34 protein-coding genes and 1 pseudogene are annotated in these 41,291 nt (G+C 71.2%); 20 read left to right on the top strand and 15 right to left on the bottom strand.

The window, feature by feature from the left end:
* Positions 1–204: 204 nt before the first annotated feature.
* Positions 205–1,404 (bottom strand): PucR family transcriptional regulator, encoded by a 1,200-nt coding sequence (locus ACFWM2_RS00695; RefSeq protein ID WP_383271508.1) that lies wholly within the window; start codon positions 1,402–1,404, stop codon positions 205–207.
* A gap of 186 nt (positions 1,405–1,590) precedes the next feature.
* On the opposite strand from ACFWM2_RS00695, the gene ACFWM2_RS00700 reads away from it, so the two are divergent.
* The 5 genes from ACFWM2_RS00700 to ACFWM2_RS00720 are packed head-to-tail and all read left to right on the top strand — an operon-like array spanning position 1,591 to position 6,490.
* Positions 1,591–2,397 (top strand): ABC transporter ATP-binding protein, encoded by an 807-nt coding sequence (locus ACFWM2_RS00700; RefSeq protein ID WP_383271510.1) that lies wholly within the window; start codon positions 1,591–1,593, stop codon positions 2,395–2,397.
* A complete protein-coding gene (locus ACFWM2_RS00705; protein WP_383271512.1) occupies positions 2,394–3,212 on the top strand; it encodes an ABC transporter ATP-binding protein in 819 nt (272 codons plus the stop codon). Before ACFWM2_RS00700 ends, ACFWM2_RS00705 begins: the two co-directional genes overlap by 4 nt.
* Positions 3,209–4,099, top strand: a complete 891-nt coding sequence (locus ACFWM2_RS00710) for a branched-chain amino acid ABC transporter permease (RefSeq protein WP_383271514.1) — start codon at positions 3,209–3,211, stop codon at positions 4,097–4,099. The genes ACFWM2_RS00705 and ACFWM2_RS00710 overlap by 4 nt, the downstream gene beginning before the upstream one ends.
* Positions 4,092–5,231: a branched-chain amino acid ABC transporter permease gene (locus tag ACFWM2_RS00715; RefSeq protein WP_383271516.1), complete on the top strand. Its 1,140-nt coding sequence runs from the start codon at positions 4,092–4,094 to the stop codon at positions 5,229–5,231. The genes ACFWM2_RS00710 and ACFWM2_RS00715 overlap by 8 nt, the downstream gene beginning before the upstream one ends.
* Positions 5,228–6,490: an ABC transporter substrate-binding protein gene (locus ACFWM2_RS00720; RefSeq protein WP_383271518.1), complete on the top strand. Its 1,263-nt coding sequence runs from the start codon at positions 5,228–5,230 to the stop codon at positions 6,488–6,490. The genes ACFWM2_RS00715 and ACFWM2_RS00720 overlap by 4 nt, the downstream gene beginning before the upstream one ends.
* A gap of 66 nt (positions 6,491–6,556) precedes the next feature.
* Here the strand turns inward: ACFWM2_RS00720 and pssA are convergent, their stop codons facing one another.
* The 9 genes from pssA to ACFWM2_RS00765 form a co-directional block, all read right to left on the bottom strand.
* Positions 6,557–7,375, bottom strand: coding sequence for a CDP-diacylglycerol--serine O-phosphatidyltransferase (pssA, locus tag ACFWM2_RS00725; protein ID WP_383274030.1), 819 nt, complete (start codon positions 7,373–7,375; stop codon positions 6,557–6,559).
* Positions 7,376–7,397: 22 nt separating this feature from the next.
* Positions 7,398–8,054 (bottom strand): phosphatidylserine decarboxylase, encoded by a 657-nt coding sequence (locus ACFWM2_RS00730; protein WP_383271520.1) that lies wholly within the window; start codon positions 8,052–8,054, stop codon positions 7,398–7,400.
* Positions 8,055–8,224: 170 nt separating this feature from the next.
* The gene (locus ACFWM2_RS00735) at positions 8,225–9,430 is read right to left on the bottom strand and encodes an acyl-CoA dehydrogenase family protein (protein ID WP_383271522.1); all 1,206 of its coding nucleotides are present in this window, start codon (positions 9,428–9,430) and stop codon (positions 8,225–8,227) included.
* Positions 9,431–9,432: 2 nt separating this feature from the next.
* Entirely contained in the window at positions 9,433–9,945 is a 513-nt protein-coding gene (locus tag ACFWM2_RS00740) for a MaoC family dehydratase (protein WP_383271524.1), read from the bottom strand.
* Between the two features lie 5 nt (positions 9,946–9,950).
* Complete coding sequence (locus ACFWM2_RS00745; RefSeq protein ID WP_383271526.1) at positions 9,951–10,922, bottom strand: HpcH/HpaI aldolase/citrate lyase family protein; 972 nt, start codon at positions 10,920–10,922, stop codon at positions 9,951–9,953.
* A complete protein-coding gene (locus tag ACFWM2_RS00750; RefSeq protein ID WP_383271528.1) occupies positions 10,919–12,946 on the bottom strand; it encodes a protein meaA in 2,028 nt (675 codons plus the stop codon). The genes ACFWM2_RS00745 and ACFWM2_RS00750 overlap by 4 nt, the downstream gene beginning before the upstream one ends.
* A gap of 9 nt (positions 12,947–12,955) precedes the next feature.
* Entirely contained in the window at positions 12,956–14,293 is a 1,338-nt protein-coding gene (gene ccrA / locus ACFWM2_RS00755; RefSeq protein ID WP_383271530.1) for a crotonyl-CoA carboxylase/reductase, read from the bottom strand.
* A gap of 437 nt (positions 14,294–14,730) precedes the next feature.
* Positions 14,731–15,543 carry a TetR family transcriptional regulator gene (locus ACFWM2_RS00760; protein WP_383271532.1) on the bottom strand — a complete coding sequence of 271 codons (813 nt, stop codon included), beginning with the start codon at positions 15,541–15,543 and terminating at the stop codon, positions 14,731–14,733.
* A 136-nt stretch (positions 15,544–15,679) separates the two neighbouring features.
* Positions 15,680–17,485, bottom strand: a complete 1,806-nt coding sequence (locus ACFWM2_RS00765; RefSeq protein WP_383271534.1) for a 3-hydroxyacyl-CoA dehydrogenase family protein — start codon at positions 17,483–17,485, stop codon at positions 15,680–15,682.
* A 371-nt stretch (positions 17,486–17,856) separates the two neighbouring features.
* On the opposite strand from ACFWM2_RS00765, the gene ACFWM2_RS00770 reads away from it, so the two are divergent.
* Entirely contained in the window at positions 17,857–18,438 is a 582-nt protein-coding gene (locus tag ACFWM2_RS00770; RefSeq protein ID WP_383271536.1) for an adenylosuccinate lyase, read from the top strand.
* A 253-nt stretch (positions 18,439–18,691) separates the two neighbouring features.
* Here the strand turns inward: ACFWM2_RS00770 and ACFWM2_RS00775 are convergent, their stop codons facing one another.
* The 4 genes from ACFWM2_RS00775 to ACFWM2_RS00790 all read right to left on the bottom strand — a co-directional run bounded on the left by ACFWM2_RS00775 (position 18,692) and on the right by ACFWM2_RS00790 (position 22,471).
* Positions 18,692–19,204, bottom strand: a complete 513-nt coding sequence (locus ACFWM2_RS00775; protein ID WP_383274033.1) for a GNAT family N-acetyltransferase — start codon at positions 19,202–19,204, stop codon at positions 18,692–18,694.
* A 20-nt stretch (positions 19,205–19,224) separates the two neighbouring features.
* Positions 19,225–19,623, bottom strand: a complete 399-nt coding sequence (locus tag ACFWM2_RS00780; RefSeq protein WP_383271538.1) for a RidA family protein — start codon at positions 19,621–19,623, stop codon at positions 19,225–19,227.
* A gap of 73 nt (positions 19,624–19,696) precedes the next feature.
* Positions 19,697–21,286, bottom strand: coding sequence for an alpha/beta hydrolase (locus tag ACFWM2_RS00785; protein WP_383271540.1), 1,590 nt, complete (start codon positions 21,284–21,286; stop codon positions 19,697–19,699).
* A 153-nt stretch (positions 21,287–21,439) separates the two neighbouring features.
* Positions 21,440–22,471 carry an Rv2578c family radical SAM protein gene (locus tag ACFWM2_RS00790; protein WP_383271542.1) on the bottom strand — a complete coding sequence of 344 codons (1,032 nt, stop codon included), beginning with the start codon at positions 22,469–22,471 and terminating at the stop codon, positions 21,440–21,442.
* A gap of 160 nt (positions 22,472–22,631) precedes the next feature.
* Between ACFWM2_RS00790 and ACFWM2_RS00795 the strand changes: the two genes are divergently transcribed.
* From ACFWM2_RS00795 to ACFWM2_RS00855, 13 genes and pseudogenes are all read left to right on the top strand, one after another.
* The gene (locus ACFWM2_RS00795; RefSeq protein ID WP_383271544.1) at positions 22,632–23,075 is read left to right on the top strand and encodes an SRPBCC family protein; all 444 of its coding nucleotides are present in this window, start codon (positions 22,632–22,634) and stop codon (positions 23,073–23,075) included.
* 227 nt (positions 23,076–23,302) lie between these two features.
* On the top strand, positions 23,303–25,684 hold the full coding sequence (locus ACFWM2_RS00800) for an MFS transporter (protein ID WP_383271546.1): 2,382 nt from the start codon (positions 23,303–23,305) through the stop codon (positions 25,682–25,684).
* Positions 25,685–25,843: 159 nt separating this feature from the next.
* Positions 25,844–28,315 (top strand): SpoIIE family protein phosphatase, encoded by a 2,472-nt coding sequence (locus ACFWM2_RS00805; protein ID WP_383271548.1) that lies wholly within the window; start codon positions 25,844–25,846, stop codon positions 28,313–28,315.
* A gap of 140 nt (positions 28,316–28,455) precedes the next feature.
* Entirely contained in the window at positions 28,456–29,193 is a 738-nt protein-coding gene (locus tag ACFWM2_RS00810) for a class I SAM-dependent methyltransferase (protein WP_383271550.1), read from the top strand.
* A gap of 55 nt (positions 29,194–29,248) precedes the next feature.
* Positions 29,249–30,082: a M55 family metallopeptidase gene (locus ACFWM2_RS00815; protein ID WP_383271552.1), complete on the top strand. Its 834-nt coding sequence runs from the start codon at positions 29,249–29,251 to the stop codon at positions 30,080–30,082.
* Complete coding sequence (locus ACFWM2_RS00820) at positions 30,075–31,424, top strand: M20/M25/M40 family metallo-hydrolase (protein WP_383271554.1); 1,350 nt, start codon at positions 30,075–30,077, stop codon at positions 31,422–31,424. The genes ACFWM2_RS00815 and ACFWM2_RS00820 overlap by 8 nt, the downstream gene beginning before the upstream one ends.
* A 13-nt stretch (positions 31,425–31,437) precedes the next feature.
* Positions 31,438–33,423 (top strand): prolyl oligopeptidase family serine peptidase, encoded by a 1,986-nt coding sequence (locus ACFWM2_RS00825; RefSeq protein WP_383271555.1) that lies wholly within the window; start codon positions 31,438–31,440, stop codon positions 33,421–33,423.
* Entirely contained in the window at positions 33,420–34,349 is a 930-nt protein-coding gene (locus tag ACFWM2_RS00830) for an LD-carboxypeptidase (protein ID WP_383271557.1), read from the top strand. Before ACFWM2_RS00825 ends, ACFWM2_RS00830 begins: the two co-directional genes overlap by 4 nt.
* Before the next feature lie 182 nt (positions 34,350–34,531).
* The gene (locus tag ACFWM2_RS00835; RefSeq protein WP_383274036.1) at positions 34,532–36,376 is read left to right on the top strand and encodes a CocE/NonD family hydrolase; all 1,845 of its coding nucleotides are present in this window, start codon (positions 34,532–34,534) and stop codon (positions 36,374–36,376) included.
* Positions 36,377–36,506: 130 nt separating this feature from the next.
* Positions 36,507–36,755 carry a DUF1049 domain-containing protein gene (locus ACFWM2_RS00840; protein WP_383271559.1) on the top strand — a complete coding sequence of 83 codons (249 nt, stop codon included), beginning with the start codon at positions 36,507–36,509 and terminating at the stop codon, positions 36,753–36,755.
* Positions 36,756–36,787: 32 nt separating this feature from the next.
* Positions 36,788–37,357, top strand: coding sequence for a GNAT family N-acetyltransferase (locus ACFWM2_RS00845; RefSeq protein WP_383271561.1), 570 nt, complete (start codon positions 36,788–36,790; stop codon positions 37,355–37,357).
* Positions 37,358–37,383: 26 nt separating this feature from the next.
* Positions 37,384–37,859: pseudogene (locus ACFWM2_RS00850) on the top strand (arginase family protein).
* 109 nt (positions 37,860–37,968) lie between these two features.
* On the top strand, positions 37,969–39,942 hold the full coding sequence (locus tag ACFWM2_RS00855) for a DUF5107 domain-containing protein (protein ID WP_383271563.1): 1,974 nt from the start codon (positions 37,969–37,971) through the stop codon (positions 39,940–39,942).
* Positions 39,943–40,022: 80 nt separating this feature from the next.
* Here ACFWM2_RS00855 and ACFWM2_RS00860 read toward each other — a convergent pair whose 3' ends face one another.
* On the bottom strand, positions 40,023–40,385 hold the full coding sequence (locus ACFWM2_RS00860; RefSeq protein ID WP_383271565.1) for a VOC family protein: 363 nt from the start codon (positions 40,383–40,385) through the stop codon (positions 40,023–40,025).
* A 208-nt stretch (positions 40,386–40,593) separates the two neighbouring features.
* Here ACFWM2_RS00860 and ACFWM2_RS00865 point away from each other — a divergent pair, with 208 nt between their 5' ends.
* Entirely contained in the window at positions 40,594–41,127 is a 534-nt protein-coding gene (locus ACFWM2_RS00865) for a phage holin family protein (RefSeq protein WP_383271567.1), read from the top strand.
* Positions 41,128–41,291: the final 164 nt, after the last annotated feature.

Genomic DNA, 41,291 nt, shown 5'->3' on the forward strand with positions numbered 1-41,291 from the left:
GTGCCACGCGATGATTTTTCCCCCCCTCCCCCCTCTCCCCTCCCCGTCCCTGGTCCTCTGCCCAGGACCCCCCCCCCCAAACATGGAGGGGCCGAAAAACCCACCCCCCCCGCGACGGCCGCGAAGCCTGAGGGACACGCCACTCAAGCCCCTCCGCGAAGCCTGAGGGACACGCCACTCCAGCCCCTCCCTGCAACCCCGAGGTCACACCCCCGACAGCCGGTACGCGTCCAATGCCAACGTCATCTCGATCAGATCCCGCGGACGGGCGAGGGAGCGGGACGTCAGCTGCTCCAGCCGTCGGAGCCGGTTGAAGACGGTGTTGCGGTGGCAGTACAGCCGACCCGCGGCCCGTCCGGCGGAGCCCTCGCAGGCCAGCCACACCTCCAGCGTCTCCAGCAGCACGGCCCGGTCGCCGGGCTCAAGGGCCAGCAGTGCCCCGAACACGTCCGCCACCAGCCGGCCCGCCAGCTCCGGCTGGCTCACCACCAACGCGGTCGGCATCCGCTGATCAAGTCGTACGACATCCCGCGCGTCCGGCGCGCAGGTCCGTAACGCGAGCTCGGCCAGCCGCCGGGCCCGCCCCAGCTCCGCGAGCCCGGCCACCACGGGGCTGATGCCGCCCGGCCCCTGACAGCGCCCGTCGAGCACCCGAACCACCGCGTCGAGCCCCTGACCGGGGCCGAGGGCCACCACACCCACCTCGCAGTCGGCCCGCATCCGCCAGATGAACCGGAGCCCGGCACCCAGCACGGGCCGCGGGCTGGTGTCCCGCCCGTCGTGCCGCTCCGCACGCAGCACCACGACCGCGTACGGCCCGCGCTCCGGCAGATCGAGCCCGGCCGCCGCACGCGCCGCGAGCCCCGGCGTGACCTGCCCCTCCAGCAGGGCGTCCAGCAGCGCCTGCAACTGCTCGTCCGTGCGCCGGCGCAGCTCCATCTCGGTGGCGAGATAGGACTCCGTGGCGATGGCGGCCTGCGCGTCCACGGCCGACCACACCATCGTCGCCGAACGCATCAGCGCAGCGAGCCGCTCCGGTTCCCGTCCGACCGCGCCCTCCATCAACTCGTCCCACACCAGATAGCCCGCGGCACGGTAGGCGTGCACGAGCAGTTCGAGCGGCAGCCCCTGCTGGGCCCGGTGCCGGCCCGCCTCCTCGGCGTACTCGAGGTCGCGGCGCGGCGAGTCCCGGGGCGCGGAGATCGTCTGGATGCCGATGCGCATCGCCGCCTCCGCCTCCCGCCACTGCTGGTCGTGCGGCAGCACCTGCCCGTAGACGGGCGAGTACTCGGTGAGCTGCCGCAGATGCTCGTCGACGAGTTCGGGCAGCCGTTCCAGCAGAGCCGCGCAGGACTCCCCGAGCAGCTTCCAGTCATGTCCGGTCCGCGATCTCCGCCCTCCCATGGCCGGAGGATGTCACCGGGACGCCGTGCCGCACAGGCCCCTGACACGCGGTGTTGTGCGCACGCACAACCGCCGGCCGCGACCTCTGGGCACCCGCCGCGTTTCGCCCCTGTCCCGTGGACGGACGTCCCGACCGGTGCTGGGGTGAGCGCCACATCGAGCGAGGACAGGGGGAGGTGAGGCGCCATGGGCGGTTCCGCGTTGGTGGTACGGGACCTGTCGGCCGGATACGGGCCCGTACGCGCCCTGCGCGGGGTGTCACTGGAGGTGCCCGACGGCGCCGTGGTCGCGGTGCTCGGCAGCAACGGCGCGGGCAAGTCGACCCTGCTGCGGGCGGTGTGCCGGACCCTCTCCTTCCACGGGGGAGCGGTGACCGGTGGCACGGTCGCCCTCGGCGGACGTCCGCTCGACCGGTTGCCGCCGGACCGGATGGTGGCCGCCGGGGTGTCCCAAGTGCCGGAGGGGCGGCGGGTGTTCGCCCGGATGACGGTCGCCGACAACCTGCGGGCCGGCGGGCTCGGCGCGGCCGGCGGCCGGGCGGAACGGGCCCGCGCCCTGCGCCGGGTGCACGACCTGTTCCCCGTGCTGGCCGAGCGGGCCCAGCAGCGTGCCGGGCTGCTGTCGGGTGGCGAGCAGCAGATGCTCGCGGTCGGCCGGGCGCTCATGGGAGCTCCGAAGGTGCTGCTCCTGGACGAGCCCTCGCTCGGCCTCGCCCCGCTGATGGCCCAGCGGATCGCCGAGACCGTACGGGAGATCAACGCGCAGGGCACCTCGGTGCTTCTCGTCGAGCAGAACGCCGCCCTCGCCCTGCGGCTCGCCTCGCGCGCGTACGTCCTCGAAGTCGGCGAGGTGACCCTGTCGGGCCCGGCCGGCGAACTCGCCGCCTCCGACGAGGTGCGCCGCCGCTATCTGGGCGTGGTCGACGAGGACGCGGCCGCCGACGCCTCCCCGGCGCGCGGAACCCTGCCGACACTGTCCCGGTGGGAGGGGTGAGTCCCGTGCCGGACCTCCCCCCGCTCCTGGTGAGGGAGTTGACGGTCCGCTTCGCCGGCCTGACGGCACTGGACGCCGTCAGCTTCACCGTCCGCCCCGGCACCGTGCACGCGCTCATCGGCCCCAACGGCGCGGGCAAGTCCACCTGCTTCAACGTGCTCTCCGGTGTCTGCCGGCCGGCCTCGGGCAGCGTCCGCTTCGGCGACCACGAGCTGACCGGCCTGCCCCCGCACCGGATCGCGGGGCTCGGCATCGCCCGTATCTTCCAGAACCTCGCCCTGCCCCCGCACACGACGGTCGAGGACTGCCTGCTGCTGGGCCGCCACCGGCTGACCCGCACCGGTTTCCTGGCCGCGGGCCTGCGGCTGCCGACGGCGGCACGCGAGGAGCGGCGGCACCGCGAACGCGTCCGTGAGATCGCCGCGTTCGTGGGTCTGGAGCAGTACCTCGACCGCCCGGCGGGCTCACTCCCGTACGGGCAGCAGAAGCTCGCCGAACTCGCCCGTGCCCTGTGCATGGAGCCCCGGCTCCTGCTTCTGGACGAGCCGGTCGCGGGCATGACGGCCGACGAACGGCGCCGTACCGCGGCGGTCGTCGCCGGAGTCCGCGACAGCCTCGGCCTCTCGATCGTGCTGGTGGAACACGACATGGGGGTGGTGATGCGGCTCGCGGACGCGGTGACCGTACTGGACTTCGGGCGTCTGATCGCGGACGGCGCCCCCAGGGACGTACAGAACGATCCGGCGGTCGTCCGTGCCTATCTGGGCGAGCGCGCCGACGGGGACGACCCCACCGCACAGGGGAGCGCGTCATGAGCACCTTCGCCGAACTCCTGCTCAACGGCGTCTCGTTGGGCTCCGTCTACGCACTCATCGCACTCGGTTTCGTCGTCATCTACCGGGCCACCGACGTCGTCAACTTCGCGCATGCCTCGCTGCTGCTGGCGGGCGGCTACCTCACCGCCTCGCTCCACGACGACATCGGCTTCTGGCCCGCGCTGCTCGCCGGGATCGCGGGCGCCGCGCTGGTGGGCGCAGCCGTGGAGTTCCTGGTGATGCGCCGCTACCGGGGGTCCGACCACAGCGTTCTCGCGATCGTCACCATCGGCGTCGACATCCTGCTCACCACCGAGCTGACCCGGCGGATCGGCACGGACGTGCTGCCGCTCGGCGACCCGTGGGGTGACGCCGTGCTCGCCGTCGGGCCGGTGTCCCTCGCCCACACCCGGATCGCCGCGTTCGCCGCCGCGGCCCTGCTCATCACGGCCTTCCTGCTGGCGTTCCGCTACACCTCGTGGGGGGTGGCGATGCGCGCGGCCGCCGAGAGCCCGGAGACCGCGGCCCTCATGGGCGTACGGCTGGGACGGGTGTCGCTCGGCGCCTGGGCGGTGGCCGGGGGCCTCGCCGCGGTCGCCGCGCTGTTCCTCACCGTGTTCCCGACACCGGGCCTGGAACGGGCCACCTCCCTCGCCGCCCTGAAGGCGTTCCCCGCGGCGATCCTCGGTGGCCTCGACTCGACGACGGGCGCGCTGGTGGGCGGGCTGCTCGTCGGTGTCACCGAGTCCCTCGCCACCGGCTACCAGAGCGACCTCACCTTCCTCGGCCGGGGCCTCGGCGACCTCGCTCCCTATCTGGTCATGGTGGCGATCCTGCTCATCAGGCCGGCCGGGCTGTTCGGCACGAAGGAGCTCGCCCGTGTCTGAGGTCCGCACGCGTACGGAGGCGAGCGGCACGCGGCCGGCCCGGCGCGTCCGCGGACGTACCTGTGCCTGGGCCGCCGGAGCCGCCCTGCTCCTCGCGCTCCCGTTCTACCTGGACCGCTTCTGGCTCCAGGCGGGCCTGTTCGCGATGGCCGCGGCGATCGGCGCGATCGGCCTCAACCTGCTCACCGGCGCGACCGGCCAGCTCTCCATGGGGCACGCCTTCTTCCTGGCGGTCGGCGCGTACGCCTACTGCGTGTTCGCCTCCGACGGAGGCGCCGGACTCACCGGTCTGGGGCTGCCCAGCTGGCTCGCGGTGATCCTCGCGGTCCTGGTCGCGGGGGTCGCCGGCGGCCTGTTCAGCCCCATCGCGGGACGACTGCGCGGCGCGTACCTCGGCATCGCCACCCTCGCCCTGATCTTCATCGGCCAGCACGTGCTGTTCAACGCGCGCGATCTGACGGGCGGGTTCAACGGGCGGGACGTTCCGCCGCTGAGCGTCCTCGGACTCACCTTCGACGACCGTGAACTCGTCGTCGCCGCCGTGCCCTTCGGTTCCGCCGAGAAGCTCTGGTACGCGGGACTGCTGCTGCTCCTCGGCGGTGCGCTCTTCGCCCGCGGGGTGCTGCGCGGCCGCCCGGGCCGGGCCATGAACGCGATCCGGGACCACCGGATCGCGGCCGGCGTGATCGGTGTCCCGGTCGCCCGCTACCGCGCCGCCGTCTTCGTCCTGTCCTCGATGTACGCGGGCCTGGCCGGGGTCCTGCTCGCGCTGGTCTTCCAGCGGACGGTGCCGGACTACTTCGGCATGACCCTCTCGCTCGAATACCTGGCCATGATCGTCATCGGCGGGCTCGGCTCGGTCGCCGGAGCGGTGGTCGGGGCCGCGTTCGTCTCCCTGCTGCCCCAGCTGCTGACCCGCTACAGCGACGCGCTGCCCCTCGTCTCGGAGCCCGGTACCGGCGGCATCGCACCGGGCGAGGCGGCCCGGTACCTGTACGGGGCCGCCGTCGTTGCGGTGGTCCTCTTCCTGCCGGGCGGCCTGGTCCGGGTGGCCGCCCTGCGCCGTGCGAGGTCCCGCCCGGCGCCCGACGCACAGCCCAAGGCAAGGTCCATCCCAGGGGAGGAACGATGAGGACGACGTATGCGGCCAGGGCGGCCGCGGGGGCGCTGGCCGCCCTGCTCGTGCTGGCCGGGTGCAGTTCCAAGGCCAAGGACGGGAACGACGACAAGAAGACCGCCGGCGGGGTGAAGACCGGCGACGGCATCTCCGGAAAGACCATCTCTCTCGGCGCGCTCACCGACATGACCGGTGTCTACGCCACCCTCGGCAAGAGCGTCACGCAGGCCCAGCGGCTTTACGTGAAGCAGGTCAACGCCGATGGCGGCATCTGCGGCTACCGGCTGGCGCTCACCGTCCGCGACCACGGCTACGACCCCCAGAAGGCGGTCTCCGGGTACACGGAGCTGGAGCCGAAGGTGCTGGGCTTCACGCAGTTCATCGGCTCGCCGTTCGTGGCCGCCGTCAAACAGCGCGTCGACGGCCGGGACAAGGGACTCGTCCTGCCCCAGGGCTGGTCCGCCACGCTGCTGGGCAGCCCCTACATCCGGGTCATCGGCTCCACGTACGACATCGAGACGATCAACGCGATCGACTTCCTGATGACGGAGAAGGGGCTCGCGAAGGGCGACAGGATCGGCCATGTGTACTTCGAGGGGGACTACGGCGAGAACGCCCTCGCCGGATCCACGTACATGGCGAAGAAGTCCGGACTCACCGTGGTCGAGCAGAAGATCAAGCCGACCGACAACGACATGACGGCCCAGGTCGCCGCGTTGAAGCAGGCCGGCGTCAAGGCGATCGTGATCAGTGCGGGCCCCCGGCAGGCGGCCTCGCTCGTCGGTGTCGCCGCGGCCGGGAAGTTCGACGTGCCGATCATCGGCAACAACTCGGCCTTCGCCCCGCAGCTGCTCGCCACCCAGGCGGGCCCGGCCCTGACGAAGAACTACTACGTCGCCTCGCCGTCACTGCCCGTAGGAGCCGACACACCGGAGGCGAAGAAGCTGGTCGCGGACTACCGGAAGGCCTATCCGAAGGACTCCCTCGACAACGGCGTGGTGGCCGGCTGGACCGCCGTCTCCGCGTTCGGCGAGGCGCTGAGGAAGGCCTGCGCCGCCAAGGACCTCACCCGCGAGGGCGTCGACGAGGCCCTGCTCACGATCGACGCCTTCGACCCGGGCTTCGGCGTCACCCAGGACTTCAGCGACCCGAAGTCCCCGTCCTCGAAGCAGAGCGTCATCCTGCGGCCGGACAAGAGCGCCGTGGGCGGCACGAAGGTCGTGCGTGAGGCCGCCGCCTCGTCCGTGGCCGAGGGCTACACGCCCGGCTCGTGACACCGCACGCAACGGCCGAAGGGCCCCGAACCGGTCGGTTCGGGGCCCTTCGGCCGGCTTTGAGCGCTACGGCAGCTGTGCCGCACGCGCCTCACGCCGGTTGTCCCGGAAGTTGTTCACCCGGCGGGCCGTGGCGAACAGGGGGATCACCGCGCCCATGACGAGCTGCAGCGCACAGCCGGTCTGCAGGAGGAGCTGCCCGCTCGGCGCGTCGAAGGCCCAGGCCGCCAGCAGGCCCATGCTCAGGACGATCCAGGAGAGCATCGCCACCGCGAGGCGGCCACGCGGCTTCGGGTACTCGACCCGGCTCACCATCAGCCAGGCGGTGCCGATGATCGCCATGAGCGTGGCGACGAACGGCAGCTCCAGCAGCACGATGGAGACCACGGTGAGTGCCCCGAAGGGCGACGGCATGCCCTGGAACGTGCCGTCCTTGACCGTGACGCAGGAGAAGCGCGCGAGTCTCAGTACGACCGCGAGGAGGACCACGATGGCCCCCACCGCCGCCACTCGCTGGTGCGCGTCGTCCGCGACCATGCCGTAGACCAGCACGAAGTACGCCGGCGCCAGACCGAAGCTGATCAGGTCGGACAGGTTGTCCAGCTCCGCGCCCATGGGGGAGGAGCGCAGCTTGCGGGCCACCAGACCGTCGAAGAGGTCGAAGACCGCCGCGCACAGCATGAGGATGACGGCCGTGGCGGCGCTGTGGCGCGCCATGCCCGTCTCCTGGCTGCCCGTGAGGTGCGGGATCAGGATGCCGGTGGTCGTGAAGTACACCGCCATGAAGCCGCACGTGGCGTTACCGAGGGTGAGCGTGTCCGCTATTGAGAGGCGGAGGGACAGCGGCATTTCCTCCGCGTCGTCGTCCAGCTCGGCCTCCGGCACCCAGCCGGTCTGCGTCTCGGGATCAATCACGGTCAATTCGAGTCACCCCAGCCACGGTCTTCTGACCGACCTCCACGTCGACCTCGACACCCTCGGGGAGGTAGATGTCGACGCGCGAACCGAAGCGGATCAGACCGATCCGGTCGCCCTGCTCCACCTTCGTGCCCTGGGGGATGTAAGGCACGATACGCCGGGCGACCGCGCCGGCGATCTGGATCATCTCGATGTCACCGAGCTCGGTGTCGAAGTGCCAGACGACGCGCTCGTTGTTCTCGCTCTCCTTGTTGAACGCCGGAACGAACCCACCGGGGATGTGCTCGACCGACGTCACCGTGCCGGAGAGGGGCGCGCGGTTGACGTGGACGTTGAGCGGGCTCATGAAGATCGCGACGCGGGTACGCCCGTCCTTCCACGGCATGATGCTCTGCACCACACCGTCGGCGGGCGAGATGACCCGGCCCTGCGTGATCTCGCGCTCTGGGTCGCGGAAGAACCACAGCATGCCCGCCGCGAGCGCGGTGGCGGGTACGGCCACGGCCTTGGCCACGCCGGAGCGGCGGGCACGGGCCAGGCTGAGTGCTGCGGTGGCAACGGTCGGGAGTAGCCACGGCGATGCTCCGCGCGCGAGGCGTACGCCTGCCAGGCTGTCGCGAGGTGCAGAGGTTTGGCTGTGGGGCATGGATGACCTTCGTAGCGGATGATGCCGCGCAGTGACGGGGGACGGCGGCTTTCCCGGGATCGTACCGGTCGCGGGCCACAACTGGGTAAGCCAGGAAGCCGAGTCGGCGGCTGAAGAGTGTTGACGGGGTGTGACCTTCTTCTCGAAGAAAACACCCCTTATCCGGACATCTAGCCCTGGAGTCGATACTCTTCGAGCAACCTGCGCCCGATGATCATTTTCTGGATTTCGGCGGTACCTTCACCGATCAGCAACATCGGCGCTTCCCGGTAGAGACGCTCGATCTCGTACTCCTTGGAGAAGCCGTAGCCACCGTGGATCCGGAAGGCGTCCTCGACTACTTCCTTGCAGTATTCGGAGGCGAGGTACTTCGCCATCCCTGCTTCCAGGTCGTTTCGCTCCCCGGAGTCCTTTTTGCGTGCTGCGTTGACCATCATCGCATGGGCGGCCTCGACCTTGGTAGCCATCTCCGCGAGCTTGAACTGGATCGCCTGGTGCTGGGCGATCTGCTTGCCGAAAGTGTGACGCTGCTGGGCATAGGAGACGCCCAGCTCAAAGGCACGCTGAGCGACACCGCAGCCACGCGCCGCCACGTTCACGCGGCCGACTTCGACTCCGTCCATCATTTGGTAAAACCCTCGGCCGGTGGCGCCTCCGAGCACACGATTGGCCGGAATCCGCAGCCCGTCCATGATCAGTTCGGTGGTGTCGACGCCCTTGTAACCCATCTTGTCGATCTTCCCGGGGATGGTGAGGCCGGGGCGGACCTCTCCGAAGCCGGGCTCCTTCTCGACCAGGAAGGTCGTCATCGACTTGTGGGGCGCCGTGCCCTCGGGGTGTCCTTCGTCACTACGGACGAGAACGGCCACGAGATTCGATGTGCCGCCGTTCGTCAGCCACATCTTCTGACCGTTCAGGACGTACTCGTCGCCGTCCTTGACCGCCTTGGACGTGATCGCCGACACGTCCGAACCGAGCGCCGGCTCCGACATCGAGAAGGCGCCACGGGTCTCGCCGAGCGCCATCTTCGGCAGGAAGTGGTCCTTCTGCTCCTGCGTGCCGTGCTGCTTGAGCATGTACGCCACGATGAAGTGCGTGTTGATGATGCCGGAGACGGACATCCAGCCGCGCGCGATCTCCTCGACGCAGAGCGCGTACGTCAGCAGGGACTCGCCCAGACCGCCGTACTCCTCGGGGATCATCAGTCCGAAGAGGCCCAACTCCTTGAGGCCGTCGACGATCTGCTGCGGGTACTCGTCGCGGTGCTCCAGCTCGGTGGCGACCGGGATGATCTCCTTGTCCACGAAGTCGCGGACGGTGGAGAGGATCTCCCGCTGGATGTCGGTGAGACCGGCGGTCTGGGCGAGTCGCGCCATGGCTACTTCTCCTGTGACTTCAGCTCCGGGCGGCCGGGCTGTTCGCCGCCGCGCTCCTTGATGTACGTCTCGGTGGGAACCATCACCTTGCGCCGGAACACGCAGACCAGCGTGCCGTCCTGCTTGTAGCCCTTGGTCTCGACGTGGACGATCCCGCGGTCCGACTTGGACCTCGAAGGCGTCTTGTCGAGGACCGTGGTCTCGCCGTAGATCGTGTCGCCGTGGAAGGTCGGCGCGACGTGCTTCAGCGACTCGACCTCCAGGTTGGCGATGGCCTTGCCGGACACGTCCGGCACCGACATGCCGAGCAGGAGCGAGTAGATGTAGTTCCCGACGACGACGTTCTTCCCGAAGTCCGTCGTCTTCTCTGCGTAGTTGCTGTCCATGTGGAGCGGGTGGTGGTTCATGGTCAGCAGACAGAAGAGGTGGTCGTCGTATTCGGTGACGGTTTTCCCGGGCCAGTGCTTGTAGACCGCGCCGACCTCGAACTCCTCGTAGGTGCGTCCGAACTGCATGGTGCTCAGGCCTCCGGGGCTTCGAACTTGCTGGTGCGCTGCATGCCGGCGGCCCGGCCCTTGCCCGAGATGACGAGCGCCATCTTGCGGCTGGCCTCGTCGATCATCTCGTCGCCGAGCATCGCGGAGCCCTTCTTGCCGCCCGCCTCGGACGTGCAGTACTCGTACGCGTCCAGGATCAGTTCGGCGTGGTCGAAGTCCTCCTGCGAGGGCGAGAAGATCTCGTTCGACGCCTCGACCTGGCCCGGGTGCAGCACCCACTTGCCGTCGAAGCCGAGGGCGGCGGCGCGCTGCGCGACCTCGCGGTAGCCGTCCACGTTGCGGATCTGCAGGTAGGGACCGTCGATCGCCTGGAGGTCGTACGTACGGGCCGCCATCAGGATCTTCATCAGGATGTAGTGGTAGGCGTCCGCGCCGTAGCCGGGCGGCTGTTCGCCCACGACCAGGGTCTTCATGTTGATGGAGGCCATGAAGTCGGCCGGGCCGAAGATGATGGTCTCGGTGCGCGGCGAGGCGGCCGCGATCTCGTTGACGTTGACCAGACCCTTGGCGTTCTCGATCTGCGCCTCGATGCCGATCCGCCCGACCTCGAAGCCCATCGTCTTCTCGATCTGGGTCAGCAGCAGGTCGAGGGCGACGACCTGCTGGGCGTCCTGGACCTTCGGCAGCATGATGCAGTCGAGGTTCGGCCCCGCGCCCTCGACGACCGTGACGACGTCGCGGTACGTCCACTCGGTCGTCCAGTCGTTGACCCGCACGACCCTCGTCTTGCCGGTCCAGTCGCCCTCGTTGAGGAACTTGACGATCGTGTGCCGCGCCTCGGGCTTGGCGAGCGGCGCGCAGGCGTCCTCCAGGTCGAGGAAGACCTGGTCGGCGGGGAGGCCCTGGGCCTTCTCCAGGAAGCGGGGGTTGCTTCCGGGCACCGCGAGGCAGGAGCGGCGGGGGCGAAGCCGGTTCACGGGAGCGGGCGTGGTCATGCGGGGACCTCCAGGGGGTCGAGCTTGTTCGCTTTGCGGATCTCGTCGACGATACGGCCGATGATTCCGGTGATGTCGAAGTCCTTCGGGGTGAAGACCGCGGCGACTCCCGCGGCCCGCAGCTGTTCGGCGTCGGCGTTCGGGATGATCCCGCCGGCGATCACCGGGATGTCGCCCGCACCGGCCTCGCGCAGCCGCTCCAGCACGTCCGGCACCAACTGCGCGTGCGAACCGGACAGGATGGACAGACCGACGCCGTGCACGTCCTCGGCGACGGCCGCGTCCACGATCTGTTCGGGCGTGAGCCGGATGCCCTGGTACACCACCTCGAAGCCGGCGTCGCGGGCCCGTACGGCGATCTGCTCGGCGCCGTTGGAGTGGCCGTCCAGACCCGGCTTGCCCACCAGGAAGCGGAGCTTGCCCACGCCCAGGTCCTGCGCGGTCAGCTCCACCTTGCGGCGGACCGCAGCGAGCGCGGTGCCCCCCTCGGCGGTGACCGCGAGGGGCGCGGACGAGACGCCGGTCGGGGCGCGGAACTCGCCGAACACCTCGCGCAGGGCCCCGGACCACTCGCCGGTCGTGACGCCGGCGCGGGCGCACTCCAGGGTGGCCTCCATGAGGTTGTCGGTGCCCTTGGCCGCCTCCTTCAGCCGCTCCAGTGCCTTGCACGGGCGCGGGTGGTTGAACGGCGGCTGGTAACGGGTGTCGCGCCAGTGCGCGAGCGCCGTGACCACCCGGGCCTCGACCGCCGGGTCGACCGTCTGGATCGCCGCGTCCAGGTCGGCCGTGAGGGGGTTCGGCTCGGTCGACTCGAAGATGTTGACGCCGACGATCTTCTCGGTGCCTCCCTCGATCCGGGCCCGGCGCTCGGCGTGCGAGGAGACGAGCTGCGACTTCAGATAGCCCGACTCGACGGCGGCCATCGCGCCGCCCATCTCCTCGATCCGCGCCATCTCCGCGAGCGACTCCTCCACCAGGGAAGCCACCTTGGCCTCGACGACGTGCGAGCCCTCGAAGATGTCCGCGTACTCCAGCAGATCGCTCTCGTACGCGAGCACCTGCTGCATGCGCAGGGACCACTGCTGGTCCCAGGGCCGGGGCAGGCCCAACGCCTCGTTCCAGGCCGGGAGTTGCACGGCACGCGCGCGTGCGTCCTTGGAGAGCGTCACGGCCAGCATCTCCAGCACGATCCGCTGGACGTTGTTCTCCGGCTGCGCCTCGGTGAGGCCGAGGGAGTTGACCTGGACGCCGTAGCGGAAGCGGCGCTGCTTGGGGTTCTCGATGCCGTACCGCTCGCGCGTGATCCGGTCCCAGATCCGGCCGAACGCCCGCATCTTGCACATCTCCTCGATGAAGCGGACGCCCGCGTTCACGAAGAAGGAGATACGGGCGACGACGTCACCCATCCGCTCCAGCGGCACCTGACCGGAGTCGCGGACCGCGTCGAGGACCGCGATGGCCGTGCTCATGGCGTACGCGATCTCCTGGACCGGGGTGGCCCCGGCCTCCTGGAGGTGGTACGAGCAGATGTTGATCGGGTTCCACTTGGGCATGTGGCTGACCGTGTACGCGATCATGTCCGTCGTCAGCCGCAGCGAAGGCACCGGCGGGAAGACATGGGTCCCCCGCGACAGGTACTCCTTCACGATGTCGTTCTGGGTCGTCCCCTGGAGCTGGGTGATGTCCGCACCCTGCTCCTCGGCGACGACCTGATAGAGCGCCAGCAGCCACATGGCGGTGGCGTTGATGGTCATCGAGGTGTTCATCTGCTCCAGGGGGATGTCCTGGAACAGCCGGCGCATGTCACCGACGTGCGAGACGGGGACTCCGACCCGGCCGACCTCGCCGCGGGCGAGGATGTGGTCGGGGTCGTAGCCGGTCTGTGTCGGCAGGTCGAACGCGACCGACAGACCCGTCTGGCCCTTGGCGAGGTTGCGCCGGTACAGCTCGTTGGACGCCTCCGCGGTGGAGTGACCGGCGTACGTGCGCATGAGCCACGGCCGATCCTTCTGACGCTCAGTCATCTGGGGACCTCAGACGTTCCGGAAGCGGTTGATGGCGTCGATGTGCTGGGCGCGCTTCTCCGCGTCACGCACTCCCAGGCCCTCGCCCGGGGCGAGCGCCAGGACTCCGACCTTGCCCTGGTGGAGGTTGCGGTGCACGTCGTACGCGGCCTGCCCCGTCTCTTCGAGGGAGTACACCTTCGACAGCGTCGGGTGGATCTTGCCCTTCGCGACCAGCCGGTTGGCCTCCCAGGCCTCGCGGTAGTTGGCGAAGTGCGAGCCGATGATCCGCTTGAGGCTCATCCAGAGGTAGCGGTTGTCGTACTCGTGGTTGTAGCCCGAGGTGGAGGCGCAGGTGACGATGGTGCCGCCCTTGCGGGTGACGTACACGGAGGCGCCGAAGGTCTCGCGCCCCGGGTGCTCGAAGACGATGTCGACGTCCTCGCCACCGGTCAGCTCACGGATCCGCTTCCCGAAGCGCTTCCACTCCTTCGGGTCCTGGTTGTGCTCGTCCTTCCAGAACTTGTAGTCCTCGGCGTTGCGGTCGATGATCGCCTCGGCGCCCATCGCCCGGCAGATGCCCGCCTTCTGCTCGCTGCTCACGACACAGATGGGGTTGGCGCCGCCGGCGAGCGCGAACTGCGTGGCGTACGAGCCGAGCCCACCGCTCGCGCCCCAGATGAGGACGTTGTCGCCCTGCTTCATGCCGGCGCCGTTGCGGGAGACCAGCTGGCGGTACGCGGTCGAGTTCACCAGGCCCGGAGCGGCGGCCTCCTCCCAGCTGAGGTGGTCCGGCTTCGGCATCAGCTGGTTGGACTTCACGAGCGCGACCTCGGCGAGCCCGCCGAAGTTGGTCTCGAAGCCCCAGATGCGCTGCTCCGGGTCGAGCATCGTGTCGTTGTGGCCGTCGGACGACTCCAGCTCGACGGACAGACAGTGCGCGACGACCTCGTCGCCGGGCTTCCAGGCGTTGACGCCGGGGCCGGTGCGCAGGACGACGCCCGCGAGGTCGGAGCCGATGATGTGGTACGGCAGGTCGTGGCGCTTGGTGAGCTCGCTGAGCCTGCCGTAGCGCTCCAGGAAGCCGAAGGTCGCCATCGGCTCGAAGATCGAGGTCCAGACCGAGTTGTAGTTGACCGAGGAGGCCATCACGGCGACCAGGGCCTCGCCGGGGCCGAGCTCCGGCACGGGCACGTCGTCCAGGTGGATCGACTTGCGGGGGTCCTTGTCGCGGGTTTCGAGCCCCGCGAACATCTCCGTCTCGTCCTTGTGCACGGTGATCGCGCGGTAGGACTCGGGCAGCGGCAGAGCGGCGAAGTCGGCAGACGTGGCGGTCTGCGACTGAATCGCGTCCAGGATTTCCTTCACGGTGTTGCCTCCGGCGAATGGCGTCTTGAGGGAAGACGCTGAGGGGACGTCGGGGTGGTGTGCTGGTGAGGCGTGCCGTCGGTTCGGCGGGGTGGAGCTCGGCAGCGCTTTGTCGGCGCGGAAGGGTGCCTGTGACGCAGGCGTCCGGGCGCGCTCGCCAATGGCTTGCGGGGACAGCCGGCGTACGCATGGTCTCTGCACGCCGGCCGCCCGGACACTTTCAACGTATGGCACGCCGTGTCACCTGACAAGGCACGCAGTGCCAGAAAGTGCGCTCAGGTGAAATCTTTACGTAACATGTGAGCGATGATCGATCAGACGGGCCCGGAAAAAGGCACAAAAACGCCGGACGGGCTCAAATCGAGCCGGTCCGGCGATTGAGAACGAGCGGCGGAGCCGCGGTCCGTTGACGGAGCCGCGGTGCGGTGACGGCAGCCCTACGACCGCTCGCGAAGAGCCTTCTCGATGGTCCGCATGACCTGGTCCAGCGGCGCGTCGACCCGGGCCACGGTCACCAGCACATCCCCCTCCGTGAAGGAGGAAGCCGGCGACCCCTGCGGCGCAACCTCGCGCCCGGCGCCGATCCCCGACCCGAACGTCTTCCTGACGATCGCGAAGGCGTGGTCCAGCTGGGTCTCGACGTCGCCCTGGCCGCCCGCGCGCAGCCAGCGCCGCAGTACGTGGTTGTGGGCCGTGACCACGGCGGAGGCGGCGACCTCGGCCAGCAGCGGATCGTCGTTGGCGTCGTCGTCGTGGGCGTGCTCGTCGAAGTGGCCCAGCAAGTAGCGGGTGAAGAGGCGCTCGTAGCGGGCCACCGAGGCGATCTCGGCCTCGCGCAGCGTCGGCACCTCGCGGGTGAGCTTGTAGCGCGAGACGGAGATCTCGGGCCGGGCCGCGTACATCTTCATGACTTCCTTGATGCCACGGCACACCGTGTCCAGCGGGTGCTCGTGCGCGGGCGCCGCGTTGAGCACCGCCTCCGCCCGGATCAGGGTGTCGTCGTGGTCCGGGAAGATCGCTTCTTCCTTGGAGCGGAAGTGCCGGAAGAACGTCCGTCGGGCCACCCCGGCCTGCGCCGCGATCTCGTCGACGGTGGTCGCCTCGTACCCCTTGGTCGCGAACAGCTCCATGGCCGCGGCCGCCAGTTCGCGGCGCATCTTGAGCCGCTGCGCCGCTGCGCGACTGCCCGCGGCACTCTCCGGTGCGTCGGGCGCGGCTGATGTACGTGAGGACTTGGCGGGCTGGGACATGACCCGAACGTACTGCATCTGTGCAGGAGAGTGCGCATGTCCGGGGGTCCCCCCGCCCTCGGCGGGCGGGGGGCCGGCGGCCGGGCCGAGGAGTCCGCCCCAGTCGGCGGACTCCTCGTACCAGTCCTCGCGCGGCTCAGCGCCGGGCATATTCGCGGAAGCCGCGGCCCGTCTTGCGGCCGAGGCAGCCCGCGGCCACCAGGTGCTCGAGGAGCGGCGCCGGGGCCAGGCCCGGATCGCGGAACTCGCGGTGCAGCACCTTCTCGATGGCGAGGGAGACGTCGAGGCCGACGACGTCCAGGAGTTCGAAGGGCCCCATCGGGTAGCCGCCGCCGAGCTTCATGGCGGCGTCGATGTCGTCGAGCGTCGCGTAGTGCTCCTGGACCATCTTGATCGCGTTGTTCAGGTACGGGAACAGCAGCGCGTTCACGATGAATCCGGCGCGGTCGCCGCAGTCCACCGGGTGCTTGCGGATCTTCGCGCACACCTCGCGGACCGTCGCGTGCACGTCGTCCGTGGTCAGGACCGTACGGACCACCTCGACGAGCTTCATCGCCGGCGCCGGGTTGAAGAAGTGCATGCCGATCACGTCCTGCGGGCGCGAGGTGGCACGGGCGCAGGCGACGACGGGCAGCGAGGAGGTGGTGGTGGCGAGGATCGCCCCCGGCTTGCAGACCTTGTCGAAGGTGGCGAAGAGCTGCTGCTTGATCTCCAGGTCCTCGGCGACGGCCTCCAGGGCGAGATCGACCTCGGCGAAGGCGTCGTACGAACCCGCCGGGGTGATCCGGTCCAGGGTCTCCGCGGCCGCCTCGGCGGTCAGCCGGCCCTTGTCGACGGAGCGCGAAAGCGACTTGCCGATACGGGCCTTGGCGGCCTGTGCCTTCTCCTCGCTGCGCGCGGCGAGCACGACCTCGTACCCGGCCTTGGCGAAGACCTCGGCGATACCGGAGGCCATGGTGCCGGAGCCCGCGACACCGACCGAGCGCACGGTACGGCCGGTCGCTCCCGCCGCTCCGGCGAGCGGTGTCAGGGCGTCGGCGACGACGGTGGAGCTGCCCGGCGCCTCGTACGAGTAGAAGCCGCGGCCCGTCTTGCGGCCGGTCAGGCCGGCCTCGCTGAGCTGCTTGAGGACGGGGGAGGGTGCGTGCAGACGGTCGTGCGACTCCGCGTACATGGCCTCCAGGACCGTGCGGGCGGTGTCGACGCCGATCAGGTCGAGCAGGGCGAGCGGCCCCATGGGCAGCCCGCAGCCGAGCTTCATCGCCGCGTCGATGTCCTCGCGGGAGGCGTACTTGGCCTCGTACATCGCGGCGGCCTGGTTGAGGTAGCCGAACAGCAGCCCGTCGGCGACGAAACCGGGGCGGTCGCCGACCGCGACGGGCTCCTTGCCCAGCTCGATCGCCAGGTCGGTGACCGCGGCGACGGCCTGCGGCGCCGTGAGCACCGAGGAGACCACCTCGACCAGCCGCATCGCGGGCGCCGGATTGAAGAAGTGCAGCCCGAGCACGCGCTCCGGGTGGGCGGAGTCGGCCGCGAGCCGGGTGACCGAGAGGGCGTTGGTTCCGGTCGCGAGGATGGTCTCCGGGCGCACGATGTCGTCGAGCGCCCGGAAGACCTGCTGCTTGATGTCGTACGACTCCGGGGTCACCTCGATGACCAGGTCGGCGTCGGCCGCCGCCCGCAGGTCGGTGAAGGTGCGGAAGCGGGCGAGGGCGTCGTCGCGCTCCTGCTCCGTGAGGCGGCCGCGCTGCACGGCGCGGGCGGTGGAGGTTTCGAGCGCCGTGACGGCCTGGGCGGCCGCGGCCTCGCTGATGTCGATGCCGACGACCTCGCGGCCGGCCCGGGCGAGGACCTCGGCGATGCCGGTGCCCATCGTGCCGAGGCCGATGACGGCGACGGTCTTCAGTGGGGACAGAGGGGTGTCGGACAGGGGAGTGGCCATCGCGGGACTCCAGGAAGAGGGTGACGACTGAGGGGTGCAGGCGGGTACGCCGACGGGCGCACGGAGTGCGGTGGTTGCGGGTGTTACCGGGCTGACGAGCGCACACGCCCGGTGCCGTCCGAGGGCGTCGGCGAACGCACGCCCCGCTGAACGGTGAAGCCGACCGGCTCTGTCCCGGAGCCAAGTCGTACTGCGGTACCTGAGGTACCGAACCGACTGCACTCGCGGCGGCTGCGTCACCAGGCCACCGCAAGCAGAACGCGAGTGGGTAACTCGCTCGTCTGAGCTTAACCCGCCAGTAACGAGCGCGCCAGCCCTTGAGTTTGTGATGTAGCTCCCCGCACCTCAGGGGCCCCTCTAGGCTCGGCGTCATGGACGAGGAGTTGCGATCACTCACGGAGCGTATACATGGCGAGGCGGGGGGCTCGACGGCGTACGACCGCCTCCGGACGGCCGGGGACCTCGATGAGCTGGCCGCCACGCTGACCGCTCCCGGACAGCCGCTGTGGGCCCGGGAGTTGGCCGCCTTCCGGCTCGGGACCGCCGGGGACCGGCGGGCCTTCGAGGCGCTCGTCCTGCTCCTCAACCACCGCGACCCGCAGCGCTGCGCTTCCGCCGCGTACGCCCTGGCCCGGCTCGGCGATCCGCGCACCGCCCGCGCGGCGGCCGCGCTCGCCACCAACGAACTGCGCGTCGCGTACGCGCTGCATCCGGTCCGGCTCCTGGTGGAGCTGCGCGCGCCCGAATCCGTACCCGCGCTCGTCACCACGCTGCGGCGCAGGCTGCGCCCGCACGACCCCTACCGCAGGGTCGCGCTCGCGTGCGTGGACGGGCTCGGGGCACTGGGCGACCCGCGGGCGAGGCCCGTACTCACCGAGGCCCTGGCCCACCCCACGCTCGCGGAGGCGGCCGTCCACGCATTGGCACGTCTGCCGAAGGCCGCACGGCCGTAGCCGAAGCGGACCGGTTCGGCGCACCCGGGCTGCCGCAGCTGTAGCCGATGGGAACGGGTGCGGCTCCCCGGGCCGACGGCCATACCTGCCGAAGCCGGAGCCGGAGCCGGAGCCGGAGCCGGAGCCGGAGCCGGAGCCGCAGCCGGAGCCGGAGCCGCAGCCGAGGCCGAACCGGTTCGGCCCTTACGCCGTGGCGGCCACGTCCGTCGCAGCCGAAGCGGACGGGTCCTTGCGCCCAGGGGCTGGTGCTTCCTCAGCCCGGCCCGGAGCCGACCGGTGCGCGCACGTAGCGCACCTCGGGGACCGCGACACCGTCCACCTCGAAGGGCTCCTCCGCGCCGTCCGGCCGGAAGCCCGCCCGCTCGTAGAAGCGGCGGGCCGGGGTGTTCCCCTTGAGGACCCACAGGAGCACGCGCGGACGGCCGGCGGCCGCGCACCGGCCGGTGGACTCCGCGAGCAGCGCCCGGCCCGCCCCGGCCCCGACGTGGTCGGGGTGGACGTAGATCGCGTACAACTCGGCGTCGCCGGTGGTCGATTCACCGTCCCGGTACGGCCCGTGGCAGGCCCAGCCGACCACCCGGCTGTCGTGCACCGCGACCAGGTTCACGACGCCGGCCCCGCTCTGCCGGAGGAACGCGCGCCGCCGCTCCGCGTCCCGCTCCACGCTGAGCGCGTCGAGATACGGCTGCGGTATCAGCCCCCGGTACGCGGTCTGCCAGCCCCGGATGCGGATCTCGGCCACCCTGTGACAGTCGTCGAGGGTCATCTCCCGGATGCGTGGGTCGCTCACCCGCTCAGGACCGCGTAGGCCTCGATCTCCATCAGGAACTCGGGGCGGACCAGCGCGGCGACCTGGACCGCAGACGCGGCGGGCAGGCGGTCCGCGGACAGGTGCGCGTCGCGGGCCGCGCGGATCGCGGGCAGGTGGGCCATGTCCGTCACGAAGAAGGTGAGCTTGACGACGTCGTCGAACGTCCCGCCGGCCGCGGCCAGGCAGCGGCGCAGATTCTCGAAGACCTGACGGGCCTGGGCCGCCGGGTCGCCCTCGCCGACGAGCTTGCCGTCCTCGTCCAGGGGGAGTTGGCCGGACACGGCCACGAAGCGGCCCGTGCCCATGACGACATGGGTGTAGGCGGCGGCGGGGGCGACCCCGTCGGGGGCGGGAATGCGGATCAGCTCGCTCATGCGTCCATGGTGGACCACGGGTCCGACAACGCCCCCGACGGGTGAGGCCTGCACCGGCCGTCCGGCCGGTAGTTCAGCCCCGGAAGCCGAGCATCCCGTGCAGGGCCGAGCCGCGCGAGGCGGTGGACGCCTTGGTGCTCAGCGGCTTCGGCTCGGGCAGCCTCCTGCACACCGCGTCGATTGCGCCGTCGCCGCGCGGCACCGTGCCGTCGGTCAGATACGCCGCCAGGTACTTGTCCAGGCAGGCGTTCCCGCTCAGGGTGATCCCGTGGTTCCCGCCGCCCCGCTCGACCACCAGGCTGGAGCCGCGCAGTTGGTGGTGGACGCTGACGCCGCCCCGGTAGGGCGTGGCCGCGTCGTTCGTCGCCTGGAAGAGCAGCGTCGGCGGCAGCGCGTCGTTGGCGATGTCCACCGGCCGCAGCGAGTCCGTGGGCCAGAAGGTACAGGGCGCATTGTACCAGGCGTTGTTCCAGGTCATGAAGGGAGCCTGCTCGTACACCGCCCAGTTGTCCTTGCGCCACTGCTCCCAGTCCCGCGGCCACGAGGTGTCACGGCACTGCACCGAGGCGTAGACGCTGTAGCCGTTGTCGGCCGCGGAGTCGACCGCGCCGAGGCTCTTGTACGCCGCGACGAGCGGTCCGTCCTTCTTGCCGTTCACATAGGACGCGAAGGCCTGCGCGAGGCGGGGCCAGTAACCGTCGTAGTACCCGCCGGGGATGAAGGTGTCCTCCAGTTCGGAGGCGCCGACCTTCTGTTGCGCGGGCTTCTTGGCGAGGGCCGCGCGCATCCGGTACCACTTGGCCTCGACCCCGGCCGGGTCGGTGCCGAGCCGGTACGTCCTGTGGTGCCGGGCGACCCACGTCATGAAGGCCCGGTGGCGGTCGTTGAAGGCGTGGTCCTGCTGGAGGTTGTCGTCGTACCACACACCCGTGGGGTCGACGATGGAGTCCAGCGCCAGGCGGCGGACCCGGTCCGGGTGGAGCTTCGCGTACACGGCGCCCAGATAGGTGCCGTACGAGTACCCGAAGTAGTTGATCCGCCGGGCGCCGAGCGCGATCCGGATCGACTCCAGGTCCTCGGCCGCGCTGACGGTGTCGATGTACGGCAGCAGCTTCGCGTACTTGGTGCCGCACGCCTCGGCGAAGGCCCGGGCGCGGTCGAGGTTGGCCTTCCAGCCGCCCTGCGTGAGCGGCACGGTGTCCGGGCGGACCGGCGTGAAGTGGCCCGGCCGGCAGTTCAGGGCGGGCCTGCTCGCGCCGACGCCGCGCGGGTCGAAGCCGATGACGTCGTACTGCGCGGCCACCTTCTTCGGCAGCGAGGAGGCCACGAATCCGGCCAGCCGGAGGCCGCTGCCACCGGGCCCGCCCGGGTTGACCAGCAGCGGCCCCTGGTAGGTCTTCGCCGTGTGCGGCACGCGGGACAGGGCGAGCGTGATGCGTTCGCTGTACGGATTCGTGTGGTCCAGGGGGACCTTCAGGGACGCACACTGGAGCGTCGGATGGTCGCTGGTGCCGCACTTCTTCCAGGTGAGGTTCGCCGCGTCGGCGGTGCGGGTGGTGCGCGGTGCGGTCGCGGCACCGGCGCTCGCGTCGGCGGGGGTCGAGGTGACCATCCCGGCCAGCACGGCGGCGGTGCCGCACAGGGCGGCTGCGCGTCTCTTCATGGGACCTCCCAGGCGGAGGACGTGGGCCGTGCACACCACGGCCTTCGCCGCATCGTCCCGGGAAGGACGCCCGGAAGAACTCCTTCTGATCAGACTTGACCCGATTGAGCGGCGCGATGCGCTCGGATGCCGTCAGAGCGGCCCCGGGCCCCGTCAGAGCAGCGTCAGCTGGGTCGGTCCCACCGGAGCCGGTTCCGGCGCGGTGATCCTGCGGGACATGCCCGCGCGCGCGGGGCCGATGCCGTACTCCCGGGCCAGCTCGTGGACCTGACGGGTGATCCGGCGCTGGTACCACTTCGGTGCGTACGCACCCTCCGCGTACAGACGCTCGTAGCGGCGGACCAGGTGCGGATGGTGGTGCCCGAGCCACGCCATGAACCACTCCCGGGCACCGGGCCGCAGATGCAGCACGAGCGGGGTCACCGAGCCGGCCCCGGAGGCCGCGATCGCCCGCACGGTGGCGCGCAGCTGGTCGGGGTGATCGCCCAGGAAGGGGATCACCGGGGCCATCAGGACCCCGCAGTCGATGCCGTGCTCGCTGAGGGTGCTGACGACGTCCAGACGGCGCTCCGGCGCGGGTGTGCCCGGTTCGACGGTGCGCCACAGCTCCGTGTCCGTGAACCCCACGGAGACGGAGATGCCGACGTCGGTGATCTCGGAGGCCTGCTTCAGGAGGTCGAGATCGCGCAGGATCAGCGTGCCCTTCGTCAGGATGGAGAAGGGGTTCGCGTGGTCGCGCAGGGCGGCGATGATGCCGGGCATCAGCCGGTAGCGGCCCTCGGCCCGCTGGTAGCAGTCCACGTTGGTGCCCATCGCGATGTGGTCGCCGTGCCAGCGGCGCGAGGCGAGCTGGCGGCGCAGCACCTCGGGGGCGTTGACCTTGACCACGATCTGGGAGTCGAAGTCGATTCCCGTGTCGAGGTCCAGATAGCTGTGGGTCTTGCGGGCGAAGCAGTACACGCACGCGTGCGTGCAGCCCCGATAGGGATTGACCGTCCATTCGAAGGGCATCCGTGACGCCCCCGGCACCCGGTTCACGATCGACCGGGCCCGGATCTCGTGGAAGGTGATGCCACGGAACTCAGGGGTGTCGAACGTACGGGTGGTCACCGCGTCCGCGCCGAACAGCGCGGCGTCCCGGGCGCGGTCCCCGGCGGGGTCCACTGTGAGGTTCTCCCAGCGCATGAGGCCTCCTCGATAGCACTGACCACAGAATAGAACACATGTTCCCTTGATCGTGCGACCCTCTTTTTCCGCGCCCGGTGGCGACCCCGATTTGGGCGGCTCGGGCGCCGGGTGGTTGGCTGACGGCACACCCCGAAGAACCAAGTGCTGGAGGAAGTCAATGGCGCAGGTCGAGGCCACTACCGAACGGGTCGTCGCGGCGGACGCGGAGGCGGTGTTCGACGCCCTGGCGGACTACAGCGGCACGCGCGCGAAGCTGCTGCCCGAGCACTTCAGCGAGTACGAGGTGCGCGAGGGCGGCGACGGGGAGGGCACCCTCGTCCACTGGAAGCTCCAGGCCACCAGCAAGCGCGTCCGCGACTGCCTCCTGGAGGTCAGCGAGCCGACCGACGGCGAGCTCGTCGAGAAGGACCGCAACTCCTCGATGGTCACCACCTGGCGGGTCACCCCGGCCGGCGAGGGCAAGGCGCGCGTCGTCGTCACCACCGTCTGGAACGGCGCCGGCGGCATCGGCGGGTTCTTCGAGCGGACCTTCGCGCCCAAGGGGCTCTCCCGGATCTACGACGCGGAGCTCGCCAAGCTGGCCGCCGAGGTCGAGAAGTAGCCGAGCGGTGACTCGGAACTGGTCTTCCGAGGCTCGGAGTTGGCCTCCCGGCGACTTCCGAACTCACCGTTTCGAGTGGTTTTCCGTGCGGCTCCGCTGTACGCCGTAGGGCTCCGACCGGCGGTTACGTCCGCTCGGCCGGGGTGAGTGGCGACTCGTCGCGCTTGCTCCCAGTTGTCGCGTAATGCGAGAAATGGGCGGCGCAGGCGCGACGAGGGGAGCGGTACGTGGGCGGGACGACGCTGGTGGAGATCGAGCAGGAGGCGGTTCCCGTCGCCGACCTGCCACCCCGGGACCCCGCACCGGCCGGGCCGGCCCTCAGCCCCCGCCGGATCCGCCTGGTCTTCATCGGGCTCATGTTCGCGCTGCTCCTCGCGGCGCTCGACCAGATGATCGTGGCCACCGCGCTCCCGAAGATCGTCGGTGAGCTGCACGGCCTGGACAGGATGTCCTGGGCCATCACCGCCTACCTCCTCACCTCCACCGTCGGACTGCCCGTCTACGGCAAGCTCGGCGACCTCTACGGGCGCAAGGGCGTCTTCCAGTTCGCGATCGTCGTCTTCGTCATCGGCTCCGGGCTCGCCGGGCGGGCGCAGAGCATGGACCAGTTGATCGCCTTCCGGGCCGTGCAGGGTGTCGGCGCGGGCGGCCTCATGATCGGCGTGCAGGCGATCATGGCGGACATCGTGCCGCCGCGGGAGCGCGGCCGCTTCATGGGCCTCATCGGTGCCGCGTTCGGCCTCGCCTCGGTCGCGGGCCCGCTCCTGGGCGGCTATTTCACCGACCACCTCTCCTGGCGGTGGTGCTTCTACATCAACGTGCCCTTCGGACTGATCACGCTGGCCGTCGTCACCGTCGTGCTCAAACTCCCCAGGCCCACCGCCAAGGCGCGCCTCGACGTGCTCGGGGTGCTGCTGCTCGCCGCCGCCTCCACCTGCCTGGTGCTGCTCACCAGTTGGGGCGGCACCGAGTACGCGTGGGGCTCACGGGTCATCCTGGGGCTCGGCGCGGGCGCGGTCTCTGCGGCGCTGCTCTTCCTCGTGGCCGAGCACTTCGCGCCCGAACCCCTCATCCCGCTACGGCTGTTCAGGGACGGCGTCTTCAACGTCACGGCGCTCGTGGGGCTGGTCATCGGCATCGCCCTGTTCGGGGCCGCCAGTTACCTCCCGACGTTTCTCCAGATGGTCGACGGGGCCTCGGCCACCGAGTCCGGTCTGCTGATGCTGCCCATGATGGGCGGCATCGTCGGCGCCTCGGTGATCTCCGGACAGCTCATCAGCCACACCGGCCGCTACAAGATCTACCCGCTCCTCGGCAGTGCCCTGGCGGCCCTCGGCATGTGGCTCCTGTCGCGGCTGGAGGCCGACACCTCCCGGCTGCACTACAGCATCTGGATGGCGGTACTCGGCGCCGGCATCGGCATGGTCATGCCGGTCCTGGTGCTCGCCGTGCAGAACTCCGTGCGCCCGGCCGACCTCGGCACCGCGACCAGCGCCAACAACTACTTCCGGCAGATCGGCGGCAGCGTCGGCGCGGCGGTCTTCGGCACCCTCTTCGCGAACCGGCTCGCCGACGCGCTCGAAAGGCGCCTCCCCACGCGCGCGGGGGAACCGCTTCCGGACCCCGAGTCCATCACCCCGCAGCTCGTCCACACGATGCCGGCCGCGCTGCGCGACGGCTACATCCAGGCGTACACCGACGCCATGCCGCGGATCTTCCTCTACCTGGTGCCGGTGCTCGTCCTCGGCCTGCTCATGGCCTTCTTCCTCAAGGAGAAACCGCTGGTGTCCCACAACGCCCCCGCCGAGTCCGCTCCGCTCACCCAGGTCCCCCAGGCGCGTTCGTACGCCGCCGGGGTCCCCGTCTGCGGCACGGTGCAGCACCCGGACGGCACCGTCGTACCGCGCGCCGCGCTCACCCTCATCGACGTCGCGGGCCGGCAGATCGGGAGGGGTGCCAGCGGTGAGGACGGGCGGTACGCGCTGTCCACGCCGGGCTCGGGGGCCTACGTCCTGATCGCCGCGGCCGGCGGCCACCAGCCGCAGGCGGTGTCGGTGACCGTCGGGGAGCGCGCGGTGGAACTGGACGTGGTGCTCGGTGGCGCCGGGCGGCTGGCCGGCAGCGTGCTGACCGCCGACGGCACCCCCGTACGGGAGGCCATCGTCACCCTCACCAACGTCCACGGCGAGGTCGTGTCCACCACCCGCAGCGGACGCGAAGGGGCCTACGTGATCACCGAGTTGGTCGCGGGCGAGTACACGCTGGCCGCGAGCGCACCCGCGTTCCGCCCGACCGCGCTGCCCGTCACCGTGCAGGCCGCCCGGGAGACCCGCCAGGACATCGAACTCGCGGGTGGTGCGGTGCTGCGCGGCACGGTACGGGCGGGCGGCGGACGGCCCGTCGAGGACGCGCGCGTGACGCTCCTCGACGCCGCCGGCAACGTCGTGGACACGCTCACGACCGGCAGTGACGGAACGTTCCGGTTCGTCGATCTCTCGTCGGGCGAGTACACCGTGATCGCCGCCGGATACCCGCCGGTTGCCACAGTGCTGCAAGTGGCCGGAGGGGGCAGGACGGAACGCGATCTCCAACTGGGGCACGAGGACTGACCGTTGCCCGGGGTGCCTGCTCAGGGCGGCCGTCGTCGCCGCCGGATCCGCTCCCGGCGGAGCGAATTCGAGCAATGGCGCACATCGCGACCGGCCGTCGCCGTACCGTGAGACGACGACGCAGATCTTGCGGATCCGTGGGGAGAGAGGGCCTGAGCCATGGACCGTGGCACCGAAACCGGCGCCCACACCGGCTCCGCGGCCGGAGCGGACACCACGGCGCGGTCCGGCGCCGCCGGGCGCATTCCGCTGGCCGTGGTCGTCGTGGACCGCGAGGGCCTGGTGTCGCACTGGAGCACCGGCGCCCGGCGCCTGTTCGGTGCCGCCAGGGAGGACGCGCTCGGGCGGCCCGCCGTCGACCTGCTTCCCGTCTCCGGCGCCCTTCCCGGGGACGACGACTCCGCCTCGCTCCTCGACAGCTATGGCCCCTACGACATGTACGACGGGCTCGGCCCCGACCTGGAGTCCTCGCTGGGCGGCCGCGCCTCCTACCCGGCCGCGGGCCGGGCCCGGATCTCCGGTCCCGAGCAGGAGCGGCTGGACATCCTGTGGTGGGCCTACCCCCTGGTCGGCCCCGGCCCCGCGCGACTGCTGGTACTCGCCGCGGACGCGACCCGGCTCCAGGCCGAACGCGGCTACGACGACGAGATCGTCGAACGCATCGCCCCCGGCTTCGCCCGCTACACCGAACTGCCCGGCCCGGACGAACTCGCCAAACGGCTGCCCGAGATCCTGCCGAACATGGGACCGGAGCTGAGCACCCGTATCGTCTCGCAGGTCCTCGAACTGGGTTATCCCGTCCTGGAGTTCAGCCAGTACGACCGGGTGCCCGTGACCCCGGACTGGGGCGTGCCGCGCCGCCCGGGCCGGCAACGGGCCGCGCTCCGGACCCTGACCTCGGCCCAGCCGGTCGTGCCGGTGGGCGCCGAGCACGACCTGGAGTACGCCGCCGTCCGCGAGCGGCTGGAGTTCCTCAACGAGGTCAGCACCGGCATCGGTTCCTCGCTCGACCTGGGCGAGACCATCCGTGAGGTCACCAGTGCAGCCGTGCCGCGCTTCGCCGACTTCGCCGGTACGCACCTGCGCGCGGCGGTGCTCGCCGGCGAGGGGTTCCCGGACGGGCCGCCGGACGTCACCACCGTCTGGCACCGCGTCTGGGTCGAGCACAACGACGAACCCGGCCGCTGGGACGACACCGTGCCGGTCGGCGAGGCCATCGCCTTCCCCGAACACACCCCGTTCTTCCAGTGCATGAGCACCGGAGAGCCGGTGCTCATCCCGCGCATCAGCGAGGAACTGGCGAACCGCATCTCCGGGGAGTTCGAGAAGCGCGATCTGCGTCCGCTCATCAGCGACCGGTCGATGCTGGTCGTCCCGCTCAAGGCCCGCAACGTGGTGCTCGGCTTCATGGTGCTGATGCGCCGTTCCGACCGTGCGGCCTTCGACGGCATGGACCGCACGACGGGTGCCGAACTCGCCGCCCGCGCGGGCCTGGTGCTCGACAACGCCCGCATGTACACGTACCAGGAGAACGTCGCCGAGACCCTCCAGGACAGCATGCTGCCGCAGGTGGCGCCGCGGATGGCCGGCTGCGACATCGCGACCCGCTATCTGCCCGGCGCCCGGCTCGGCCGGGTCGGCGGCGACTGGTTCGACACCATCAAGCTGCCGGGCTCCCGCACCGCCCTGGTGGTCGGCGACGTCATGGGCCACGGGCTCAACTCCGCCGCGATGATGGGACAGTTGCGGACGGCCGTACAGACCATGGCCACCATGGAGACCCCGCCCGCGCAGCTGCTGCGCAACCTCGACGACCTGGCCCGGCGACTCGGCGAGAACTACCTCGCGACCTGTCTCTACGCGGTGTACGACCCGATCCGCGCCGAACTGCAGCTGTCCAACGCCGGACACATCCCACCCGTACTGGTGCGAGCCGAGGACGGCAGCAGCGAGCTGCTCGACCTGCCGACCGGCGCACCCATCGGTGTCGGCGGGGTGCCCTTCGAGACCGCGGTGGTGCGAGTCGCACCCGGGGACCGGCTCGTGCTGTGCACCGACGGACTGGTGGAAGTGCGCGGAGCCGACATCGGTGAGGGCCTCGCCGCGCTCTGCGAGTCCGCGGCCCACCCCGCCGCCTCCATGGACGACGCCTGCGACACCATCATCCGCGCCCTCAACCCCCAAGGCGGACGCAAGGACGACGTCGCTCTGCTCATGGCCCGGCTCAACGGCGTCCCGGGCGGGGACGTGGCCGAATGGCGGCTGCCGCGCGAGCCGGCCGAGGTGGCGCATGCCCGGCGGCTCGTCCGCGGCCGGCTGCGCGCATGGGGCCTGGACGCCGCGGTGGAGACGGCGGAGCTGCTGGTCAGCGAGGTCGTCACCAATGCCGTACGGCACGGCTCCGGTGAGAGCGTCGGGCTGCGGCTGGTCCGCACCGACGCGCTGCTGTGCGAGGTCACCGACGACGAGCCGGGCCTGCCCGCGCTGCTCGGCGCGGGCGTGTACGACGAGTCGGGCCGCGGGCTGCGGGTGGTCAGCCGCCTGGCGCGGGAATGGGGGGCCAGTGCCTCGGGACACCACAAGACCGTGTGGTTCGAGCAGGCCCTGACGCCCGGCGGGCGTCACTCCTGACACCCCAGGGGCGCCCGGGGCGCGCGGGGGCGCACTGGCGCGCGCGGGCTCGAAATTCCGGTGAAGGAAGACGACTCCCTCTTGCCGCGCACCCGGCGATCGCGATATCCCGATCATGACGTCGACCCCCGGGAGCACGCATGAACGTCTCGCAGGACTACCAGAACGCTTGGGAGAGCTACTGGCAGGAGACCTCCGATGCGCCCGGCGAGGCGATCTGGGACTCCGCGCCCTCCCTCGCCTCCGTGCCGCACACCGAGTTACTCCTGCCCCATGCGGACACCGCACGCACCATCGTCGACCTCGGCTGCGGCAACGGCACACAGACGCGCTACCTCGCGACCCGCTTCGCGCACGCCGTCGGTGTCGACCTGTCGCACGCCGCCGTCGACCACGCCCGCCGCGCCGGCGAGGAGAACGGCAGCGCCGCCGCGTTCCAGCAGCTGGACCTCACGGACACCGAGGCCGTACGCGCCCTGCACACCCGGCTCGGCGACAGTCACGTCTATATGCGGGCCGTCATCCACCAGAGCGAGCCGCACGCCCGGGTCGCGGTGGCGAGCGCGGTCGCCGAGATCATCGGTGCGCAGGGCAGGGCCTTCGTCGTGGAGCTGACCTCGGCCTCGCGGCAGGTCCTGCAACGGGCCGTGGAAGGCCCGGCGGGCCCACCGCCCAAGCTGCGCCGGGTCTTCCACCACGGTCTGAAGCCCGCCGACGCCGCGGACGAAGAGATTCCGCGCCTGCTGCGCGAGGTCGGTATGACGATCCTCGACAGCGGCGACACGGCGCTGCCGCAGACCGAGTACATGGCGGACGGCACCCGTATCGACCTGCCCGCACGCTGGTTCGTCCTGGCGGGGCGCGACACGACCGGGTGAGGAGTTATCCACAGGTCTGTTCCCCGCTCGACGGATGCGCGTACGGTTTCGAGGCATGAAGATCCTCATCAGCGCCGACATGGAGGGCGCCACGGGTGTGACCTGGCCGGCCGACGTGCTGCCGGGCACACCGCAGTGGGAGCGGTGCCGCTCGATGTTCACCTCCGACGTCAACGCCGCCGTGCTCGGCTTCTTCGACGGCGGCGCCGACGAGGTGCTGATCAACGAGGCGCACTGGACGATGCGGAATCTGCTCCTGGAGCGGCTGGACGAGCGAGCGGAGATGCTCACCGGCCGGCACAAGTCGCTGTCCATGGTGGAGGGCGTGCAGCACGGAGACGTGGACGCCATCGCCTTCGTCGGTTATCACGCGGGCGCCGGTATGGAGGGCGTGCTCGCACACACCTACCTCGCCAACTCGATCACCGGCGTGTGGGTCAACGACGTCCGGGCCAGCGAGGGCCTGCTCAACTCCCATGTCGTCGCGGAGTACGGGGTGCCGGTCGTCCTGGTGACCGGCGACGACGTGGCCTGCGAGGACGCTCTCGGGTACGCGCCCGAGGCGCTGAAGGTCGCTGTCAAGGACCATGTGTCGCGCTACGCGGCGGTGTGCCGGACCCCGGGGCGCACGGCGGCCGACATCCGCGCGGCGGCCAAGGAAGCGGCGGCGCTCGCTGTGCGGCACGAACCGGTCAGGGGCGGCCCGTTCACCGTGGCGCTGGAGTTCGACGCCGAGCACCTCGCCATGGCCGCCACCGTCGTGCCGGGAGTGGCCCGCACCGGCGAGCGGAAGGTGGCGTACACCAGCGAGACCATGTACGAGGGCATCCGCGCCTTCAAGGCGGTCACCACGATCGTCTCGGCCGCGGTGGAGGAGCAGTATGGCTGAGCACACGACAGCTCAGGCGGCTCCCGAGGCGGTCGATCAGGTCGGTGGACAGTCACTCGACGAGGTCGTCCGCTTCACCTCCGACCTCATCCGCATCGACACCACCAACCGGGGCGGCGGGGACTGCCAGGAACGCCCGGCCGCCGAGTACGCCGCCGAGCGGCTCACCGAGGCGGGCCTGGAGCCCACGCTTCTGGAGCGCACCCGGGGCCGTACGAACGTCGTCGCGCGCATCGAGGGCACCGACCCCTCGGCCGAGGCGCTGCTGGTGCACGGTCACCTGGACGTGGTGCCCGCGCAGGCCGAGGACTGGAGCGTGCATCCGTTCTCCGGGGAGATCCGCGACGGCGTGGTCTGGGGCCGCGGCGCGGTCGACATGAAGAACATGGACGCGATGATCCTCGCGGTCGTCCGCCAGTGGGCCAGGGACGGCGTCCGGCCCCGGCGCGACCTGGTGATCGCGTTCACCGCCGACGAGGAGGCCAGCGCCGCGGACGGCTCCGGTTTCCTGGCCGACCAGCACCCTGGGCTCTTCGAGGGCTGCACCGAAGGCATCAGCGAGTCGGGGGCGTTCACCTTCCACGACGGCGCCGGCAGAGAGCTCTACCCGATCGCGGCGGGTGAGCGCGGCACCGGCTGGCTCAAGCTCACCGCGCGCGGCCGGGCCGGCCACGGCTCCAGGGTGAGCCGCAGCAACGCGGTCACGCGCCTGGCCTCCGCCGTGGCACGCATCGGCGCCCACGAGTGGCCGCTGCGGCTCACCCCGACCGTGCGTGCCGCGCTCACCGAACTCGCCGCGGTGTACGGCATCGACGGCGACCTGGAGGACGTCGACGCGCTGCTGACGAAGCTTGGCCCGGCTGCCGCGCTCGTCGAGCCGACCGTCCGCAACAGCGCCAACCCGACCATGCTGGACGCCGGTTACAAGGTCAATGTCATCCCCGGGGAGGCCGTGGCGTACGTGGACGGACGTTTTCTGCCCGGTGGCGAGGACGAGTTCCGCACGACTCTTGACCAGCTCACCGGTCCCGACGTGGAGTGGGAGTTCCACCACCGCGAGGTGGCCCTCCAGGCGCCGGTGGACTCGGTGACGTACGCGAGGATGCGCGCGGCCGTCGAGGAGTTCGCGCCCGAGGGGCATGTGGTGCCGTACTGCATGTCGGGCGGCACGGACGCGAAGCAGTTCTCGCGTCTGGGCATCACCGGATACGGATTCGCGCCGCTCGGACTTCCGGAGGGCTTCGACTACCAGGCCCTCTTCCACGGGGTCGACGAACGCGTCCCGGTCGAGGCGCTGCACTTCGGCGTCCGCGTCCTCGACCGCTTTCTGCGCACGGCCTAGCGAAGTGGGGGACATGGTGCAGACCCTGGCGTACGGTGCTTGGCCTTCGCCCATCGACGCGGCGCTCGCCGCCGCGCACGACGGGCGGCCCGAGTTCGTCGGCTTCGTGGGGGAGGAGGCGTGGTGGACGGAGCCGCGCCCCACCGAGGGCGGCCGCCGCACACTCGTCCGCAGACGGCCGGACGGCGCGGAGGAATCGCTGCTCCCCGCCCCGTGGAACGTACGCAGCCGGGTCATCGAGTACGGCGGGCAGCCGTGGGCCGCGATCATGCGGCCCGCCGGACCGCTGGTCGTCTTCGTCGACTTCACCGATCAGCGGCTGTACGTGTACGAGCCCGATGCCGCCGACGCGCGGCCGCGTCCGCTCACGCCCGTCTCGTCCGTGGGCGGCGGACTGCGCTGGGTGGACCCGCAGTTGCGGCCCGAGCGGGACGAAGTGTGGTGTGTCCTGGAGGAGTTCACAGGGGAGGGCTCCACGGACGTGCGACGGGTCGTCGCCGCGGTTCCGCTGGACGGCTCGGCCGCCGAGGACCGGGACGCGGTCCGTGAACTCACCGGTGACGAGCACCGGTTCGTCACCGGCCCCCGTCTCTCGCCGGACGGGCGGCGCGCCGCCTGGCTCGCCTGGGACCACCCGCGCATGCCATGGGACGGCTCGGAGCTGATCGTCGCCGAGGTGGCCGAGGACGGCACACTGCACGGGGCACGGACCGTCGCGGGCGGTCCCGAGGAGTCCGTCGCCCAGGCCGACTGGGCGGCCGACGGCAGCCTGCTGTGCGCCGGCGACCGCACCGGCTGGTGGAATCTGTACCGGATCGGGGACGACGGCCGTCGGACGGCTCTGTGCAGCCGCGCGGAGGAGTTCGGCGGGCCGCTGTGGCGAATCGGGCAGCGCTGGTTCGCGCCGCTGGACGGCGGCCTGATCGCGGTCGTGCACGGCCGGGGCGCCACCACGCTCGGCATACTCGACCCCGAGACCGGCGAGGTCGTGAACGCGGCCGGGCCCTGGACGGAGTTCACGCCGACGCTCGCCACGCACGGCACCCGGGTCGTCGGCATCGGCGCCAGCCCCCGCAGCGCGTACGAGGTCGTCGAGCTGGACGCCCGCACCGGCCGCGCCCGCGTGATCGGCGCCGCGCACGACGACCCGGTGGACCCCGCGTACTACCCCGAACCGCAGATCCGCACCTTCACCGGCCCCGCGGGCCGTGACATCCACGCGCACATCTATCCGCCCCACCACCCGGGCCATGTCGCGCCGGGCGACGAGCTCCCGCCGTACGTCGTGTGGGCGCACGGCGGGCCGACGAGCCGCGCGCCGCTGGTCCTCGACCTGGAGATCGCCTACTTCACCTCGCGCGGCATCGGCGTCGCCGAGGTCAACTACGGCGGTTCGACCGGGCACGGCCGGGAGTACCGCAACCGGCTGCGCGAGCAGTGGGGTGTGGTCGACGTGGAGGACTGCGCGGCCGTCGCACTCGCGCTGGCGGAGGAGGGCACCGCGGACCGCGGCCGGCTCGCCATCCGCGGGGGCAGCGCCGGCGGCTGGACGACGGCCGCCTCTCTTGCGGCCACCGACGTCTACGCCTGCGGCACGATCCTCTATCCCATCCTCGACCTCAGGGCATGGGGTTCGGGAGAGACCCATGACTTCGAGTCGCAGTACCTGGAGACGCTGGTGGGGCCGCTCGCCGAGGTGCCGGGCCGGTACGCGGAGCGCTCGCCCGCCGGGCACGCCGACCGCATCACCGCGCCCTTCCTGCTCCTCCAGGGCCTCGACGACGTCATCTGCCCGCCCGCGCAGTGCGAGCGGTTCCTCGCCGGACTGGAGGGCGAGGGGCGGCGCGTCGCGCACGCCTACATCGCCTTCGACGGCGAGGGCCACGGCTTCCGCCGGGCCGACACGATGGTGCGGGCGCTGGAGTCCGAACTCTCCCTGTACGCCCAGGTCTTCGGACTGAATCCGCCGGGTATCCCCACTCTGGAGTTGCTGAAGTGAAGCCACTGACCCGTCCCGCACGCCTCGCACCCGGCGCCCGGGTCGCCGTCGTCGCACCCAGCGGTCCGGTCCCCGAGGAGCGGCTGGAGGCGGGCCTCGACCTGCTGCGGGGCTGGGACCTCGACCCGGTCGTGGCCCCCCATGTCCTGGACCGGCACGCCGAGTTCGACTACCTCGCCGGGACGGACGCCCACCGGGCCGCCGACTTCCAGGCCGCCTGGTGCGACCCGGGCGTGGACGCCGTCTTCTGCGCCCGCGGTGGATACGGCGTGCAGCGCATGGTCGATCTCCTCGACTGGGACGCGATCGCGGCGGCCGGGCCCAAGGTGTTCCTCGGCTTCAGTGACATCACGGCCCTGCACGAGGCCTTCGCGGCGCGCGTCGGTCTGGTCACCCTGCACGGGCCGATGGCGGCCGGTATCGACTTCCTCAAGAACGCGCGGGCGCAGGAGCATCTGCGGGCGACGCTCTTCGAGCCGGAGACGGTCCGCACCATCGCCGCGCCCGGCGGCGGCTCGGCGCTCGTGCCGGGGCAGGCCCGGGGCGTCCTGCTCGGCGGCTGTCTGTGTCTGCTCGCCGCGGAGCTGGGCACCCCGTACGCCCGGCCGAGTGCGCGGGGCGGGCTGCTCTGCCTGGAGGACGTGGGCGAGGAGGCGTACCGCCTGGACCGGTATCTCACCCAACTCCTGCGCGCGGGCTGGTTCGACGGGGTCGCCGGGATCCTGCTCGGCTCCTGGGTGGACTGCTCGCCCACCTCGCAGGTGCGGGCCCTGCTGGCCGACCGGCTCGGCGGGCTCGGGGTGCCGGTCGTGGAGGAGTTCGGCTTCGGGCACGGCGAAGGGGCACTGACGATTCCGTTCGGGGTGGCGGCCGAACTGAACGCGGTCGCGGGCACTTTGACGCTGGAGGAGCCCGCACTGGCCTGAGCCGCCGGGGGCCGGCGCGTGCCGGGGAACGCCGGGGGAGCAGTCCAATTACCGGGGCCGCGACCTTTGATGCGACGAGAACCCAGGAGCGGGCCAAGGCCGCGACAGGGTGCGCTCGCTGAATATCCGTCAAGAAACACCCGGCACGGAGATTGACCGCGTCTGACACGTGTCACAGCATGATGACCGACCGGTACCTACCGGTCGGTAGTCGGGTTGTCCTCAGTGTGGAGGTCTTCGTGTCCCGTCGCTCTCGTGTGCGCAGATCCCGTGTCCCGCTCGCCCTCGTCCTCGGCGCCGCGCTCACGGTGCCGCTCGCGCTCAGCACGCCCGCCGCGGCCACCGGGCAATACACCGTCACGCCGCTGAAGTTCACGGTCCGGATCGGCGGACGCGCCTGCACGATCGACGCCGATCTGTACCGCCCGGCCGGTGTGGACCGTACCCACACCGCGCCCGCCGTGCTCACCACGAACGGCTTCGGCGGCAGCAAGTCGGACGGTTCGACGGACGCGACCGGCAAGGCGTTCGCGGCCCGCGGCTATGTCGGGCTCGCCTACTCGGGGCTCGGGTTCGGGCAGTCGGGGTGCCTGATCTCCCTCGACGACCCGAGGATCGACGGGGCGGCGGCGTCGGGGCTCATCGACTTCCTGGCGGGCCGCCGCGCCGCCGACGACGGCACGAAGGCCGACTTCGTCACCCTGGACGGCAAGGGCGACCCCCGGGTCGGCATGATCGGCGGCTCCTACGGCGGTGCCGTGCAGCTGGCGACGGCCGCCGTGGACCACCGGGTCGACGCGCTCGTCCCGATGATCACCTGGCACGACCTGGCGTACTCGCTGGACCCGAACAACGCCGCCGGTGCCCGCGCGGTGCCCGGCGCCTTCAAGTGGCAGTGGAGCAACGGCTTCTACCTGATCGGTGAGGGCCAACCGCTGCTCGCGCCGAATCTGGACCCTTCCCGGATCAACTCCCTCACCTGCCTGCACTTCGTCAGCGACGCCTGTGCGACCGTGCGGACTCTCAACTCGGGGAGCTACCCGGCCGACCGCACCGGGCCGCTGCTCGACTACGCGCACAGTGTGTCCCCGGTGTCGTATCTGCGGAACGTGCAGGCGCCGATCCTGCTGGTCCAGGGCCAGGCCGACAGCCTCTTCAATCTCAACGAGGCGACGGCGACGTACAAGACGCTCAAGGCGCAGGGCGCCACCGCGAAGATGATCTGGCAGTCCTGGGGGCACAGCGGCGGGCTCACCAACCCGGCGAGCGGTGAACTCAACCTCGGCCAGGGCAACTTGGAGACGAGCTACGTCGGCAAGCGGATCCTTGCCTGGTTCGACCGCTATCTGCACCGGGACACGGGCGTGGACACCGGGCCCGCCTTCGCGTACTACCGCGACTGGATCTCCGACCCCGACAACACCTACGCCACCGCATCGCGGGTGCCCGCACTCAGCCGCACGCTGTACCTCTCCGGCGACGGCAAGCTCGTCGACGACCGCCGGAAGGTCTCCTCGGGCAGCCGTGAGTACCGCAACCGGCTGGTCCCCACCAGCCACTCCGAGAGCTCCCTCGCCGGACTGATCGGCCTGCCCGACCCGGCGCCGTACGACATTAAGGGCACCTACCTCGGCTGGACGAGCGAGCCGCTGACGGCGCCCGTGGAGCTCGTCGGCGCGCCCAAGGTGACCCTCGAGGTCGGCTCGCGCGTGGCCGAGCGCGTGCAGCACTCCGGGAACGCGGCGGACAAGCTGGTCCTCTTCGCCAAGCTCTACGACGTGGCACCCGACGGGACGAAGACACTGGTCCACCGGCTGGTGGCACCGGTGCGGGTGCCGGACGTGACGAAGCCGTTCACCGTGTCCCTGCCCGGGATCGTGCACCGCTACGAGGCGGGGCACCGGCTGCGGTTGGTGGTGGCGGCGAGCGACGACGCGTACTTCGGGAACAGGGGAGTGAAGCCGGTGACCGTCAGCAGTACGCCCGAGGACACCGGGGTGCTGCGGCTGCCGGTCGTCGGGCCCTGAGCCCCCGAAGCGCCGGATCGTCGTCCGTCCTCGTGAGGGCCGTGCGGGTGGGTCACCCGTACGGCCCCGGGGCCCACCCGGAGGAACTCCTCGCCGCGCGTGCCGCCGGCCCGGCCGCCATGCTGGGCGCATGAGCCCGAAGACCTCCGAAAGCGCCGGCCAGGGCGGCGGGAGCGGCCACGGCGGGGTGCTGACGACCGGCAGGGTCAGCGTCGCCGCGCTGGCCGTCCTCGCCCTGATCTTCGTCTTCGAGAACACCCGCAGTACCAGGATCCGGCTGCTGATCCCGGAGGTGACCATGCCGCTGTGGATGGCACTCCTCGGCACCGGGCTGATCGGCGGGCTCTGCGGGGCGTATCTCGTCAGGCGCCGGAGCTGAGGCGGCGCACGCCCGTTCGCTACTGTGGCGAGATGTCTGAGAAAGCCCCTCATCTCGCCGAAGGCGCCCTTGTGGGCATACGGCACTACACCCTGGACGACGGCGCCGAGTTCACCGCGCGGGTACGCGAGAGCAAGGACCTGCACCACCCGTGGCTCTTCCCGCCCACCGGCACCGCCGCGTACGCGTCCTACGCCCAGCGGCTCATCGGGGACCCGACGAAGGCCGGGTTCCTGGTCTGCGAGCGGGAGAACGGAGCGATCGCCGGGTTCATCAACATCAACAACATCGTCGAGGGCGGCTTCCTCAGCGGGGCCCTCGGCTACGGGGTCTTCGCACACGCCGCGGGACGGGGCCTGATGAGCGAGGGGCTCGCTCTCGTCGTCGCGTACGCGTTCGGCCCCATGGGCCTGCACCGGCTGGAGATCAACGTGCAGCCGGGGAACGCCGCGTCCATCGCGCTGGCCCGCCGCTGCGGCTTCCGGCACGAGGGGTTCTCGCCCGACTTCCTGTACATCGACGGCGCCTGGCGGGACCACGAGCGGTGGGCGATCACCACGGAGATGCCCCGCAAGGACGTGCCGGCGGCCCCTTCCCGGTGATCCGCCCTGCGACGAGGCCGGGCGGCATGCCGAACATCGTCGTGGTGGACGCCTCCTCCAACCTGGGCCTGCGCCCGCCCGCCCCCGGCACCGTGCCCGGTTGCCACAAGCCGGCCGGGGCCCTGCGCGAGCAGCGCGTCGTGCAGTGCCCGGGCGCTTTCGAGGGCGGAGTCGGCGTACCGCAGCGCTACGACCGTGGGGACCGGCAGGCGCCGACGCGCCGCCCCGGGTCACCGTGGCGACCCTCGAACTGCCGCACCTGGACGGCTTCTCGGTCCACCTCGACGCCGACGTGCTGGATCCGTCCGTCATGCCCGCCGTCGACAGCCGGGACCCCGAAGGGCTGCTCGCCAGCGAACTCGGCGCGCTGCTGCGCCCGTTGGTGACTCCGCCGCGCTGCCTAGGTCTCAACGTCACCATCCACGACCCCGATCCGGACCCGGACGGCACGGCGGCTGCGCTGCTCGCAGAGATCGTCGTGGACGCTTTCGCGGCCGCGTGAGGGCGCCCGGGACCAAGTGGGCGACCGGAGCCACCGCCGGCCCTTTGCGCAATCCTGACCGGATCCTGACGAGCGGACACCCTGGCCAGCTCCTCCATCTCGCTGTTCCATGGTCATCGTGACGACGATCCGACGTGAGGTACTGACGCTGCCGGCCGCGGAGCTGGGCCCGAGCAACCCGCTGCCATCGCTGCGCCCGCTCGACGAGTTGCACCGCGTCGACGAGCGGGACCGCGCGGACCTGCCCCGCGACATGGCCCGGCAGATCGGCTACGAGCCACTGCACAGCGTCCTGCCCGAACGCATCCGGGACGGCTACGGCAGAACGCGGACGCCCCGCGGGACCGACACGATCGTGATCGAGAACGACCGGCTGCGGGCCGTCGTACTGCCCGGCTTCGGCGGCCGGATCGCCTCGCTCCTCCACAAGCCGTCGCAGCGGGAACTCCTGTACCGAAACCCGGTGTTGCAGCCCGCCTGCTTCGCGCTCAACGGTGCCTGGTTCTCCGGGGGCATCGAGTGGAACATCGGGGCGACGGGCCACACGACCCTGTCCTGCTCACCGGTGCACGCCGCCCGGGTCACCGCGCCCGACGGTGGCGAGATGCTGCGCCTGTGGGAGTGGGAGCGGCTGCGCGACCTGCCCTTCCAGGTCGACCTGTGGCTGCCGGAGGACTCCGACTTCCTGTACGTCGGCGTACGCGTCCGCAATCCGCACGAGAAACCAGCGCCGACCTACTGGTGGTCCAACATCGCGGTGCCCGAGGAGCGCCGGGTCCTCGCCCCGGCCGAGGAGGCCTGGCACTTCGGCTACGAGCGACGACTGCGCCGGGTGCCGGTGCCGGAGTACGACGGCGTCGACCGCACGTACCCGCTGAACAGCACCTTCCCCGCCGACTACTTCTACGAGGTGCCCGACGGGCAGCGGCGCTGGATCGCCGCCCTGGACGACGAGGGCCACGGACTCGTGCAGACGTCGACCGATGTCCTGCGCGGGCGCAAGCTCTTCGTCTGGGGCTCCGGCACCGGCGGGCGCCGCTGGCAGGAGTGGCTGACCGAGCCCGGCACCGGCGGCTACTGCGAGATCCAGGCCGGGCTCGCCCGGACCCAGCTGGAGCACGTGCGGCTCGACGCGGAGAGCGAGGTGTCCTGGCTGGAGGCGTACGGCTCGTTGAGCGCCGACGCCGGGACCGTTCACGCGGTGGACTGGGGCGCGGCGCGGGCCGAGACGGAGGCGCGTCTGCAGGCGGCCCTGCCGCGCGCCGACGTGGACGCCGCGTACACGGCGTGGCTGCCGTACGCCGACGCCGAACCGGACGAGGTGCTGGCCGTCGGCTCCGGCTGGGGAGCGCTCGAAGTGCTGCGTGCCTCCTTCAAGGTGCCCGGCACGCCCTTCGACGAGAGCACGCTGGGGGACGCCCAGGCGCCCTGGGTGGAGCTGATGCGGTCCGGGACCTTTCCCGAGCGGCGCCGGGTGGGGCCGCCCGGCGAGACGCTGGTCGCGCGCCATTGGCGGGACATGCTGGAGACGGCACCCGCGCAGCCGCTCACCGAGTACCACCTCGGGGTGGCCCAGTGGCATGCGGGCGACCGGGCCCAGGCGGTGCGCAGCTGGGAGCGCGCGCTCGAACTCGCCCCGTCACTGTGGCCGTTGCTGCGCTGTCTCGCCGTCGCGGACCAGGAGTCCGGCCATCATGAGCGGGCCGCGGACCGGTACGCCGAGGCGTTCGACGACCTGTGCCGGGAACGGCGCGACGACGGCGAGGTGTGGACGGCCGCCGTCGCGGCGCTGGGCCGCGAGGTGCTGGAGGCGCTGCTCGCGGTGCGACGGGTGGAGGAGGCGCGGGCCGTGTGGGAACGGCTGCTGTCGACCGTCCGCGAGCGGGGGCGTTTTCGGCTGATCGAGGCGCGGTTGCTCCTGGCGGAGGGGGACGCCGAGGGCGCGCGCGGGGTGTTCGACGCGGGCTTCGAGGTGGCCGATCTGCGGGAGGGCGCGGAGGCGATCGGCGAGTTGTGGGCCCGGGTGACCGATGCGGCGCTGCCGGCGACGTACGACTTCCGGATGAGGCCGCCGGGTGACTGAATGCGCAGGGTGCGCCGGTTGACCGGGCGCGGGGGGCGCGCCGGTTGACTTGGCGCACGGGGTCGCCCGAGCCCCGTTCCTCAGTCGCCGGAGGTGCCGCCTCTGCGGTCCACGTACTCGTACACCGCGCCGTCCGGATGCATCGCGATCAGGTTGCGGCCGACCGGGGTGGCGAGCGGGCCCGCCAGCACGTGCGCACCGGAGTCGGTGAGGACCCGGTGGGCCTCGTCGACGTCCTTGACGGCGATGGTGGCGGCGACCTTGCGCAGGACGTCCAGCTCGGCCTCGGGTCCGCTCATCAGCAAAAAGCAGCCGATCGCGGCGACCGAGACACCACCGCGCTCGAAGCGCAGGGCACGGCCGCCCGCCAGCCTTTCGTAGAAGGGGACCGAAGCCTCCAGGTCGTCGACGCAGACACGCAGCGTGGCTCCCAGAATTTCCATGCGGACGAGCCTAGTTGGGGTCGGCCGGGGAGGAGATCCTTTCGTACGGAATCCCCTGCCCGGCCGTCCCGTCGCGAGGCACTTGAGCGCCGCGTGCGTACCTCGGACGGAGGGGTCCTGCGGCCCGGATTCTCCAACGCGGTGCGGACCGGGGCGGGTTCCGGTGGCCACGGCGTTACCCGGCGCGACGGCCGGGTACCCGGAACACATGGACCGCTTGGAACATCTGGAACACCTGGACAAGGGCCTGGTCGACGAGTTGGCGCAGGTCGCCCGCGAGACCGTGCGCGACGAACTGCGCGAACAGACCCGCAAGCAGCGGCGCACCGCCACGCTGTACGCGGCGTCGGGTGCCATGGCCCTCTACGCGGGCGCCGCGCTGGCGCTCGCCCTGGGCCTGGCGCTCGCGCTGGGTCTGCCGGACTGGGCCGCCGCACTGATCACCGCCGGGGTGCTCGGCGCGATCGCCTTCGTGCTGCGGGGTATGGCGCGCCCGTCCTCGTCCCGGCCGACACCGATCAGCGAGGCCACTCCCACCGGCCACGGCCGTGTCATCGGCGGCTCCGCGCCCGCGGGGCCCCCGAGCGGCACCGGCATGCCGTACCCGCCGGTTCCGTCCGTGGCGCCCGGCGGCATGACCGGCGTGCCCGGTGCGGGCGAGTCGACTCCGGGGGCCGGCGGCAGCCGTGCGCCGCGGCAGGACGACGTGAACCCGGAGGCGCCCCATCCCGGGGAGCACTGACCGCGACGCGGAGTGGCGATAACCGTGAGTAGTGGCGGTAACCATGAGTGGGGGCCCGGCCGTCGGCCGGGGGCCCAACCCCACCGCCCAGCCTTCCGTGGGCGGCCTGGTGTAGGTGGGGGAGGAACTTCGTCCGGTGAAAGTTAGAGAAGACACGTTGGTTC

The organism is Streptomyces sp. NPDC058371, from assembly GCF_042723265.1.
Lineage (GTDB): Bacteria > Actinomycetota > Actinomycetes > Streptomycetales > Streptomycetaceae > Streptomyces.

Bases quoted from the DNA above. Each gene is read 5' to 3' on its own strand.
- ACFWM2_RS00750 (WP_383271528.1), bottom strand. From the start codon at position 12,946: ATGACTGAGCGTCAGAAGGATCGGCCGTGGCTCATGCGCACGTACGCC.
- ACFWM2_RS00775 (WP_383274033.1), bottom strand. From the start codon at position 19,204: ATGACCCTCGACGACTGTCACAGGGTGGCCGAGATCCGCATCCGGGGC.
- ACFWM2_RS00700 (WP_383271510.1), top strand. From the start codon at position 1,591: ATGGGCGGTTCCGCGTTGGTGGTACGGGACCTGTCGGCCGGATACGGG.
- ACFWM2_RS00865 (WP_383271567.1), top strand. From the start codon at position 40,594: ATGGACCGCTTGGAACATCTGGAACACCTGGACAAGGGCCTGGTCGAC.
- ACFWM2_RS00735 (WP_383271522.1), bottom strand. From the start codon at position 9,430: ATGGCGCGACTCGCCCAGACCGCCGGTCTCACCGACATCCAGCGGGAG.
- ACFWM2_RS00785 (WP_383271540.1), bottom strand. From the start codon at position 21,286: ATGAAGAGACGCGCAGCCGCCCTGTGCGGCACCGCCGCCGTGCTGGCC.
- ACFWM2_RS00730 (WP_383271520.1), bottom strand. From the start codon at position 8,054: ATGCCCCACAGCCAAACCTCTGCACCTCGCGACAGCCTGGCAGGCGTA.
- ACFWM2_RS00745 (WP_383271526.1), bottom strand. From the start codon at position 10,922: ATGACCACGCCCGCTCCCGTGAACCGGCTTCGCCCCCGCCGCTCCTGC.
- ACFWM2_RS00795 (WP_383271544.1), top strand. From the start codon at position 22,632: ATGGCGCAGGTCGAGGCCACTACCGAACGGGTCGTCGCGGCGGACGCG.
- ACFWM2_RS00790 (WP_383271542.1), bottom strand. From the start codon at position 22,471: ATGCGCTGGGAGAACCTCACAGTGGACCCCGCCGGGGACCGCGCCCGG.
- ACFWM2_RS00805 (WP_383271548.1), top strand. From the start codon at position 25,844: ATGGACCGTGGCACCGAAACCGGCGCCCACACCGGCTCCGCGGCCGGA.
- ACFWM2_RS00765 (WP_383271534.1), bottom strand. From the start codon at position 17,485: ATGGCCACTCCCCTGTCCGACACCCCTCTGTCCCCACTGAAGACCGTC.
- ACFWM2_RS00860 (WP_383271565.1), bottom strand. From the start codon at position 40,385: ATGGAAATTCTGGGAGCCACGCTGCGTGTCTGCGTCGACGACCTGGAG.
- ACFWM2_RS00825 (WP_383271555.1), top strand. From the start codon at position 31,438: ATGGTGCAGACCCTGGCGTACGGTGCTTGGCCTTCGCCCATCGACGCG.
- ACFWM2_RS00740 (WP_383271524.1), bottom strand. From the start codon at position 9,945: ATGCAGTTCGGACGCACCTACGAGGAGTTCGAGGTCGGCGCGGTCTAC.
- ACFWM2_RS00780 (WP_383271538.1), bottom strand. From the start codon at position 19,623: ATGAGCGAGCTGATCCGCATTCCCGCCCCCGACGGGGTCGCCCCCGCC.
- ACFWM2_RS00810 (WP_383271550.1), top strand. From the start codon at position 28,456: ATGAACGTCTCGCAGGACTACCAGAACGCTTGGGAGAGCTACTGGCAG.
- ACFWM2_RS00845 (WP_383271561.1), top strand. From the start codon at position 36,788: ATGTCTGAGAAAGCCCCTCATCTCGCCGAAGGCGCCCTTGTGGGCATA.
- ACFWM2_RS00695 (WP_383271508.1), bottom strand. From the start codon at position 1,404: ATGGGAGGGCGGAGATCGCGGACCGGACATGACTGGAAGCTGCTCGGG.
- ACFWM2_RS00720 (WP_383271518.1), top strand. From the start codon at position 5,228: ATGAGGACGACGTATGCGGCCAGGGCGGCCGCGGGGGCGCTGGCCGCC.
- ACFWM2_RS00855 (WP_383271563.1), top strand. From the start codon at position 37,969: ATGGTCATCGTGACGACGATCCGACGTGAGGTACTGACGCTGCCGGCC.
- ACFWM2_RS00770 (WP_383271536.1), top strand. From the start codon at position 17,857: ATGGACGAGGAGTTGCGATCACTCACGGAGCGTATACATGGCGAGGCG.
- ACFWM2_RS00835 (WP_383274036.1), top strand. From the start codon at position 34,532: ATGACCGACCGGTACCTACCGGTCGGTAGTCGGGTTGTCCTCAGTGTG.
- ACFWM2_RS00820 (WP_383271554.1), top strand. From the start codon at position 30,075: ATGGCTGAGCACACGACAGCTCAGGCGGCTCCCGAGGCGGTCGATCAG.
- ACFWM2_RS00710 (WP_383271514.1), top strand. From the start codon at position 3,209: ATGAGCACCTTCGCCGAACTCCTGCTCAACGGCGTCTCGTTGGGCTCC.
- ACFWM2_RS00760 (WP_383271532.1), bottom strand. From the start codon at position 15,543: ATGTCCCAGCCCGCCAAGTCCTCACGTACATCAGCCGCGCCCGACGCA.
- ACFWM2_RS00840 (WP_383271559.1), top strand. From the start codon at position 36,507: ATGAGCCCGAAGACCTCCGAAAGCGCCGGCCAGGGCGGCGGGAGCGGC.
- ACFWM2_RS00815 (WP_383271552.1), top strand. From the start codon at position 29,249: ATGAAGATCCTCATCAGCGCCGACATGGAGGGCGCCACGGGTGTGACC.